The sequence below is a fragment of the Acinetobacter sp. MF4640 genome, assembly GCF_002018895.1.
In the GTDB taxonomy this organism is placed as follows: Bacteria; Pseudomonadota; Gammaproteobacteria; order Pseudomonadales; family Moraxellaceae; genus Acinetobacter; species Acinetobacter johnsonii.
Window position 1 is genome coordinate 1 of record NZ_MVOM01000023.1, and the last position, 55,669, is coordinate 55,669.

The 55,669-nt window shown below is 37.1% G+C and carries 39 protein-coding genes and 2 pseudogenes; 18 read left to right on the plus strand and 23 right to left on the minus strand.

Going from position 1 to position 55,669, the window contains the following annotated elements:
• Positions 1 to 128 precede the first annotated feature (128 nt).
• Positions 129 to 3,032, plus strand: a pseudogene (locus MF4640_RS19695) (Tn3 family transposase); the annotation flags it as partial.
• Positions 3,033 to 3,075: 43 nt separating this feature from the next.
• On the opposite strand, the pseudogene MF4640_RS09225 reads toward MF4640_RS19695, so the two are convergent.
• Positions 3,076 to 3,540 (minus strand): annotated as a pseudogene (locus MF4640_RS09225) (IS1 family transposase); the annotation flags it as partial.
• 155 nt (positions 3,541 to 3,695) lie between these two features.
• On the opposite strand from MF4640_RS09225, the gene MF4640_RS19700 reads away from it, so the two are divergent.
• Positions 3,696 to 4,109 (plus strand): hypothetical protein, encoded by a 414-nt coding sequence (locus MF4640_RS19700; RefSeq protein WP_010591495.1) that lies wholly within the window; start codon positions 3,696 to 3,698, stop codon positions 4,107 to 4,109.
• A gap of 75 nt (positions 4,110 to 4,184) precedes the next feature.
• Here the strand turns inward: MF4640_RS19700 and MF4640_RS09235 are convergent, their stop codons facing one another.
• The gene (locus tag MF4640_RS09235; protein ID WP_005006263.1) at positions 4,185 to 4,613 is read right to left on the minus strand and encodes a hypothetical protein; all 429 of its coding nucleotides are present in this window, start codon (positions 4,611 to 4,613) and stop codon (positions 4,185 to 4,187) included.
• Positions 4,614 to 4,802: 189 nt separating this feature from the next.
• Here MF4640_RS09235 and MF4640_RS09240 point away from each other — a divergent pair, with 189 nt between their 5' ends.
• Positions 4,803 to 5,336 carry a hypothetical protein gene (locus MF4640_RS09240; RefSeq protein WP_005006266.1) on the plus strand — a complete coding sequence of 178 codons (534 nt, stop codon included), beginning with the start codon at positions 4,803 to 4,805 and terminating at the stop codon, positions 5,334 to 5,336.
• A gap of 38 nt (positions 5,337 to 5,374) precedes the next feature.
• Here MF4640_RS09240 and MF4640_RS09245 read toward each other — a convergent pair whose 3' ends face one another.
• Positions 5,375 to 6,016 (minus strand): N-acetylmuramoyl-L-alanine amidase family protein, encoded by a 642-nt coding sequence (locus MF4640_RS09245; RefSeq protein WP_005028445.1) that lies wholly within the window; start codon positions 6,014 to 6,016, stop codon positions 5,375 to 5,377.
• Between the two features lie 169 nt (positions 6,017 to 6,185).
• On the opposite strand from MF4640_RS09245, the gene MF4640_RS09250 reads away from it, so the two are divergent.
• The gene (locus tag MF4640_RS09250) at positions 6,186 to 6,938 is read left to right on the plus strand and encodes a hypothetical protein (RefSeq protein WP_005006271.1); all 753 of its coding nucleotides are present in this window, start codon (positions 6,186 to 6,188) and stop codon (positions 6,936 to 6,938) included.
• Positions 6,939 to 7,377: 439 nt separating this feature from the next.
• Here the strand turns inward: MF4640_RS09250 and MF4640_RS09255 are convergent, their stop codons facing one another.
• The 7 genes from MF4640_RS09255 to MF4640_RS09285 all read right to left on the minus strand — a co-directional run bounded on the left by MF4640_RS09255 (position 7,378) and on the right by MF4640_RS09285 (position 14,688).
• The gene (locus MF4640_RS09255; protein WP_005005742.1) at positions 7,378 to 8,154 is read right to left on the minus strand and encodes a hypothetical protein; all 777 of its coding nucleotides are present in this window, start codon (positions 8,152 to 8,154) and stop codon (positions 7,378 to 7,380) included.
• Between the two features lie 90 nt (positions 8,155 to 8,244).
• Complete coding sequence (locus MF4640_RS09260; protein ID WP_078389376.1) at positions 8,245 to 9,915, minus strand: PcfJ domain-containing protein; 1,671 nt, start codon at positions 9,913 to 9,915, stop codon at positions 8,245 to 8,247.
• A complete protein-coding gene (locus MF4640_RS09265; RefSeq protein WP_044432028.1) occupies positions 9,912 to 11,552 on the minus strand; it encodes an LPD1 domain-containing protein in 1,641 nt (546 codons plus the stop codon). Before MF4640_RS09265 ends, MF4640_RS09260 begins: the two co-directional genes overlap by 4 nt.
• Before the next feature lie 18 nt (positions 11,553 to 11,570).
• Positions 11,571 to 11,954, minus strand: a complete 384-nt coding sequence (locus MF4640_RS09270; RefSeq protein ID WP_078389377.1) for a hypothetical protein — start codon at positions 11,952 to 11,954, stop codon at positions 11,571 to 11,573.
• Positions 11,955 to 11,960: 6 nt separating this feature from the next.
• Positions 11,961 to 12,728 (minus strand): hypothetical protein, encoded by a 768-nt coding sequence (locus tag MF4640_RS09275; RefSeq protein WP_078389378.1) that lies wholly within the window; start codon positions 12,726 to 12,728, stop codon positions 11,961 to 11,963.
• Between the two features lies 1 nt (position 12,729).
• On the minus strand, positions 12,730 to 14,052 hold the full coding sequence (locus MF4640_RS09280) for a hypothetical protein (RefSeq protein ID WP_044432033.1): 1,323 nt from the start codon (positions 14,050 to 14,052) through the stop codon (positions 12,730 to 12,732).
• Positions 14,053 to 14,142: 90 nt separating this feature from the next.
• The gene (locus tag MF4640_RS09285; protein ID WP_227518636.1) at positions 14,143 to 14,688 is read right to left on the minus strand and encodes a hypothetical protein; all 546 of its coding nucleotides are present in this window, start codon (positions 14,686 to 14,688) and stop codon (positions 14,143 to 14,145) included.
• Positions 14,689 to 14,736: 48 nt separating this feature from the next.
• Between MF4640_RS09285 and MF4640_RS09290 the strand changes: the two genes are divergently transcribed.
• Complete coding sequence (locus MF4640_RS09290; RefSeq protein ID WP_044432035.1) at positions 14,737 to 15,090, plus strand: hypothetical protein; 354 nt, start codon at positions 14,737 to 14,739, stop codon at positions 15,088 to 15,090.
• A 99-nt stretch (positions 15,091 to 15,189) separates the two neighbouring features.
• Here MF4640_RS09290 and MF4640_RS09295 read toward each other — a convergent pair whose 3' ends face one another.
• The gene (locus MF4640_RS09295) at positions 15,190 to 15,936 is read right to left on the minus strand and encodes a hypothetical protein (protein WP_044432037.1); all 747 of its coding nucleotides are present in this window, start codon (positions 15,934 to 15,936) and stop codon (positions 15,190 to 15,192) included.
• Positions 15,937 to 15,996: 60 nt separating this feature from the next.
• Between MF4640_RS09295 and MF4640_RS09300 the strand changes: the two genes are divergently transcribed.
• Positions 15,997 to 16,359 carry a hypothetical protein gene (locus MF4640_RS09300; protein WP_078389379.1) on the plus strand — a complete coding sequence of 121 codons (363 nt, stop codon included), beginning with the start codon at positions 15,997 to 15,999 and terminating at the stop codon, positions 16,357 to 16,359.
• Between the two features lie 156 nt (positions 16,360 to 16,515).
• Here MF4640_RS09300 and MF4640_RS09305 read toward each other — a convergent pair whose 3' ends face one another.
• Genes MF4640_RS09305 through MF4640_RS09325 form a run of 5 tightly spaced genes read right to left on the minus strand, consistent with a single transcriptional unit; the run spans position 16,516 to position 19,632 of the window.
• Positions 16,516 to 17,409 (minus strand): hypothetical protein, encoded by an 894-nt coding sequence (locus MF4640_RS09305; RefSeq protein WP_044432041.1) that lies wholly within the window; start codon positions 17,407 to 17,409, stop codon positions 16,516 to 16,518.
• A 15-nt stretch (positions 17,410 to 17,424) separates the two neighbouring features.
• Entirely contained in the window at positions 17,425 to 18,204 is a 780-nt protein-coding gene (locus tag MF4640_RS09310; RefSeq protein ID WP_078389380.1) for a M48 family metallopeptidase, read from the minus strand.
• Positions 18,197 to 18,685, minus strand: a complete 489-nt coding sequence (locus MF4640_RS09315; RefSeq protein ID WP_078389381.1) for a hypothetical protein — start codon at positions 18,683 to 18,685, stop codon at positions 18,197 to 18,199. Before MF4640_RS09315 ends, MF4640_RS09310 begins: the two co-directional genes overlap by 8 nt.
• A 9-nt stretch (positions 18,686 to 18,694) precedes the next feature.
• Positions 18,695 to 19,204: a hypothetical protein gene (locus MF4640_RS09320; protein ID WP_046127684.1), complete on the minus strand. Its 510-nt coding sequence runs from the start codon at positions 19,202 to 19,204 to the stop codon at positions 18,695 to 18,697.
• 5 nt (positions 19,205 to 19,209) lie between these two features.
• Complete coding sequence (locus MF4640_RS09325; RefSeq protein ID WP_078389382.1) at positions 19,210 to 19,632, minus strand: hypothetical protein; 423 nt, start codon at positions 19,630 to 19,632, stop codon at positions 19,210 to 19,212.
• Positions 19,633 to 19,796: 164 nt separating this feature from the next.
• Here MF4640_RS09325 and MF4640_RS09330 point away from each other — a divergent pair, with 164 nt between their 5' ends.
• Positions 19,797 to 20,450 (plus strand): hypothetical protein, encoded by a 654-nt coding sequence (locus MF4640_RS09330; RefSeq protein ID WP_078389383.1) that lies wholly within the window; start codon positions 19,797 to 19,799, stop codon positions 20,448 to 20,450.
• 64 nt (positions 20,451 to 20,514) lie between these two features.
• On the opposite strand, the gene MF4640_RS09335 is transcribed toward MF4640_RS09330, so the two are convergent.
• The 7 genes from MF4640_RS09335 to MF4640_RS09365 all read right to left on the minus strand — a co-directional run bounded on the left by MF4640_RS09335 (position 20,515) and on the right by MF4640_RS09365 (position 26,850).
• A complete protein-coding gene (locus MF4640_RS09335) occupies positions 20,515 to 21,027 on the minus strand; it encodes a hypothetical protein (RefSeq protein ID WP_078389396.1) in 513 nt (170 codons plus the stop codon).
• A gap of 7 nt (positions 21,028 to 21,034) precedes the next feature.
• A complete protein-coding gene (locus MF4640_RS09340) occupies positions 21,035 to 22,165 on the minus strand; it encodes a hypothetical protein (RefSeq protein ID WP_078389384.1) in 1,131 nt (376 codons plus the stop codon).
• Positions 22,166 to 22,568: 403 nt separating this feature from the next.
• Complete coding sequence (locus MF4640_RS19705) at positions 22,569 to 22,718, minus strand: hypothetical protein (protein WP_227518637.1); 150 nt, start codon at positions 22,716 to 22,718, stop codon at positions 22,569 to 22,571.
• Positions 22,719 to 22,848: 130 nt separating this feature from the next.
• Positions 22,849 to 23,694, minus strand: a complete 846-nt coding sequence (locus MF4640_RS09350) for a hypothetical protein (protein WP_227518638.1) — start codon at positions 23,692 to 23,694, stop codon at positions 22,849 to 22,851.
• A gap of 126 nt (positions 23,695 to 23,820) precedes the next feature.
• Positions 23,821 to 24,423, minus strand: a complete 603-nt coding sequence (locus tag MF4640_RS09355) for a hypothetical protein (RefSeq protein WP_044432058.1) — start codon at positions 24,421 to 24,423, stop codon at positions 23,821 to 23,823.
• The gene (locus tag MF4640_RS09360; protein ID WP_078389386.1) at positions 24,416 to 26,206 is read right to left on the minus strand and encodes a hypothetical protein; all 1,791 of its coding nucleotides are present in this window, start codon (positions 26,204 to 26,206) and stop codon (positions 24,416 to 24,418) included. The genes MF4640_RS09355 and MF4640_RS09360 overlap by 8 nt, the downstream gene beginning before the upstream one ends.
• 167 nt (positions 26,207 to 26,373) lie before the next feature.
• Positions 26,374 to 26,850 (minus strand): hypothetical protein, encoded by a 477-nt coding sequence (locus MF4640_RS09365; protein ID WP_044432065.1) that lies wholly within the window; start codon positions 26,848 to 26,850, stop codon positions 26,374 to 26,376.
• A 1,610-nt stretch (positions 26,851 to 28,460) separates the two neighbouring features.
• On the opposite strand from MF4640_RS09365, the gene MF4640_RS09370 reads away from it, so the two are divergent.
• From MF4640_RS09370 to MF4640_RS09425, 11 genes are all read left to right on the plus strand, one after another.
• The gene (locus tag MF4640_RS09370; RefSeq protein WP_044431636.1) at positions 28,461 to 30,095 is read left to right on the plus strand and encodes a hypothetical protein; all 1,635 of its coding nucleotides are present in this window, start codon (positions 28,461 to 28,463) and stop codon (positions 30,093 to 30,095) included.
• 31 nt (positions 30,096 to 30,126) lie between these two features.
• Positions 30,127 to 36,759 carry a strawberry notch C-terminal domain-containing protein gene (locus tag MF4640_RS09375; RefSeq protein ID WP_078389387.1) on the plus strand — a complete coding sequence of 2,211 codons (6,633 nt, stop codon included), beginning with the start codon at positions 30,127 to 30,129 and terminating at the stop codon, positions 36,757 to 36,759.
• A gap of 312 nt (positions 36,760 to 37,071) precedes the next feature.
• Positions 37,072 to 41,505, plus strand: a complete 4,434-nt coding sequence (locus MF4640_RS09385; RefSeq protein WP_078389389.1) for a hypothetical protein — start codon at positions 37,072 to 37,074, stop codon at positions 41,503 to 41,505.
• 2 nt (positions 41,506 to 41,507) lie between these two features.
• The gene (locus MF4640_RS09390; RefSeq protein ID WP_078389390.1) at positions 41,508 to 42,401 is read left to right on the plus strand and encodes a hypothetical protein; all 894 of its coding nucleotides are present in this window, start codon (positions 41,508 to 41,510) and stop codon (positions 42,399 to 42,401) included.
• A 68-nt stretch (positions 42,402 to 42,469) separates the two neighbouring features.
• Complete coding sequence (locus tag MF4640_RS09395; RefSeq protein WP_044431645.1) at positions 42,470 to 42,898, plus strand: hypothetical protein; 429 nt, start codon at positions 42,470 to 42,472, stop codon at positions 42,896 to 42,898.
• A gap of 9 nt (positions 42,899 to 42,907) precedes the next feature.
• Entirely contained in the window at positions 42,908 to 43,708 is an 801-nt protein-coding gene (locus MF4640_RS09400; RefSeq protein WP_216078040.1) for a hypothetical protein, read from the plus strand.
• A gap of 25 nt (positions 43,709 to 43,733) precedes the next feature.
• The gene (locus MF4640_RS09405) at positions 43,734 to 44,696 is read left to right on the plus strand and encodes a hypothetical protein (protein ID WP_078389391.1); all 963 of its coding nucleotides are present in this window, start codon (positions 43,734 to 43,736) and stop codon (positions 44,694 to 44,696) included.
• A 12-nt stretch (positions 44,697 to 44,708) separates the two neighbouring features.
• Positions 44,709 to 45,545: a hypothetical protein gene (locus tag MF4640_RS09410; protein ID WP_005028686.1), complete on the plus strand. Its 837-nt coding sequence runs from the start codon at positions 44,709 to 44,711 to the stop codon at positions 45,543 to 45,545.
• A gap of 5 nt (positions 45,546 to 45,550) precedes the next feature.
• Positions 45,551 to 46,741 (plus strand): hypothetical protein, encoded by a 1,191-nt coding sequence (locus MF4640_RS09415; RefSeq protein WP_078389392.1) that lies wholly within the window; start codon positions 45,551 to 45,553, stop codon positions 46,739 to 46,741.
• Positions 46,742 to 46,753: 12 nt separating this feature from the next.
• Positions 46,754 to 47,995: a hypothetical protein gene (locus tag MF4640_RS09420; protein ID WP_078389393.1), complete on the plus strand. Its 1,242-nt coding sequence runs from the start codon at positions 46,754 to 46,756 to the stop codon at positions 47,993 to 47,995.
• A gap of 208 nt (positions 47,996 to 48,203) precedes the next feature.
• A complete protein-coding gene (locus MF4640_RS09425) occupies positions 48,204 to 55,490 on the plus strand; it encodes an LPD1 domain-containing protein (RefSeq protein ID WP_078389394.1) in 7,287 nt (2,428 codons plus the stop codon).
• The last annotated feature ends 179 nt before the right edge of the window (positions 55,491 to 55,669 follow it).

Here is a 55,669-nt window from a genome sequence, read left to right on the forward strand (position 1 = left end):
TTATAATCAGCGAAGAATTCAAAAGAGTTTGGATTTTAAAACGCCAAATCAAATAGCAGAGAACTTTTATCGGTTAGCTGCCTAGCATATCCCAAGTGAAAGTCTCCTGCTAATTCAGCACATATCAGACTTATACGCCAACAGACAAGGAAATGATATTGGCTTGGCGTTTTTCCACTTTGATGCCAGTCCGTATTTACTATTTGCTTATCCTAAAAACTGTACAGAGATTAGGTTATATGCCTAAACTAGAGGATATTCCAGATAGTATTATTGAACATATTAAAAATTCGGTAAAAGAACCAAGAATGTCTTTGAAATCATTAAACTTGGTTGAAAATTCAAGCAGTAGACAAAAAATCGTAAATTCAATTAGGAATTATTTAAAAATTATACCTGTAAGTGAGAACACCAATATTGCAATTGAGCTAGCCGCTCGGCAAGCAGCAACAGTAAAACAAGAACTTCCTGATATTATTAATATTGTGATTGAGGAGCTAATACGACAAAACTATGAATTACCTGGCTTTACAACAATAAGTCGTACAGCCCAGACTATAAGAAGTATGGTAAATGAGGAGTATTTTAATAATATAGCTGATTTATTATCCGATGAAATAGTCAGTGAATTAAATAACTTACTAATTTTGGATAAATCAAAAAATTCTAGTGGTTGGAATCAATTAAAACAGGAATCTAAAAAACCAACCAATAAAGAGGTGAAAAGATATATTGAGCATATCCTCTGGCTTAAAAATTGGATTAAAAATATCCCAGATATATCACATATTCCAGTTTCAAAACGTCTCCAGTTTACGCTCGAAGCTAGGGCTTTAACCATTACCCAAATGAAAGAATTAAAACCCAATAAACGCTACGCCTTAACAGTAATTTTAATACATTCCCAGCTTAATCGAACCCTCGATGATATTGTTGAAATTCTCATCAAAAAGCTGAGAAAGTTACACTATAGTGCTGAAGAGGCTTTAAAATTATACTTTATTGAACATCAAAAACGAGCAGAAAAGCTAATTACCCAGTTAAGAGATGTATTAGAGGCATTTCAAGAAGGACAAAACAATGAAGAAAGAGGTAAGCTCGTTAAGAATGTTATCCATAGTGACCCTATGCTACTGCTTGCTGAATGTGAAGAACATATTGCATATGCAGGAAATAACTATATTCCATTTCTGATTCGTCCATATCAACCTCAGCGTCAGCTTTTGTTAAATTGCATCAGCTTACTAGAACTCAAAACCACCTCATCTGATACTTCATTGATCAATGCAATCCAGTTTGTCTTGGAGAGTCGACATAGCCATAAAAAATATCTAGATTATCCTCTACAACATGGCAGTCTAAAATGGATACCTGAAAAATGGCGTAAATTTATCTTTGAGCAGTCAGCTAAGCCATCTCGTACAATTGACAGAAAATATTTTGAACTATGTGTTCTAACAGAAATCATGCAGGAATTACGGTCTGGTGATTTATATGTCAGCAACAGTGACCAATATAGTGATTATAGAGATCAACTTATTGATTGGGAGGAATATGAGCAGCAAGCTTTAGCTTATGGTCAAATGCTGGATTTACCAATTGTTGGGCAAGATTTTATCAATCATTTGAAACAGTCATTAATCATAACGGCAAATCAAGTCGATAGTGAATTTCCAGATAATCAAAGTGTGGAACTGCATCATAATGAGATTATGATTAGAAAGTCTGCTGCACGAAATAAATCTGCTCAGTTGGAAAAGATTGATAAACTTATTTCTGAACGCCTACCTGATAAAAATATTTTGGATATTTTAACCGAAACAGAGAAATGGTTAGACTTACATAAACAATTTAAACCCATATCAGGATTTCAAGGTAAATTAGAAGACCCACAAACTCGATTCTTGGTTAGCCTTTTTTGTTATGGCTGTAACCTTGGACCTACACAAACAGCTAGGTCGATTAAAGGTTTTCACCGAAAGCAGATTGCATAGCTTAACATCCGCTATGTAACCGAAGAACGTCTGGATAAGGCAATAGTACAAGTTATCAATGCTTATAATAAATTTCTTTTACCCACATATTGGGGAACAGGAAAAAGTGCATCTGCCGATGGTACAAAATGGAATATGTATGAACAAAACCTACTTTCTGAATACCATATTAGATATGGTGGTTACGGTGGGATAGGCTATTACCATGTGTCTGACATGTATATTGCATTATTTAGCCATTTTATCCCATGTGGTGTTTATGAAGCTGTATATATTTTAGATGGTCTGATAAAAAATGAATCAGATATCCAGCCCGATACTCTCCATGGGGACACACATGCCCAAAGTGCCCCTGTATTTGGATTGGCTTACCTCTTGGGTATTAATTTGATGCCTCGTATCAGAAATCTGAAAAAGTTAGTATTTTTTAAACCAGATAAGTCCATTAAATATAAGAATATTAATAATATATTTACTGAGTCCATTCAGTGGGATTTAATAGAAACACATTTACCAGATATGCTGCGGATAGTTTTATCCATAAAAGCAGGGAAGATTACACCATCAACAATCCTAAAAAGACTTGGTACAGCCAGTAGAAAGAACAAACTATATTTTGCTTTTCGAGAATTAGGAAGAGTTGTTAGAACAGAATTTCTCTTAAAATACATCGCTGATGAAAAACTACGCTCAACAATCAATGCAGCAACCAATAAGAGTGAAGAATTTAACCAATTTGTAAAATGGCTATTCTTTGGAAATCAAGGTACCATTTCTGAAAATATCAGAGATGAACAACGTAAAATTATTAAGTACAACCAGCTAGTCGCCAACATGACAATTCTACATAATGTTGAAGCAATGACAGGTGTTTTGAAACAATTACAGAATGAAGGCCACCTAATAGATGAAGAGATCTTGGCTGGCCTTGCACCATACCGCACAGAGCATATCAACCGATATGGTGACTACATCCTCAATCTGGAACAAAAAATTCGACCATTAAATTATAAGGTTAAAATTGAAAAGAAAGCCTAAAAGTTTTGCACGGAATTACTTATTATATTCATGAAGTTAGCATTACTTTTGATAAATTCCGTACGAATCGTGGCCGTACCTCTAAATCTCTCTTACCCCAAACATAAGCAACAATCTCACCTGTTTCTCGATGGTAGGCGTAAATAAGCCATTGTTTATTATTTTTATTTCCAACAAAAGTCCAGAATTCATCTACTTCGAGAGATTCATAATGACTTTGTTTAGGCTGAATTTGATAGGCCGATTCAGTTAAAGTCCGTAAGACTTTACCGATACTAATGCGCTCAACTTCAGCGATATCTCGTATACCGCTGCCTCTGACCATTAACTGTAATATTTTACGAGTAATGCCAGAATTACATCCTAGATAGCTCAGAGCATGGTCACCAATAAACTGACGTTTGCAGTCTTTGCATTGGTAGTTTTGTTTCCCATCTACTTTGATGCCATTTTTCTTTATACTGTCACTGAGGCAGGTTGGACATTTGATTTCTAGAGTTATTTGCATTTCTCTATTTTATCAAAATTCAACCTGCTTTTTTTTAGCATACTTTTTGATACACCACCGTTGTTCGATATACCTTTGACGGTTTTCTATCTCCAGAGTACCAACACTATATAGACGAATTCATTGCAGAAAATGAACTGGATGAAGATGTCATTTTGAATATCAGAAATAAAACATCATCAGATATAGGCCTGGTTAATGTTGGCTTTAATCTAAATGGTTGCATCCTTGGCTTAACCCATACGGATGAATGGATGGAACATTTATTCCACTTGGTTAAGTTCATTACTGACAGTGAAAAACGCGAGAAAAGTAGGAACTTTTTGTCTGAACAAGACAAAATCAAGGAACAAAAAGTTTTAGAAAAACAAGCCAAAGAAAAAGAAAGGGAAGTGATGATTCAACAGGTAGAGGATCTCACCAATACCGATGATTTTAAATTATGCAAAACGAAGGGTGAAATATTGTTGTTTTGGGAAAAGAACATTCCTGACCTATACAAAACTCTATCCAGAACTTTTATGGAAACAATGTCTAAGAAATATATCTCTATATTGCGTGGCTCATGAAGTGATACGATATGAGGAAGAACAACGAGTAGTGCATAAATCAGTGTTCTTGAACAACGCAAACAACAATAAATATTAGTACTCAGCATTCACCAAAGTTTTGTATTGAGAATATTTCGTCAAATTTACTGTGTCACGTACTTGGCCATATTGAATACTGCCTAGATCTGAGTAGGTAAGGTTTTTCTTTTGAGATACTGCAACCAATAATTCATAGTTATTTCTTTGATTGAGTTCAATTGCTGAAGCGATATTTTTGTCTTGGCTCACTTGAGAAATAATGCTTTGGATCTCCTTTCTATCTGAAGCAGATACATCCAATGTAGTTAAATAAAATCCGATCGATAGAAATATTGTGGCGGTTAAAGTGAATAGGGATGCACCAGTAAGATAAACGGCGCGTAGAGTTCTATACTTTGTATAAACCACAACTGAAGATATGCAGATTGCCAAACATAGCGCAAGAATAACGGCATGTTGGTCTAGATAATCTGAGAAAAGCATTGTAAAGCCTGAAGCACAAAAACATGTTATATCACTTAGCTACCAAGCCATTTGTAGTATTTGAGACTTATCGTATATATGAAATATAAATAGCAAACCTTTGGTATATACTGAATCGGTTTAAAGTGCTGAAACAATAGGCTTTAGAAATAAAATACTAGTCAAAATGTGAATAATCAGGGGGTACACATGGGGCAAGCTAAGCAAAGAGGTACAGCTCAAGAACGTGCTGAAAGTGCAATTCAAAGTACGATTGATGCAACCTTGGCAAAGATTAAGACCGTACTTGATAGATACTATCAAGACATGCCGAATAACTTCTCGCAAGCTGAAAATTACTTTACTGGATATGTCGCTGCATTTGATATTAAAGATGGGATGGAACTTGAAGGTAAAGAGTCTGAATGGGCTTATGATGGTTTACCTACGCCTACCGCTTTACTCAAACTCGTTGAAACTGAGTTAAACGAAGTGATACGTGAAGATAAAGAGTTTTTGGATGACTTTGATCCTGAAATGTATATTGAAGAACTAGGCGAAAACTTGATGTTCTTCCGCTATATAGGTGCTTCTAGTTTCGATACGCCAGATGATGTTTTGCATAATATTCAAACAGTGTCATTTTGGGCGCCACACTTGGTCATGATTAATGGCGTATGGCATAACACTTATGATGCTGGTGCGGTCAATGATGATGGTGAAACGGTCGGCATAAGATTCTAATTCTAGAGGGGTGCATATTGATTACTGCAGCATGCACCTTATTGGTTTAAACATTGCTGTATCGACTGAGCAATATTTTCAGATATTTTCCAGATTACTTTCTGATTAGATAAGCGATTTGCTTCTTCAGGATTGGCAATCACGCCGATCTCAATTAAAACCGCCGGCTTTTGTGATTTCTTCAGGACCACTAGATTGTCATATTGATATACGCCATTTGAGGTCAAAAGCTTTTTGTTTTCACCTGGTATATTAATGCCATGGTAAGTAGAAGGGCTTTCACCAATTGATTTTAGGTTCTGGCCAATGAGATTGGCGCATTTCAAACTTTTTCCGTATTCTGGATTTTTCTTTGATACAAAAATTGAAAAACCTTTGAGTTGATTCTTGTACTTGGTCAGCTCAGTAGGTATTGAGTCGTGGTGCACCGAAATAAAAAGATTAGCATTAGGGTATCTGGTCGCACGTTGAACCAGTGAGACTTTATCTTCATTCACTGAAGATCTGAGCACTTGGACATGACGCGATTTAAGAAAGTATTCAATAGAATTGACCATGCTAAGGTTGTAAGTGTATTCAGGATAGCCGTTAGCTGCAGTAGATCCAGCTTGTTTTGGTGAATGGCCAACATCAAGTACTACTGAATTTTCAGCAAAGATAGATTGTGTAATGATTGACATTGCTAATATCGATATACATTTTAGCTTTAGCACAATTAAAACCCTTTAAGCTATTATTATGGTTTTAAGTATATTTAATTTAAAAAAAATTAAAAGGTTTAAAAGGTTTTGTTAAAATGGTTTTAAGATGGTTTTAAGATGGTTTTAAGATGGTTTTAAAGTACTTATCATGAGAGCTCTAAATACAATTTTGGATATAAAATTTATACATCGACTGTTCACTCAGTTTGTAGAACATCACCCACGACCATTGAGTGTTCACTTCCTGAAAGGCACCTATATAGATGAATTAGAGGGTTATAAGTCTAAATGGCTCGTTCGTTCTATTCAGCGTCTTATTAAAAATTGGGTCCAATTGGGGATGATAGAGGATCTAGGGCGTTCTACTTGTCGCTCATCTAAATATTATAGATTAAGTAAGTATGGTGAGCTGTTCCTTAAAATATATAGAACGAATGCTAATGTTAACTTTTATGACAATCCTAAGTTTAAGATATTAAAAAAAGATATTTCATATCGTTATTTTACCTTTACATATTTTGCAGTTTGCCAAAACAAATCCTTTAAATTGTCAGATCTGCAAAAACTTGGTGACTGCCTGAATTACCACATTCACGGACGTTCTTGGCAGCGTAATATTAATTTGTTCATTGAAGCTGGAATTATTTCATGTGAACGTCAATGTCCATCAGAAAGTTATAATTATCATGTAATCAAAGCATCCATCCATGCATTTGTGAAATCAGAACCCATTGAACGCATTGAGTTTGAAAAAAACTTGCTGAACTTAGGTATCGTGAACAATTATGAAAAATATATAGACTACAATAATTTGCTGTTTCACGTTTTGTTTAGCAAATGGATTAACAGTCCAGTTGACTTTGGATATTTTGTCGATCAAAACTTTTACGGTGCCAGCTAAGCTCACTCAAAACATCTACGGTGTAATACACCGTAAAAAGAATTGCACCTGGTACTTGCCACTAAAAAATGACAGTGAATGACATTTTGAGAGAAAAAAATTGTGGGGTAGTGCCTTTTCTACTCCTTTGAGAATTTTAATTATGACAATCTTCGAATTAAAATGAATAGGGTAGTCGCAATTTCCAAAAAATGACAGCTCATGTGTCGTTTAGATACTAACAATTTGTTTATTATAACAAATCTTAAGCATGTTAGCTGTCGTCATTCTTTGATACGGTCTACGTACTACCGTACAATCATCAGCTATATTCATGGTGTTACTTTGCATAATTTACATTTTCTGCATTCAAACCAATCAATCCAAAATTACGTGCACGTTCGAGACACATAAGCTGTCATTGACGACACATGTAATGTCACTGGTTGCGTTCGTGCGTCTATTTCCGTTGAACTATGCTATACCTTGAATAGCCAGCTACTCGGTTCACTGAAATACTGACCGACACGTTAGATTTCAGTTTTAAATCAAAATAGCGATCAATCGTCACAATTAGATGTTTTACATAATCAAAAACTACATATGTTAAATCCTTTAAATCATTGTTCTGGTGTGCAACTTCAATAAATTCTGAAAACAACGCTACACCTGTTTCGTTGGCCAGATTCGCTAACTGATTATCCAATCCGGCAATTGCCGTTAATTCTGATGCAATCACCACTTTATGCATTGCTGTTTCCGCTTCAATGCCTTTGTACTCAATCCCCTTGTATATATAGACATCGTTTTCTCGTTTGCCTTGGTTCCAAGGGTTATCCGTACCATCCAGTCTAGGCATGCTGTACGGTCGTTTTAGTTTTGCTGGAGGTGTTTGTTTAGCGGTGACTTCATAAAGGTTAAATACGCAATCTGTGTAGCGTTTAAGGCTATGGTATGTCAAAGCTTGCTGTTTGGCGGTCAACTCCCGTGGTGATACATGATTCACCAAGGTTTTGAACATTTCTAATGATTCTGGTGTGAACGATCCATCTTTTTTTGCATTGTCCATCAGGTCTTTTTTAGCCCATTTATGCTTTAGTTTTTCCGCTTCAGCATCAGATATTTTCTCTCCCCGATACACGTATCCACGCGCTGCGTTTGAATACTCAAAATCTGCTCGTTTTACTGCCTTGTAGACCATTGTTTTTGTCATTTGTTTTGCACCAGTTTTTCCCATAAGGGATTATCAGTTTAAAGCCTCATTCTCTATTTAAATATGGATACAAAACTTAATTTTTGCACAATGATTTTAACTATTTGTCTTTAATTAACGAACTTGGTTTTGATTAATTTCTTTTAAAAATGCTCGTGTAGCTTTTTTAAGGCCATCACTCGGTACCTTGTTACGGTATCCGTAACTTTGAAATACCACATACTTTTGATCGACCATCTCTAAACCAAGTGTCGCCTGTTCGTCTAGATCGTTGTCTTGTTGAACATGGAATACGATCACTGAACCCTCTTCTGCTGAGTGTTTGAAGTTGTGATATACACAATGGCTCATTTTACTTCCCTCGATGTAGAGGTCATAAAAATTCAGGATCTCAGTAAAACGGTACCCGTTGTGCTCAACTGGTTCGGGTAAGACTCTTGCTGGCCAGTTGCGATCGATTAATTTATTTTTTTTGTTTTCTATCTGCAGTCTATTTTTTTCATCTATCCAGTGTTGAATGCGGATCTTCATGCCTTGGATGCTTGACCGCTTATCAAACTGGTGAGCTCTAACCTGTTGCATGTAATCAAAGATTATATCTATATCTGAAGAAAGCTGGTTTGACTCTGACTGCTTCCCGATATAGGCGTTTCGTGCCTTTGTGTCTTTGTTGATATACATATGCTTATAGAAAGCATGGTAAATGGTCTTAATGTTATGTTTGCACAACTGCCAGTTATTGCCACGCAACACATGGCGAAGAGTCCTGTTTAGCAAGCGATTTATAAAACGACTATTCGGTTTTTTTACACCGAGCTCCAGATGTAGTCCACTCAAATAAAGTAGGATCTCAACGCTTTGATGTTCTCTGAAACGGTTTACATGTTCATCATAGGTGCCATTTGCCTTACCATACATCATGGCATTTTCTCTGCCGTACTCAAGATCAGTTCTGATTATTCCAAAAAAATGAGCCGTGATTGAGGTACCAATGTTTTTAAACCGGTTAAATGATTTTCTCGGTATTTTGAACAGATAATTCATACAACCATCAATATTCAAAAATACGCCGTCATTTAAAAGTTCGGCTGTGATTCTTTTCTCGCGGTCCAGCGGATCTAGGTAGACATATAGCGCGGTAAAATCTGGATTGTTTATGATGTACCTTTCAGCTGCAGCACAATCTAGACTTCTCTTTGCCAAGAAATCTACGATTTTGAGTGTTTGCAGATGCCGTGCTGTATAGTAGCCAACCTTAAAACCTGTCTTTACAATATGTGTGAAGTCGATCCCACTGGTTCTTTTAAACCATTCAACTATGACGTAATTTGAGTATGAGTGGTTTTTGTATAAGCCTCTTATGTAAGACATATACAGTATTTCCACAAGCGTAAGCTCTTTGCTCGTGAAGTTAAAACCTTTCTCGATTCTCTTTACATGAAGAAAGTCGGTGGCTACCTTGACAAAGATTTCTCCAAATGAGGTGTAATGACCGTAGCTGAAATAATTAATTCGGTAGATTGGGTTGTGGCGACCGCTTGAGGGCTTAACACGTACCCATTCTTTTTCGCTTCGGTCGTAACACCAAAACTCGTACCCTAAACAACAACGTTTATTCACGACATAGCGGTAGGTGTTGCAGATCGTAAGCATATTCTCAGTGGCGTTAACTTCCCAAGGTTTAAACGCAATAAGCTCTGTTATTGCTTCCCTGTAAAGTCGTGTTGCTTTGGGATTATTGAATAAGATCCGTTCTTTTTTTGAGGTCTTGGTGATTGCATTCATTTCGTCCACGACCTCACTAATGCTTTTAGCCAATCATCCATCAAATCAACTAAAATTGCCCGTTCTCTGCCTGTTGGATATGCGCTTAACTTCATATTCCAACTATTTGCCGACTCTTCTGTGCCGTGCACCAAAAACCCATTTTGTTGATCATTTTCAGCCAGCTTATCCGTCACCCAACATTCAAACAGTCTGGCAAAGATTTCTGTTGGCTGTGACCAATACATTGACCGTGATTGATCTAGGTGCATGGCGTTATTCATAAAGCCCGTACCGCCTTGTCTTTCTTCGTAATCAAGGTATTTGGTTGACTTAAAAGTAAGATAATTAACCAGCTTGATAAACTTATCTGCAGTCTGGCCATCTTTAAGATGTTTGTATGCTGACTCTTGATGATTCTGTACTGAGTAACGCCCTTTACTGGTGTAAAGAAAGTATTCGCTAAAAAAGTTATTATTGAGTCCGTTTCGTTTTGCCAAAACACAATCAAATCCGTGCGCGAACTCATGGGCTAGTGCTCCAACACCTTGCGTCTTGGTCAAATGAATAAGCATATTACCTGGTTCAAAGTGAGCAGCTGCGCTATCAACGCCTGTGCCACGCGAACCGAATGCTATTCCTAGCTTACCGCCTAAAGATGCGAACGTAACGGGTAGACCTAGAAGTTCGACAAGATCCATTAGTGAGTCATACGTGCAATTCAGAAACCATGCACGTTCCTTTTGATTTACCCAATTACCGAACTCGACTCCAGAAAATTTGAAATAGTCCATAAGCAACTGGCTATCGATGTTTTCACCCTTTCGATGGTCCTTACCCTCGCGTACTTCAACTCTGTCGTAGCGCGGTCTTTTTGGGGGTTTTGCGCGTCCTTTTTTGGGTTCTATGACTCGTTCATCTAAAATTGGCTGAAAAAATGTTTTTACTTTTTCTAGTGCTGCATTGAATGTGTCGTATTCTGTCCAATCATCTAGTGTTTGAAAGCGCTTTGCTGAAATGGATTTAACGGCATACCACTTATATTGACCAGTCTCAGTGTTTAATAACTTTTTGGCACCATAATTATCTGCATCAAGTACACGATCGTCTGGCCATCCTAAAGGGATTAGATTATTTAAGCGTAACTGTGTGTCTGAACTAAATGATAGTGGGTGTTTAACTCTGCGATTGGTATGTCGTCCAGCTGAGTAGCGTTCTAAAATATCTTTTTCACTTCGTCCAGCACCAAACTTAACGCTCATGTACGCATTAAAGTCGTCTGTCAGTTGTTCTAAACGTTCGTAGTGTGAGCTTTCATATTTGTTTTTTAAGAAGTGTAGTGTAGCAATGTAGGCATCATCCCATTGCTTTTGATCTATGCTAAACCAACCACCCCCTAAAGGCTTGTTGGTTAAGTTTGCATAGACCAAAGAAAATAATAGTGCATGTTTTACAGGTTTGTGGCCAGATTGGGCATCAGCTCTAAAATCAGGCTTTTGCCAATATTCCTTTTTAGTCACTAGGCTGTCAGACTTAATTCCATTCATGTTGCCTGAAAAGTCTGGTGATGGGTTGTCTTTACGTGCACCAGCAAACTTTTTACCTACATCCGTAATAGGACCATCTTTTTTTTCATTACTATTTATTTCTTCAGTCATAGCTAAACCACTTAATTGTTAGTTGCGTATATCGTCCAAGATCTCTGACAGATCAAACAGATTAATATCTTTGAGTTTCGCTTCAGCATTGATGCGCTCAAGTAATTTCATAAAACCAACAAAAATAATGTGTGGTATTGGTCTATTGTTGATATGCACGGGTGTTGACCAAGTGCGTACACGCGTTTCGCATATTTCAAGCCCTTGTTCTTCAAAAAGCTTGATCAATGTCGGGATGTCTTTGTCTAGTTGAGTAAGGGCTAATAACGACCGAAATACATCATTTAAGCTAATAGAGTGGTGATGACGGTTCGGATTGTGCTGTTTTCTATTGTCGCCCTGTTGTTGATTAAAGTAATGATGGTTTTCGCGGTTTTGAGATGGTCTGTTTAAATATTTCATTTGTTATTAAGCTCCAAAAAGATAGCTGTAAATCAGGTACAAAATAAAAGTTATTGTTAATCCCGACACCAATAGAGAATTGATCGGGTAATTTTCTAAGTTAAAAGGTTTTCTGTGATAGCTCACTCCCCAATCTGAAACAGATCCTCGCTCTACGGCACTGTAAAAGTTAGTTTGTGAGGCGTTTAAACGGTTGTTGTCTACTGATATGAATTCCAGTTTGCACAGCAATTCGTCACTCAGGTAGTTAAAGAAAGTCGTTGGTGCACCATTTGATAGGATGTGTATATAACCGACCTGTTTTTGGGTATAACCCATTCGCTCATACGCTTTTTGAAATTCGTGCGTTAAAGTCGCACTAAACTTATCCCCCTTATTTTTGCCAATCAGTTCAATTGGTGGCTCAGCTCCAGCCTGAATAAGCTTGGTGAATTTAGGACTACCACAACCCCAATTTTGAGAGATCCAAACACCGCGTTTTGTGTCGTGAATCAAACCATCAACAATGACCACGGCTGCATCACCGATGTCGCCGTTTTCTTTTTCTGTAAATTCGGTGTTATCAACGTCTTTTCTGAATTCTTCAGGCATTGGCCTTAAAACTTCTAAAAGATTGGTACTGTCACTTTGTACATGACCAGTAGCCAAAATCATCGACTCAATTTTTTTTAGGGCATGTTCAGGTACTATCAGTACTGAATGTACGCGCTGGTCATACGCATCAGATTGAATGTCTTGAGCTTCGGTATTCTTTTCAATAGTGCTTAATTCCATATTATTTCTCTGCCTGAGCTTTCTGGTATTCAACTGCAGTCTTCATTGAATATTCGGTATCATCTTCGTGCTCTGTACCAACCATGCTTTGCTGACCTTGGTATATACCTTTAACAGCATTGACGAATGCGTTATGCGCCGTAGCGTTGTAATACGTTAAGTTTCCAGCACTGGTCGAATCATTGAATGTCAAAGTATTAGGAACATGCCAAACTGCTGAATAAGCCTTGCCATCGATAACAACAATAGGTTCAAACTCGACCGCTTCACGGTGCTTGGTTTCATTCCATGGTGTATAGAAAACAGTATTGTTTTTGAGGTTGTAGACCTTGAATACGATCTGGCCAAGATTCCGCATTTTGGCCTCTTTGTTGTATGCCTCTAAAACCTTGTCTTTTTGGAAGTCTGTAATTTCAAGCTCAGGGTTCTTCGTAATCACCAGTGTTTCATCAGACGTTTTAATCTCAGATGGAACGTAGATTTTTGAACCTTTAGGGAAACGTCCTGATTTCTCCAATGCGGATCTAAACTTGTTATTTGCAGCCAAGAAGTTGCCAAACTCACTACTGAAGTAGCTGTAAAAATTTGATGCACTGGTGAACATGCCAAACTGATTCACCCGAACAATCTGCTCAGATACAGTGGATGCCAAACTTGCATATGGTTTGCCCGACACATCAATTTCGCGCCATTTGTAGTTACGTACACCTACTTCTTTGTCGCATGCATCATTAAACATAGATGTAGAAACAATATCGCCGTCCAAGCGCTTCACATAAGCAACCGGGTAACTGCGGATAGGTGCCATACGAACAGCTTTGTTTGAATTGGTGTAAAAGCCAGATGACGAAATGATATTTTGTTCAGATGATTTAATTTGATAACTTCGTAATGTATTTAGCTGTCGATCAAAGCTATCAATTTCAGATTCATATAAAACATCACCCTCAACAGATGTCGCGATTGAATAAGGGGCATACATCACATCGCCCTGAACTTTGTCCATGATCTGCTCAGCTTCAATACGATATAACGGCTGTGAGAACATGCCATTTGATGCCAAAGCTGGTAGATCTCCCCCTACACCAAAATTACACGCTACTTTGTGGTTGGTGGTAGAAAGGCTTGATTGAGGTAATTTGTAGTTAGATGGATTGTAAGTGGTAACACGTTCATCATATTTGCGAACTTGTTCCTCAACTTTCTTTTCAATGGGATCTATTTGTTCTTCTTGAGATGCAGTATCAGTATTTGAAGGCTTTAACTTATCACAACCAAATAGTAAAACTGACAATATCGCTATGGTAAGGGTTTTCTTATTCACTACTTAATGACCTAACTTAAAACTACTAATACCCCACATTATAATTAAAAATAAGTATTAATGAAGTGGTATTTAATAGTTTAAGGACTTTTAAGCGAAAAAACCAATATCATTAATTAGTTTTAACGAACATTCTTTTAATGCAACTTCATAACCGCCGTTAATATTAAATGTAAAAGCAAATGGTAGCATTTTATCAATCGCAAATATCTTCTCTAATAAGTCGTTGTTTTCTGCAGATGGCTTATCCTTTAAGGCATATTGCATGGAAAACTTAGCATTTATACCCGTGCTTTTATATACAGCATTTATTTGTTCTTTAAGGCTTTTTTCCACTTCTTGCACTGTATTGAAAATAAAATTCTGATTAACAGTGAATTTATCAGTTTTCAAAGATCCAAAGGTCCACGCCAGACTCTCCGAAACCACATACCCTAGAACAGTCTGCAATTCTTCATCTTCAAATTTGTGATAATGAACGTATGATTTAGTTTTACCGTTAAAATATAAAATAGAAATGGAGAACAACACCTCTTTGTGAGCATATTTAAAAGGTACTTCCACAAGACTATAAAAGTTTAAGAGCTCAACGTTAGAGGCTTTAGACATATTTTTTAAAAAAAGTTTTAAAGACATTGAAGTGATTATACTAAAAATATCAAAGAAATGTTAAAGGGTTTAAAAATGGATACAGTTGTTCTAAAAAATAGTTTAATTGCTAGTTTAGTTTTTGTATGTGTGTTCCTGGTGTTCCAAAACATCGACCATAGAGTTTCTGAACGTATACAGCTTGAGTCAACCAGTGCAGCATTCGAGTCGCTTGATAAAGACTTTTCTGCGATCAATAGAAATGTGGATACTGAATTCAATAAGCTGCCTAAGTACGTGAAGCCCAGCAAAGAACAATCAATCAATGATGCATTGGAATTCATTAAATTCTCGAAACAGACCTTTACTGACACAATGGCCCAAAATAAAGAACTTTTAGCAGAAGTTAAGGGTTTTGAGAAAAAGGCAAATGATGTTTTAGAAAAATAATAGTTATTTTAAAAAGAAAAATGGGAAGCTATAAGCCTCCCATTCTTTTAATGTCGTAAGAAACATTTAAATTTTGTTCTTAAAAGTATTATAGTAAAACTAATAATTTATGCAAATACTTTTAACAGAAATAGCTAAAAGGTCTTTAACACTTAACGAATCCGAATAACTTAGACAATGTGAATAAATTGTTAAAGTAGTCGAGTGTATATGTAAAACATTGGTATACCCATTAGAGATATGCGAATTATTATATATGTAAAACCTAACATACTTTTTAGTCGTATCTTGCGTAAAACTTACCAGATAATCTTTTGTGTTTTCATTTATGTTATCTTCGTATTGCTCTGTTATGCTCAGGATCTCTTTGCTGTTCAGCCAATAACTGCCTGTTTTATCTTGTTTAATCTGTTCCAAAATCAAATTATTTAATGACTGGTACTCTTTCGTTATTGCTTTGGCATATCGTTTTGATGACTGATGTTCTTTCCAGTCAATTTTTGCTTTCTTAAACAATTTGAAGGCTGTAACCGCACACAATATAGCTGAGATGGTACATAATATTATTCTACTACTATCACCTATAATGCCAATAATTCCTAAATGCACATCTTTTGAAAATAAACCGTTCAAAGATAGGTATACGCCAAAGATACAAAAACTTAACGCAAAAACCACAACTAAGATTAAAGTTGCTCTAATTAAAAGCTCATTAAAAGTAATTTTTCTTAAGCTTTTGGTATAAAGCTTAATCTTATCTTTTTCAGATTTTAACATTTTAGCCAAGAACTTATGTTCTCTTTTTCCTCTGCTAAAAGGTGGTGTTACAGCATCTTTAAAAGTCATGTATAATCTAAAGTATTTTAACGTTCCATTAAATATACACTACACCTGAGCCTATTTAAAATGAAACATTATAGAATTATCGCTATTTTAATACCTTTAATATTTTCAGGTTGTGCAGCAAGCCACTCAGACAAAGAGCTTGTTGACTCTTATTACAATGACCAACAAAAAACAATAGAAAGCGATGTAGATCAACTCGTTAACTCCTACTCCGCTAAAGTCGTTACTCAGTACTACCCTGAACCATACTTCAATCCAACCAAGCCAATACCGCATTATTACGCTTTAATGCTTGATGAAATTGGTATCCCTTACCCAAAAGAGCTTGTATACGACAATGCCGACTATAATTTTTATAAAGAGCAAGCTAAGTTTAATGCAAACAATAATGACGTAATTGAAACAGATCACCACGATCACTAAAACTTTTTTATTGTAGGTGTATTAAACTATTGGTTATTGATAATTTAAGGTCATGAACTTTCGTAAGGGAATGGCTTTTTGTTTTCATTATTGACCTCTAAGGTGTAGGCAAGAAACAGAACTTTTGTTGAGGGGCGTTTCTTGCCGAAACCTTTCTTAATCCCTTAGATGATAAGCACCTGGATTCGTTTTCAATTCTTTATCTAACATTATTAGCTTATTTAACATATCTTGGTTTGTCGTCTTGGGAATGATCCAACCGCCAAAACTAATATTGTTTAATTTGATGTTAGGTAGTGGATCTTGTCTATTTTGTTCCAGTAACCAAAGATAGTTTTCACTACAAACAAATAAGACTTTTAATTCCTGATCAATGCGCCGTAAATCACAATATCTGAATAGGTTTACGTTACCTGGTGCTTCAGCATTGATAATTGGTTTTTTTCTTGTTTTTTCACCATGTAACTTAAAGTATTTAACACAACTTTCAATGTCACTTTTTAAATTGATTGGTGCAGTTTCTATTGGTGCTTCTGATAATTGTTCTTCAGCATATTCAAAATAGATCCAACATACCTCTTGGTCTTTTAGCTTTTCAAAAAGCCAATCTGGAACGTCATGCAATTTTTGTTTTAGTACAAATGGTTTTCCTACATTCGTAATCTTGACGCTTCTTTTCTTGTACGTGTCCAGCTCCCCGATCTGCTTCACGCCACTTTTATATAAATAACGGTTTTTGAGAACAACATTACTCTTTTTTACCTCTTTTTCAGGTTTAGGATCAGTACTGGATTTTTCAGGCTCAACATTCAAACAAAAGTAATCTATTCCTTTGGTGAACAATTGAAACTTCCCCTCCTTTTCAATTAAGGCAAAATTCCCTCTGATTTCAGCACCTACTATATCTTTAGATATTAGAAATCGATCATCAACGGTTTGTTCATTTAAGAGCAGTAAAGCCGATTTAAAATCTACTTTGTGTTCTGGTATTACAACATAACCGTGGTCAAACAACTTTTTGCTCACTCGGATAACTGTGTAAATATCCATAACCAGCTCCTTTTATTATTTCCTGTAATTTTGGTTGATGTAGTCTTGGATCGCTACAATTCGTTTTTCTGAAGTAGGATGCGTTGATAAGAAATCAATTTTAGTGCCCTGTTTTTCTTGGGCTACTACTTTATTCCAAAAGCTGATTGCGCCCTGTGGGTTGTAACCAGCACGAACCATAATATCAACACCTAGAAGATCCGCTTCACTTTCAAGTTTGCGCGAACCAGGTAAGTTAACCCCATAATCGCCTAGTAAGCTTGTGCCAGATACAACCATGTCACCTAGACCAGCCGAACTAGCTGCAAGCACACCTAAACCAGTTAAAAGCTTTTTACTTACCTTTTCACGCCCATGATCACGTAAAGCATGTGCAATTTCGTGGCCGATCAGTGCAGCCAATTCATCATCAGTTGCATTAATTTTTGTGATAGAACCAGTCAACACACCGATCTTGCCTCCAGATAGACAAAACGCGTTGATTTCATTATCTCGGATTGTATTAACTTCCCAATTCCAATTTGCTGCGTCAGCTCGATAATGTGGAACTTGTGCGATAAGACGTTTTGCTACTCTATTTACTTGAGCGTTATTCACAATCAATCCACGCTGTTTAGCAGTCGTGATGATGTTGTTGTAAGACTGAGTACTTTGCTGAAGATATTCTTTTTCAGAATACAACATGATTTGTTTGCGTTTAGAACCCATTCCATCAAAAGTACTAGATACGCAACCAGTTAAAAGAGATCCGGCAACAGCCAAAACACACAAAGATTTCATCTTAAAATCAAACATTTTGTTTTCCTTTATTTTTAAAAACATTTAACAAGTTAAAACTGCGCTTATTAAGCTTGTTTTTATCTTCCAAATCAGTAATGCATTTAAACTCTTTTAAGATGTTTTTGTAATGCTCTTTTTGTTCATTTTCTGACTTATTAAAACCTTTCAAAGCTAACTGTTCAATAGTTTTAGGGCTGAATAATTTCAGAAGAACTAGATTTAATATTAAAGTACCAGCCAGTAAGCCCAACGCATAAAGCTGAACAACTGAAGTACTGTATTTAGGTTCCATCGGACCAAGTGAACCAAAGCATATAAAGCTAAATACAGATAAAGTAACTGCAGCTATAAAACTAGATACCGTAACTTTAATCTTGAACTTATATCGTGCAATTAAAGCGACAATTAAAAAACCAAAAAGTATGGTACCAATTGCCGTAGCCATTATGACTAAAAAGAGTCCAGGGTTTGTGTTTGATGGATCTAACATTTCCATAGAATATCCTTAAATAAAACCCTTGCTTTCTAATAAGGTGAAACGATCTTTAAACAGTACAAAGAATGTTTTTTTAACGCTTTCGTACTGGTGTTTGATAATGTCTAAAGCACTATCATATGCACCTAGTTTCACGTAATTAACAAAATTGGCATGATCAAAACCTTTAAGTTTGTGACGTTTAATAAAGTCCTTAAAGTCTTGCTCTTTTTCTTTAAATTGATTCTCAAATTCAAAGAAAAGTTTGCCTAATTTCATGCTGTATAGTTTTAAATTGACAATAAATTCGACTAAAGGTGTTTCATTTCCTCTAATCGTAACCAGCATGTCTTTATCTTTTGTGATTTCGAGCGATGGTAAAAAATTAGAAAAATTAACCAGTAGATCACTTAATAAAACTTGTTTATTAAAGTATGTGACCAAAACAGGTGCGCTATCTGGCACATACGCTTTGATACGTTCAAATTTACTTAAAGCTTCTGGAGAAGCATGACCACTAAGGGCTAATTTCACTAACATATAATTCACTCGACATCTAATTCATTTTTTAAAACCAATTTGTATTTTGGATGAACCCCAAGTCTAAGTTGAAGTAATGTCCACGCTTGCTTTGTTATTAACTTTTCGCCACTTTCAAACTTTGACCACTGTATATTGTTGTACAAGCCTGTGTGACTAGACATTTTGGTTTTACTTAAACCACTCCAGACTCTTAGTTGTTTTCCTAAGACTGGTATTGGCACCAGCATTAAACCATTGTCCTCTTGTTCCTTTAAAATCTTTAAAGCTGCCTTTTTACCTACTAATTGACCGCCATCTTCACATATATAAGTAATACGAGCTGTATATTGTTCAGAGTTTAAGCATTCTTCTAACAATGCTAGAACTTCATCCTGAGGATTCGTTAAACCCTCTCCAATCGTATCGCCTGTATCAGTTTTAATCACGCGTTATACCTTTTAAGATAGATATTCTTATAGTATATACGAAAAACATTTAAAAGATTTTTTTAAAAAAACAAAATGTTCATTTTTTGTATTTTAGCTAAAACCGCTTATAATATGATTATTGGTATTAATCAAAGTTTAAAACATATTGAAAGGTGTTTAAAATGACTAACTCTAAAGCTATTGCTAAAACCAAAGAGAACCGCTTAAACCAAAATGGCAGTTTAAGCAAAACCGACCAACGCAAGCTTAAACCTATTTCTTTTTGCTTATTAGATACAGAACAAGTGACAATGCTGGAGAAAATTGAAAAGTTTCAATATGGCAATTTCTTTAAAAACATTATTGCTTCTATGACTGATGAAGAAGTTGAACAGATCGCGAATAGCAACAAGAAAAGCGATCCAATCATTCCTCAAAAATTACTAGATCTAAACATCACAAAAGGTTTCTTATCTTGTCGTTCAATTGCAAAGGTGCTTTTTAAACACAATAAAGTTGAATCTATGCTGCATGAGCTACGTAACTTTATCTCTGACGAATTCATTTTAAAGTTAGCTGAAGACCGCAACTTAACACTATCTATAAGCGACTCAGAAGTCGATTCTAATACTTCTTCAGGTATGTTTGATGATCGCTATGCGATGGCTGATACTGGCTATAAGAGCCGTACAACACCTGTTTTCAATCAGCAAAATATTGAATCTATAAAATCCATTGTTCGTGAACATGAGAAGCTTCCAAAACATGTCGAATTAGACAATGATTTCATTGAACAGTTTATGAATGACAATCCTGAAGTATTCGCAAAATTATAAAAACACAAACAAAAAAACCATCTAATTTTTAGATGGTTTTTTTATGTCTTAATTATTTCTAGAATCAGCTATAAAGCTTCGCTGGCTCGTCTGCAACTGGTATCACTGGCTGTACTTCTTGCATAAGAATTTTAGTCACTTCATCCAGTGGTGCAATATTGGAAGGTAAAAACTCTATTGCTTCAGGAAATTGTGATTTAAGGTAAGCATCTATGGCTTTGTGAATAGCTCGGTACCATTCTCGCGATTCGCTCTCTAAATTAAACATGCTTGAAATTGAAGCTTCTAGATCCGCAATATATTTACTTGGTAGTAAAGCTTTACGCTCCATATAAGCTTGATGTGCCATAGCAAGCCAGATAAAGCGATTTAATTCCTTACTACTTCCCTCTACGCTATTACCTTTAAAGTTCAACGTTCTAAATTTGCAAATGTGAAAATGTTGCTCACTAAAATATTTAAAGAAATCTTCATACTCAATTACAGAAATGGATTTTTGTAGCACCAATGGTATATCTAATGCGAGATCCACTTCGACTTTACGTGTACCAATGCCATTCTTAATAACAAATTTCATATTCACCTCAAAATAAATTAAATTGTTTAAAGGTGTCTTTATCATTAAAAGTAACCAGGTGATGCGATTCAATTAACGATTTAAGGTCCTTAGCCTGAGCAACTGGCTGTATTTCAATGCTGGCGATTTGTGCAGCTTCATGAATCAACCCTATGATTTGAGCACGGCTTTCTAAATATGCAGATAGATCGCGAGTTTCTTTGAATGAAGAAATGACAAAGTTAATATTCTTTTCTAAATTCTCACTCAAACTGCTTAGTGTTTGGTTAATTGGTGCATACTTTTCTATATGCTCTAAGACTGTTGCATGATCTAGAAAAAAACTAACTTCCAGCAATAATGAATTGTAAAAATCAATAAAGTTCGTTTCTTTTTCAAAGATGAAAATTTCTTGGCCATCTTCGTCATTAGGTATCTCAATTGAACCTTTTGAGATCTCAAAACTTTCATCCCCCAACAATGTATGCAGAATTCGGCCTAAGTGTTCTGCATGTGGTTTGCTGTTAGTAAAGTTGATTTTCAAGTTTTCATTTGAATCAGCAATACGGACTAAAATATAGTTTGTTGTGTGAAATAATTCATCTGCATTGTCAGTAAAATTCAACATTGAAATCTGATTATCTGTTCCAGCATCAGCATCAAGTTGCTTATCCAAAAATTCATGGTTATCAATAAAAAGCTTAGCTACACCGTTTGTAATAATGCTTTCGTATTCACCAAAGTTTTGTGCAAGGTATTCGCTCATTAAATTTGGCAAAACTTCTAATAAACTTTTTTTAAGATCCGATAATTCAATAGCAGAATTGAATAACGAATCTGGCACAAGGTTCTCTACCTCTTCATCAAGCGCTTCATCGTTTGGTGACAACCCTTTTTGCTGTGCAATTGCATTACGGAAGGAAGCCATAATTGAGATTGTCAAAATTGAAAGTGTTACCGTTTTAACCCATTCACTTTTCACATCGTTAGGCACGTAAAAAGCGCAATTACTAACCCACTGGTGTTTATGATTAAGAATCCGCTTTAAAGGGGTTTTAGTGGCTGGAAAAATTTCAAAGACAGTATTTAAGATTGGGTTTTTACCCAATTTGATACTTTTATTATTACCGTAAAAATAGATGCTGCGAATATCAGACATAATATACTTTCTTAAACTTAACGTTGGTTACATATTATCACTGATTTAGTTTTAAAAAATATTTTTTAAAACTATTAATTTTATTTTTTTGTGTTTTAATTCTGCCCTTGAGTACTGCTTTTAAAACCAAAGAAAATAGGTAACTTTTGCTTAGGCTACGGTGGGAACTTGGTATTACAGTGTTATTTGGTAGCTAAAAAAATAAACATTAATAAACTATTGATAGTAAAAGAGATAAGGAATAGATAGATTTCTTTGCGTGTAGGGATGTACTTTTCATCAAACATTTTGTTTATCGCATACAGAACTGAAGAAAAACATAAAATGAATATGATGATTTGCAATATATATGATGGAGTATTGAGGGTTTCTGGTAGATATTTAATCTTGTATATCGTTGTATTTAAATCATTTCAAACACAAAGAATACAACTACAAAGATGTAGCAAATATTGAAAATGGCAACTAAGTTGTATGCCGATTTGAGTACCAGGCCTGTCATCGATTGTTCACTTGAATCAATCTCACCCGTTTTTGGAATTTTAAAAAGCACAACGCATTCCAGTTTTAAGAGTGTATCTATTATACTTTTAGAATACCTTTTATCAACTATAAAACTTTGTTATTAAAATAAAAAAATGGCCATTTAAGACCATTTTAAAACACCCTACCCCCTTTTAAGACTAGCCGTTGTGCTTATCTTTAGAATCACGGTAAGTAGAGATATGGTAGAAGAAAAAGCACGATAAAAGTGAGAAAAGCACCAACCCGAACGTGTTCCAAAATCTGCTATTTGATAGTTCAGAAATACGTTTATTGATTTCTGAGATAACACATGGATTCGCTTTTGCAACTTCAACATTTACATTGCAGACTTCAGCATATTGGAATAGGAATGTTTTATGGCCAATGTCATACATTTCTTGGATCTGGTTAATATTGGTCGTATTCAGAAGAACCATAACAAGAGAGATCAGTGCTACAAATATAGAGATAACAAGAAAGCACTTCACAATGATTTCACGAGCCACATCATCAACACCACTTAAATATCTTTCGAGCAATATATTTAGCTTAGTTCGACCATCAAGGATAATGTTATAGTCATGTTTTACTTCATTATTTCCTGTATTGTTTTGATTTGTTGGTTCAACAGGAATGTCAGATAATTCGGCTGGTAAAGTGACTGCAACTACATCTTTTTGTTCTTCAGGTGCTAAACTTTTATTGCTGCTGTTTGATACAAAATCTTTTAATAAGGGTACTGGCTCACTTTTAAGGTGTTCTGTTTTTACAACCTCGTGAGCTGACTCATTTGCATCGAACAAGATCTTGTCTGTTCTTTCTGGATGCTTGAGATGTATATATTGATAAATAAAATAATTGATCTTTTGCTGTAAGACCGGGCTTTTATCAACTTCACTTTCCACATCTGCACCAAATGTCTCAGTTATAGATGATTTTAATTCTTGTACTTCGGATTGATTGAGCAATTGATATAGTTCATATATTGTTTTAGAACTGATCATGATAAAACCCACATTAATATGCATTAAACTGTTAGTAGTATATAGAATGTGGTTTTAAAATAAATAGGTATGTTTTAAGAATAAAAAAAACCGCCTTTTAAGGACGGTTTTAAAAGGGGGGGTTAATTAGTATAAACAGTTGCCGTTTGCACCAATAGAGCGTCCATTCTGGCTTAAATACCGTTGTACGGTGTTAGCAACATCTCTTGGGAGTTGATTATTCACTTTTTGTATAACATCGACTTTGTATTTATTCTGACAACTCACAATACCAGCCAACATGTTATTGATCAGTGATGTATTGTCTTTACCATCCAATTTACGTGTTTCTTCGTTTATCACTATGAATTGAACAATATTTAGATAGTTATTCGTGAGGTTGTCACCACTTTTTGATGACTTGTTTAGATTCTCAATGGTCGAATTCAAGTTATTCATTCGTGCTTCAAGGCCAGAATCACCAGTGACATTTGCATTATTGTTTTGGTAACGCGTAGCTGTGGTGTTCCGATTAGAATTATATTGTCTTTGCTGTATCGGCTGTTGCTGAACCTGAACTGGTGCTTGCTGTTGAACTTGACCAGGTGCTTGCTGTTGTTGAGCTGGCACTTGCTGAGTTGATTCTTCATTTGAAGTTGCTTTTTTATACCAATCACTAAAATCGGCATTTGCACTACTACTCAATATAGTAGCCGTAAAAATTGCACATAAATAAAGTTTATTATTCATTGTCTGAACTCTCTTTACCGTTGTAGTTCGCTGGACTAATAGCTTTTAAACTGAACTCATTTGCAAGTTTCCACAACCGCATAAATGTCTTTTGCTTTTCTTGTACCCAATAGTCCTTATCTTTTTTTAGAAGATTCTTCAATACATCTGAGTTCAAATGGAAATTATCATCAAAAAAATGTTCAAACAGGAGTTCTGTTAAATAGTTTTGAGTTAACGTTTTTTTATTTTCATTACCCGTACCAAAGAATATTTGGCAAAGCTTTGTGCTTTCACACACGAGATCTATGTATTTTTTCTCGTCTGCATTTCGCTGGTGGCGCAAATGAGGATGTGTAATAAAAATAGAATTACGTATGAAAGCATAATCAATAATTACAGTAGCTTCCGTTTTCTTTGAAATGTACTCAGCGTTTGTAAGAATTTCACAAGTGGTAACATCAACTTTGTCGCGAATATTAATGAATTCGCTTGAGAAAGTAGATGCACTTTTGTTTTCGATCTCAACTTTCTTATCACGATTTCTCAGATAAAGTAAATTATCTGCTTGCTTCATATCGTTTAGGAATCTTTCAAAGAAGTGATTACTTTTATATAGATCTTCTAGAGCTCGCGTAACATAAGACGCAACCAAATTAAGATTTTTAGCTAAATATGATGGTCCATTCTTAGTTGTATAAGCAGCTAAACGATCCTTAACAAGTTCTATTACTTTTTCAGGTTCACCATTATTTAATCGAATTGCTGAAGTGAAGAGCGCATTACTGATTTTAAGCTCATTGCCCTGTTCATCCTGAAGCTTTGCACACATTTCATTTAATGTATTAAGCGCTTTACGATAGTTGGACTTCAACTGAATCTGAAAACGATAATTGCAAAAATCGTCACGATCTGGTGTACGCTTATTGCATGGTTCATACTTAACAGAAATAAATAATTCAATAGATGGATTGCTATTCAGTCTTTCTAATGAAACAAGAAGTCGTTTACGGTAAAAATCACTTGCTTTGTATTTAAATTCTACTGAAAATTCGGTTAATGCTTTGAAGTCAATGTAAGGAATAACCACTTCGCCACGAAACTCATTGATCTTCATCAAGTTATACATATAAAGATCAAAACGGTCCTTAAATCCAAGAACCGTTAAAGTGTCGAGAACTGTGTAGCGCCCTTTTTTATCAAAATCTAATTCAGACAGATTGGCAATCAACGTTTCTTCAAGCTGATAGCAAATAAACGCATTGTTATCTAATTCAAAATAGCCCGTACTGGCAAACATTCTTTTATGAGTTACGCTGTCTACGTCATTTCTTGAAAATGGTTCGCTGTCCATTTGGCGTAAAGAGCTCATTGGTAGCATCACTTTACCAACACTATTTAGCGTATTCCATGCCAAAGATTTGATACGGCCATTGCTAAGGTAATTAGCTTTATTTTTGAATAAAAGAATTTGACGGATGTATTCAAAATTCAGAACAAAGTTGTTCGCTAGTTGTAATGCTTCAATTTGGGATAATTCAGGTTTTTCAGCGATAACGCGCTGCAGCTGATGTGCATACTTATTTTTGGCATTCACCAGCATTAAGTAAAAAACGAATTGATCAACAACTGGAATATCTAGATAACATTCGACTATGAAATTACTGATTTTGTTGCCGTAACCCAAGAGATCCATGGTTTTTGTTTCGGCATTAATAATTGAGTCTTTGATTGACTGCGATAATCCAAAAATTTCATCTTCTGAAATTCCTTTACTTATGCAGACTTGTGAAGAATCTTGCATAACTGCTCCACTTTAAACAACGTACAACGTACATTGCCTGAGATTGAATTAAAAAATAAAACTAAAAATATATTTGCAACCCAACTAACGTTGTAGTCTTTTCGCTTTAAAGCTGTGTATATACTAACTAAATTTTAGACAATAAAAAAGCCTCGTCAGAGGCCTAATTACGCAATTAACATTATTTGTTGACCGATCTGCGGTAACTCTAGTTTAGAAGTAGTGAACCTGTATGGTAGCTTCTCATATATGCTTTTAAAACTAAGAGAATTTCTAAAAAAATCAAAACTTTTAGTGAGTTTAAAAGTAATATCGCCACTTGATAAGATTTGAATTTCGTCAATCATAGGTGCTGCAGCTTGCTTCACATCTGTATCAATCATAAATGATAAATCACAAGCTTCTCGCATGATCTGGTTGATAGTTTTCTTATTAAAATCTAGACCTGTAACGTGGTTAACTTTTTCAGCTGATACAACGTATCTACCGTCTTCTGCAGAATAAAATGCATTTAAATTATCAACTAGAATAAGCAATTCGGCAGATAAAACACCTTTTAGCAAAATATCAGACGAGCCAGAGCTAAACACATTGAAGTTAATGAGTATTTTTTGATGTCTAAGACTAAATGATTGAAATTGCATATCTCGAATTCCCATAGGCATTCTGAGTAGACATTATAGCATCAATTCGTTAATTAGACTACGATTAAAAGCATTTTTAACAGTAATTTCTTAATAAATAAGACTATGAAAAACAGTGCCTTATATGAGAAATATTCACAATTACAATGTAAGTTAACCAATGTAATACTTGATCAAAAAAAATATGTGCTCAAGATAGGCACCCAGCGAAACTTTTTTATATGTGGATGTAAACTTTCTTCCGTCCTAATGACGTAAGTCATTGATTTATAGTGATGCCAAAATACGAGCGAAAGTTTTTTATAACTGGATGTAAACTTTCTTCCGTCCTAATGACGTAAGTTATTGATTTATAGTGGTGCCAAAATACGAGCGAAAGTTTTTTATAACTGGATGTAAACTTTCTTCCGTCCTAATGACGTAAGTTATTGATTTATAGTGGTGCCAAAATACGAGCGAAAGTTTTTTACAACTGGATGTAAACTTTCTTCCGTCCTAATGACGTAAGTTATTGATTTATAGTGGTGCCAAAATACGAGCGAAAGTTTTTTACAACTGGATGTAAACTTTCTTCCGTCCTAATGACGTAAGTTATTGATTTATAGTGGTGCCAATATACGAGCGAAAGTTTTTTACAACTGGATGTAAACTTTCTTCCGTCCTAATGACATAAGTTATTGATTTATAGTAGTGCCAAAATACGAGCGAAAGTTTTTTATAAATGGGTTGTAAACTTTCTTCCGTCCTAATGATGTAAGTTATTGATTTATAGTGGTGCCAAAATATGAGCGAAAGTTTTTTATAAATGGGTTGTAAACTTTCTTCCGTCCTAATGGCGTAACTCATTGATTTTCTGTTATAGTAAGAACTCAGCGAAACTTTGTTACATCCAGTTGTAAACATTCTTCCGTCCTAATGGCGTAAGTTATTGATTTGTCGTAAAACGAGCTAAATAGCGATCGTTGGGTCGTATATAAGGGCTATTCCTCATAAAATCTGAAAGTCTTTATTATCAAGGCTCTCATGAAATTGGAAAAGTTATCCGCAGGATTTTGAATTTAATTTGCGCTCAAATGAATTTAATTTGCGCTGGAAGTATTTTTTTATTCTATTTAATTTTATTATAAACAGTGACTTACAATACTTGCTAGTTTGCAAATTTCCAATATTGCAAAAAGCTAAAAAATGAACAATATTTTACTCATATTTTTAAATACATTTTAATATACAAGAACTTAATTTGTGGATAGAATTTAACTGCAAAGTGGATAAAAACGTCAAAAATCATCTAAAAACGCCTTTTTTTCTAAAAAATCAAATTCAATTTGCGCTCAAATGAATTTGATTTTCGCTCGTACCATTTGTGTTTTTCCGTCCTAATCCTGTAATGTCATGAAAAATAAGCATAAAAAAAGTCCCTAATTAACTTCCCTTAATTAGAAAGATAATAAACATAAATTTCTTTTTAAAAATTTACTCTTAAACTTTTTAATATATTTTTTAATTTTTTATTTGCCTCCTTAGTATATACCAATGAGGTTTTGTAGTATTTTATAAATAGCTTGAGTCAATGACCAGCAATCAAAAATATAAAGCGTGGAATTTAAGAAATGAGTAAAAGTGATAATACGATTAAACGTATCGTCATGACTGTAGATCAATTTTACAAACATGATGAACAAGACGAGCAGTATGCATACGGCTTTGATATGTCTACCAATGAACCAGTTCGCATACGAATGAGTTCATCTGAAGAATTCACGAAGATCATTAATAAACTCAACAAGCATCATACTGAGAATGTTTCAGTAGATGAAGTCCACGCAAAATTTGATTCTGGACGTAACCAACGTACTTCATTAGACACACATAATCGCGGTGCTAACCGTGGTCGAATTATCTGTTTTGACAAATGTGTTGACTCACCCAACGAATCTCTTGACGGTTATAAAACTTATGTTGCTCAGTGGTGCAACGTAATGAGTAACAACCCGAATTCGCAATTAATTAAAGCAGTCACTTCTATCAATGTGCATCAACAAAAAAACGGCGATTTCTTTGTTAAAGCTCAAATCATTGAAGATGCAGCACATATGCAAGTGCCCAATGTAAAAATTAATTCTCCAGCACTTCATAACGCTATTATTAAAAATAATTTACAGCTTCTTGTTAAATCTTTATCGAATAGTACTGACAACCAACCTGAGCGCATTCCATTTTCAAAAATTGTTGTGCGCTATGAGTCTGGTTCTGTATTAACTACAATCCCATTGATTCCAACCTATGACAGTGCTGATCGTGAAAGTGTTAAGCAATTCGCTAAGCCAGATCCGTTGATGGAACGTGGCGGTATTGATAAAACTAAAAAGTCTTATCGGGTTGCTAAAGATCCGATTGAAAGTATCAAAGATATTTTGAACGGCAATGACTTTCACACCGCAACATTTGATCCAAATTTTGTACCATCCAACCAGTATGAAAAAGACCAGTTCGATAAACAGGCTCAGAACGTTTATGTTATGGACCAGGCCCGTATTGCCCTGTTTGCATTACTTGGCGATCGACAAATTAAAGTGTTCTACAATGAAGATGTAGACAAAGAAAAAAATCAAAATTTAAAACGTCTTTACGCTGGCTTGGTGAGTCAAAAATTACTGCCTGAGGTTTATCATGGCCAACAACTACAACTAGGTGCGCTTTACAAAGACACGTTCTTAAAGAAATTTTTCAACAATAAAACGCCTCACGCTGGTTTTCGCAAGGTAGATCCAGAAATAGATTTACGTACTGGTGAGGGTGTTCGTGGTGTTGGTGCACCTCCCCTAGTGAATCAATTTACCGATGACTACGGCAATCCAAAACCGCACGACTTAAATCCTCAATTTTTAAGTCAAGTTGATCGTCAGACCATGAATAAATTGACGCATGCAAAACAGCAATTTGCTGAAGCGTTTATTGTTATTCAACCACACCAACGGAACTCGAATAATTGTTTTGTCTCGTTTATCGAGCCTGTTGAACTTACTCAAACCCGTATGAATGCGTTGAACTTTTCAGAAATTACGGTAGAGCATGTACAGCAACATAAAGCTTCAATCGATAGTCCGTTATCTAAGAACTTCAACCACGATCTTTTACCTGATCCGCAAGAGTTAATGATGAAAGTCAGACAGCCAGAAATGGATGTTAAGAAAAGCCAGGAAAAGGCTGCGACTTCTGATGTCTATAACGACATGACTTTTTAATCAAATAAAATAATTCTTCTTCAGGTTCGCTATGACTACTCATGATTTAAACGAAAAAATTAAATGGATCGACTTATCACAAGCTGGTGTATATCTCGATGTACGGCGTGTTGGCCAGACGGATAGCCAATTACTTTTATTGGACGTTCAAAAAAAACTATCTAAAGAAAATTTGAATAACATTGGTTTTACACCGATGAAGTTTGAGGCTTATCCTCACTTTGACGGTCACTTGTATCAATACAATTTGAATGAAACGATCAAACCAAGACTGTTTCATGAAGTTTTGGGTATTCCAGAAGAATTTATCCGTAGTGTGCTTGCGACTCGCCAAGAATTGCATGATTTATTCAATGCCCAAGCAAAAACATTGGTGCCACAACGATTGAACGTTGCGTTGAATAGTGCAACTCCACTCGGTTATAACTCTGATGGCAACAAAATCTATGCTTCAGCTCATAACCGTTTTTACGTGAATGCCCAAGGTACGCAAATACCTGAAGGTCCTAATGATCAGCCGTCTAGTCTGTACTTACGTGCGACCAAGCAAAAAGATTTAAAAGAATGCTTAAGAGGCTATATCTATCAATTAGAACATGAAACAAAGAGCCATAATCACCAGGACTTTTTAAAGTTTTTAGCTCTAATCACGCAAGCCAAAAATGCTGACGTTGATGTATCCAAGGTAACAGATAAACAGATCCATACTGCAGAAGAAGCGCTTGAAACAGTGATGGTCGAAAAGTTAGGTGAGCTTGATTTTACTGAGAGCTCATTTAAAACGAGTTTAGCGTTATACAATCGCATGCCGACTAAGACCATGCGAAACAATACGATTCGTATGTTACAGCAATATTCGACTCCAATCCCGATGTCACTTGTGGCTCAGCGCTTATTGATTGAGGGTGATAACCGAACAAAACAAAACTTTTCCGTGCTCGAGCCAACTGTGGGTAATGGATCTTTAATCGGTTTATTAACCCAAGAGCGTAATGCTTCTGTCTATGCGGTTGAGTTAGATCCCAAACGTGCTGATCGTACAAAAGCACTGACTCAAAATTATGAATGCACGGTTGTTACTGCAGATGCTACACAAATTGATTTTGAGCAAACGTTTAAGCAAAAAGTTGACTATGTGATTGCCAACCCTCCTTTTGGTGCTATGGATAAACTAGAACGTGTTGCACCAATTTTGGTTCAACAGGGTAACGGCGTAGATCCAAACCCATTATTGGTAGATCCATCAGAAAACGTCTGGTTCAGTACGGATAAATTGGACCATGCCATTCTGGTTAAATCACTAAACGCACGAAACGATCAAGGGCGTTCAGTTTTCATTATTGGCTCAGATAAACAGATTTCAGATGGTACGGTTGAGCGTAAATCAAAGAATTTACTTAATTATCTCTATAAGCATTATGAAGTTGAGGCGGTTGTAGAAATCCACGGCAATGCATATGCACGAAACGGCGCTAATCAAAATGTTCGTATGTTAGTGGTAGGCAATCGTAAAAACGAACAAGCGTTACTACAAACTTACCAATCTTCTGTGGTACCAGATAAGTTGAAAGTCATTACGGACTATGACGAACTTTGGGGATGGGCTAATAACGTAATCTATAATCGTTTGAATCCGAATAAGGATCTATACTTCAAGCCAACTACTCCGACTCCAGTTGAGCAACAAGCACAACAAGCACCAGTGGTTGAACCTGTTGTTGAGGTTAAGCCTGTTGAAAAAGAAAATGACGATTTGTTTGCCAGTCTAGGTGATGAACAGCCTGTTTCGCCACTTGAAGATATTGCATCAAGTGTAACGCCTACGTCTGCAGTCACTATGTTTGATGAAGTCGTGGTCGCTAAAGAAGAAGAGATTAAGCAAGAGGAAGCTGTCAAACCAAAACCGATGTTTGGTCGTAAACCTAAATCAAAACCGAATAAAGTTTCTTTTGACTTCGGAACCGTTGAAGTTAGTACGCAAACAACCAGTTCAGATGATGATGTACCTACACCAACTGAAGCTACACCAACGTTTGAAAATGAAAATGACAATGATTTCGTGCCTGAGGTAAAGAATCCGCACGAGAACCAAAATCTGGATGAAGACCTTGACGATGACGTTAATCTTCAAGTAGGTGATACCACGGCGACCAATGAGGGTGAAACACCTGAACAAACACCAGCTGAAGAACCAGCGGTAGAGCAAGTAAAACAGGAACCGGGTTTAACTGCTGAAGAGATTGCTAAGTTAAATTCTGAATTAGCGATCGGTACTGAGCAAAAAGAAGAACCGACTGTTGAATCTGACCAATCAAATTTACAGCCGATTGTTCCTGTTCCTAATGCTGAAAACACAACAGAACCAACTCCGGAAAATATATACCAAGTTAAGTATATACCGATGTCTATGGCATCTGAGCCAATTGCTTTAGTGGCTAAAAACCAGATTAAAGCGATTAATCAGGCAAATGCTCAATTGACTACACACATCCAAAATGTATTAGGTTTTGGGGGTATCAATTTCCAAGCTGAAGTCGATAATGGTAACTACCCTACTCTTGTTGATGCCTATGTCGCTAAGAAATTGCAATATGACAATTTTGATGCACTAAAGTCCGCTTTTGCATGTGAACAGGTCGATGCGGTTGCCCATATCATTTTACGTTTTGACCAAAACTTACCTGTGCTTATTGGCGACCAGACGGGTTTAGGTAAAGGTCGTATTGCAGCTGCGTGTTTACGATATAGTGCGTTAAGAGGAAAGCCCCCTGTTTTCCTTACAGATACAACGCAACTCTTGAACGACATTTGGCGTGATATTGTTGCTACAGACAGTGACAAGTTCTTTAAAGATCCGTTTATCTTTAACTCGGATGCTGTGATTAACCGCTTTGGTACTGAAGAGGTTTTATTCACTGGCCAAGATCTACCTAAGGAAATTGAAGATATTCCAGCGCAACATGACTTGGTATTGGCAACGTATAGCCAATTTAACCGACCAAACCGGAAACGTGCGTTATTGACTCGTTTTATTAATCAAGACACTGTTTTGGTGATGGATGAAACGCACCGTGCAGCATCCTTGAAATCAGCTACAAGTCAATTTTTCTTAGATGTTATTGATCAGACCAATCTAATTAATTTCCAGTCTGCATCGGCAATTAAGAAACCTGAAAATCTTGAATTCTTCCATAAATTGTTCCCTCGATCCGTATCTCGTAATGACTTACAAAAGGTTATCGATAATGCAGATGGTCCAATTTTGGAGTTTATTTCTGAAGGTTTGGTAGACAGCTCTGCCATGATTCGTAGAGAGCAAGATCTCTCGCACATTACCATTCAAACCTTTGTGCCAACTGAAGAGGAAATTAAGAAATTTCACAATTACTCAGATGTTCTTTCTGACATCTTGACGGACATGGTGAAATTTTCTAAAGATATTCGCCTCGATGCGCTAGAAAACATTGCCAATGATGATGATGCTGTTGCCAATTTAGACTTTCATCAGGATTCAGACGATCCGAAAAACCGTTTAAGTTTGAGTGTGATGAACTTTGGATCTCGAATGTACCAGATCCAAAAGCAATTCCTATTGGCATTGAAAACTGACTCTACAAGTGATGCTGTGATTCAGGCATTACATGAGGGTAGAAAGCCCGTGATTGGTTTGGAAAATACGGGTGAGAGTCTATTCAACATTTTGATGCAAAGTCGCATGGAAGCGATTTTAAAAGCAGATACGGCGCAAGACGTTACCGCTGATTCGCCTGAAAAAGAAAAAGCGTTTAATAACTTCAAGTCGGTATCGTCAGAAATTGAATTTCTTGAAAATGAGCTTCAAAAACTCATGATCAAAGAAAACCGTGACGCTGGCGATGAAAAAGCAGCGAAAAATATTCAAAAGGAATTGACTAAGCTTGAATATAAGCGCGGTAGCTATCTGCAAAGTCAAATTTCTGTTTTAGATGAACTCCCACAATTCCGTGACTTGCTTGAAGTGATGTTAGATCGCATCGATGTGGTGAAAGCTGAAGATAACTACGGTAACTCGTTCGTTAAGAAGCTCAGTACGGAAGTGACATTTAATGAAAACGGCGATCCAGTGGTAAGTCCGTATAAAATCATTTTGGATCGTATCAAAGAAAAGATTCAAAAGTTCCCTGATCTACCTTTGATGCCTTTGGACGTACTACGTAACAAGGTGACAAAAGCTGGCTTCAAGATTGATGAAATCTCTGGCCGTCAGATCCACTTAACGGAAACAAGAGACGGCAAATGGAAGGTTAATAAACAAGAGAACAATACGACACAAGGTAAGATTTTGGTTCAATCAAAATTCCAATCTGGTGAGATCGATGTTGTTATTGTGACTCGCTCTGGTTGTACGGGTATTTCTCTACATGCAGCCAAAAACCCTGATCCTACAATTCCATCGGATCACTTGCGCCAACGTGAGTTGTTTTTCTTGCAAAAACCTGAGAACTCTACCGATACGATTCAGATGATCGGTCGTGTGGGTCGCCGTGGTGAAGAATCACATCCGATTATGACGACAGTAGATTCGGGTATTCCAGCAGAAACACGTATGCACTTAATGATGATGCGTAAACTGTCTACCCTATCAGCGAACGTCTCTGCCAACTCAGAAACCAAGTTTAACGAAAATGATTATCCTGACATGCTCAACTACATTGGCAACCGGGTAGCGTTGGACTATTTGAAAAATAACGTGAACTTGGCGAACACACTTGATATTGATATTTCGGATGATGAAAAAGGACCATCGTATCGCACGGCGCAAAACTATCATGTGAACCAGTTGCTATCTAAACTGATTTTGATGCCGATTAGTCAGCAAGAACAGGTTTATCAAGACTTGGTTGTTGACTATAACGATAAGATCCGTGAATTAGACTTGTTGGGTCGTAACCCACTCAAGACCAACTTTTTAGACTGGAAAGCTAAAAAAGTCCGTGAGTTTGAAGTGAAGGACAACTTCTTTACCGTGACTTCAGAAACAGAAGCAGCCAAGATCAATACCTTTGATCTACCTGTGCGTTTTGAAGGTCTGCAATACATTGAACATGTTGAGCCATTACGTGCTGACAATCTAAAACTCATGTTCAAAGAAAGTGATGATTATCTGGTGCGTCAATTTAAACGTATCAATGAAAACATCAATGAAACGGTACACGGACTACTACACTATGCCTATAACTTTGAGGCATTGATGTACCAAAAATATGAAGGCTTTGCTAAGCAAAAGTTATTTTTCAAAAGTGGGCAAATGCGTGGTGAAGTAATTCGTGATTATCGACACGAAGTATTTGATCATTTCGGTGTTGTTGAAGCCAATGTAAAACACATTGATGATATTCAATTTCGTAAACCTGATGATCACTCTGCAGATGCCTTTGAAAAAGTAGCTGAAGCGGTTTATCTAGCCAATGATCCTATTTTGACCTCTAACTTTGATCGCATGTATCGAATTGTTCAGGATCTAAAATTCTTGGCTCGTTCTATGGAAAGGAACGAAAAAGAAGGTCATTCAGCGCATGGGTTATTGTTCCTTATCTCAAAACCTAGTCTTTTTGATGATGAAGTGACGCCAGATCACAAAACAGGTGCTTTGCTACGTCTAGACCTACCGCCGTTACGTGTAGGTGCAATCACACCGAATGCGGTTAAGCTTGATTTGGTTTACCCTGGTGATAAGAAGTCGTTTAAAGTTCCACTGATCAATTACACCATGCAAAATGCCAAGCAAGATTTGGATTGGGTAGCTCCAGTGAGTGAAAAAGGACGTATTATCCTAAAACGCTTCAATCCTGAATTTTATTCTTATGCTGATGTGAATAGACGTCATGTTGAGGATCGTCAACCCTTGGTGAACTTATTTACTGAACAAAACAATTATTCCCGTTATACGCGTACCTATTTTGAGAAAGCGCCGTCTGGTGATGTCACACGACAAGCGATTACCTTAACGGGCAATATGTTCAAGGCACATAAGATTGTCAGCTCACTAGATCTACGACATTCAACCGTTATATTTACCGATGCTGATGGTATGCGTAACCGTGCGTTATTATTGCCATCAAATACACCAACTGACTTGTTTGAAAGCTCTCTTGAAAACCAAGTGACGTTTAAGCAAGTTAAAGAGATTGCGAACTTCTTTAATCAATTGCCTGTAAACATTGATTTCAACCGCAATAACTATGTGGGTACTAAGGTTAATTTCCCGTACAAGAAAGCAAGTATTGAGTTCTACTACAACGGTTCAGACTGCTTTAATGTGACGGTGAAATCTGTTGCAAAACAGTTCAATCGTTTTATGTCGAATACCAACGTATTCCATGATCCTAAAGGCGGTAAAACAGATGAATCGTTGAACATCCACTTTACTGAGCCAAGCCGTAATGAGTTTAGATTTGCGCTTGATCTCAAGGATGTTGAACGCTTTGTTGACGAGCTGGACAGTACAACCAAAATTGAAGCTGCCTTTTTGGATTTAAAATCTAAACTTCCTGATGGTAATGGTTACTTTTTAAATGAAATTAACCGTATGCTTAATCCTCCAGAAGAGCCAGCTTATAAGGCTGAATTACCTGAGGGTAAAACCCTAGATAACGATCAAGAAATCCAGCAATTATCTTTCTAAAACCCTCCCTTAAAAGGTATATACCAGACCATACGTGAATAACAATTACGTGTGGTCTAGTTCGTATATACCATGTATCATATCTGTGACGATCACATTGACGTTTTAAAAAACAAATACAGGTATTTTATGTGCAACTCTAATCCCTTAGAGGAATCTTCTAATAACTCAGATTTAGTGGATTTTGACAGTGAATTAGACATCACAACTGGTTTTAATTCTGACTTTAAAGAAGACTTTATTTGGAATGTTGATACAGATTCTAAAAAGGACTCTTAAAACCAGAAAGGCCACCTGTCATAAGGATCAAATATGGACCAAAGCCCTAAACAAGATAATTTTGACGAGCAAACACTTGATCAACTGCAAGACGGCCAATCATTAACTTTCAATGAGGGCCTGGAACAGTGGGATGATTTAAGTTTGGACGGCGTGGAATTTCAATCCATCCAGCCTACGCCACAACAAAACAATGTTGCACAAGATCAATCGCAACAATACCAGTCTGAACCATATCCCAATGATCCCCTATCTGAACCTCCATTAATGGAAGAACCGCCAGTCATGCAAGATGATGGGTATCAAAATAATCAGTATGATCAGTATGAACAATATGATCAGCCTATGGGCGGTAACTCTGTACCTCCTGGGCACCCAGATTATGATTACGCTCCCCCTCTTGAAGATACTCGGTTAAACGATGATGAACCGATGTTTTTTGACGAAGGTGATTATGAGCGTAGTAGCTACCCGAACTACGAGAATGAACAGTCCATCATTCCTGAAAACACGTTTGATCTTTCCGCTGTCACTGTCAATGATTTAGCTGAACTTGATCCTGTTCTGATTGGTAAAGTATTTGATGCACTTGAGCAAAGAGATCCAGCCAGTCAATTAGAATTCTTTGCAGACATCGGGCTTGATCTGCAGAATGATGATGATCTTAAGTTTATTGCGGATCTGAATAAAATCCAGACTAAAAACGCACTGGAACAAGGATTAGGCAATATTGCTGAAAATAACAGTTCATTGCCAGTTGAAGACCGTGTATATACAACTGCAGACTCTAAATTATTCCTATCAGACAATGATCCTGATTTCCTCCTTTCCAAAGAAGACAATCCATTTGAAGCCGTTCAAGTGGCTGAAAAAACCCTATTTAACTTTGAGACAAAATCTTTTGTCACTCAGCCCTACTATGGTTTAAGCCTGAAGGGTGCAACTAAAGAAAATGCCCTCAACTTCCTGAGTAATCGTCAATTCGCGATTGAAGGCTTGATTAACCAAAACCAAGTCGTGCGTGAAGCAAAACAGCAGATCTACAACGAAGTTACGGGTGCACCGAATACCTATTTTTCAGGTGAATTAACCGATAAAAACCAAATTAACGCATTGATGCGCCAAGTGCGTGACTTTTGCTTAATTCGTGGGATTGAAGCTGAAGAACTTGGCTTAGTGCCAAAAACTATCGTCATGGATCAATGGCGTGTGAATAGCGACCATACAGCTGCTCGACTTGAACAACTTGAGATTCACTATCTTGAATTCAATACGGACACGTTAACCAAGGAAGTAATTCAGTTATTAGAAACCCGTGAACATAGCGACCAGTTACAAGCTGCTCTACTTTTGAAAGAACATAAAGAAAATCAGAAGAATAAAGAGACAGTAAAGGAAGATGTTGAATCAGCTGATCCGAATGCACCAAAAGGTACACCAAAGAGCACATTAAACATTGCTGGTGGTCCACAAGACAAAGCAAGTTTGGCTGCAAGTAGCGTTGCCTCTAAAAGCTTTAAGGATATGCGAAATGAGGAAGGTAACGAACGTCCTCCTTTAGCGCGTGAAAATAGCCACGGCCATCCACGCACGGTCGCTGATGAACTCGCTGCGCTCAGTGCAAAAATGATTGCAGTCATGATTGAACTGGTTAAGAAAACAATCAAGTTGATCATTGCAGCGATTATGGCCATGTTCAACAAGAACAAAAGCCTTGATAACCTGAAAAATATTTGGGATAAACCAATCAATCCTGATGTTACCGTTAAAAGTAACCATCCAGACGCACAACAACCCGAACAGCTTGCCAATACAGCCGATAAATCAAAATTGACTGAACCTGGTAAGAATGCCGATATTTTAAAACCGATCTCAAAAGAGCAAATGTTGCCTCTTTTAAACGATCCATATACCACTCAACTGAATAAAGACCGTGACGGCGTTACCTTAGAAGAATTCGATCTAAATGTCGCTAAAGTCTATGCCATTGACGGTGAACAATACATCGTGATTGATGTAGTCGGTAAGGATTCTGTCGAAGGTGTTGAATCCTCTACCCCATTTATCAAACTGGTTAAAGAAGCAGATTTACCGCCTCAAGTGGAAGGTAGCGATGCACCTACCCCGATTACGCCGTTCTATTTAGAAACGATTGAAGACAAAGTAACGTTTCTCTCAATTGAAGAACTTCACGAAGGCATTAAGTCTGAAAAGATCCATGAGTTTGAAGGTCGCTTTTTTGAACCCATTTGTTCTCAGTATTTAGAACAAGCACGTATGTTCCTTGGTGCCGAATATCCATTAGGGCAAGATCCAGAACAAATGACTGAAGAAGCCAAAGCTTCATACAAAGATCAGTTTATTCAACGTGCCTATCAATCAGGTCAAATGATTTCGGATCAAGTAAAGAAAGCCAAATCTAAACTTTCAAACCTTTTGGGTAAGTTTAAAGGCAATACTGCAGAACAGTCGGCAACTCAATCAGCACCGCAAAGCCAAGACCAAAACAATGACGGTAAACCAATGAACCCTTATGACAGTATTTATGTTGATCATGATTCTGACTTAGAAGCATTCTTTAAAGACCGTCACAACAATGTTTCTAATGCTGAAATTGAACAGTTTGTCGGTATGGTTTATGAAGATGAAACAACCCAAACCAATATGGTTGTTTTGGATATAGCTTCCGATAATCTGGATAAACGTGCGATCGTTGTGCCTCTTTCGGTGATTGAAGATCTCGAAAATATCACTGAAAAAGATGTGCTTTATCTTAAAAACATCGTGAATGAATCCTCTACCGTTCCACTGTATGAGCTGGAGTCTGTCGAGCCGATAGACGAGTTAAATGCGCTTGGTAAATTTTCAAGCGAATACTTAGACAAGCTCAAAGCCGATACCATCAACAATACTGCAGAACAGACTAATACTTACGCCAGATCTGCCGAACGTGAACTTGAACTTTCAAAAATGATTTTGGAAGGCAAGCTCAGTGTTGTAGGTGCTATGGTGAAAACGGATTACGGTCAATTCGTGGTACTGACTTCAGATTCGGAAGGTCATAAATCAATTGCACCCGAATACAACGCCGTGGCCATTACCAACCTTGATCGTCAAATTACCACGGAAGATATTATTAATGCCGGTATTACAACGATACCGCGTAAAGATATTTTAGAGTGGAATACTGTCACGGCGCTCAATGAAGAATCTGCCAATCAGGTGACTTATTTAGATCCTGAAGTTTACCAAGCAGTAAGTAATGCAATTCATCAAAATCGCGAAAAAGAATTGATTCAAACCTTGAGTACGTTACAACCCTCTGCAGCACTCAATAGCATCGGTTCAAAAATCATTACGCAAGATGGCAATACATATATTGGTCTATGCGCCAAAGATGATGGCAAATCAGGCGAGTACTACGCCGTAAAAGCTCCAGATAATCAACTCTCCCCGATTGGTGCAAGCTATATCAATGATGTTGGTGTTGAAGTCATTAGCCGTAGCCAAATTGCTGAATTTCAGAATGCGGAAAATAATCAGCAACAACTAATCAGCCATGATGTGTTTGTTACATTGCTAAATGCAGTCAATAACAGCAATGAACAAGAAGTACTTCACCTCTTCTCTAACTTGGACCAGGTGAAACAACAAATTAAAGATTCGTTATTCAGCGAAAAGGAAAGTGAAAAAGTGATTGAACAAAATCAATTTATTGAACAACTGAAAAACAATAACCTTGTGAAAGCCGATCACATTAACGCGCTTAATCAAATTGCTGATCAGATTCAAAATACGCAACTGAAAAATGTTGTTAAAGGTATGGCCTCAACCGTTATTGCGCCTGAAAACTCTCAAAACGAGATGTATGTTCAAAGCTTTCTACATCTCAACCAACGCCTAGACACGTTACAACAAGATTTAAAGCTACAAGCAGCATCAAATCTTATGAATGCTGAATATAAGCAACTTTTTGAATGTATGGATGATCATCTAGTACTACCTACTGCGTATGGTGATGCCAAGTTTGTAAACCTTAATAGTGTTGAGCCTCGTATTGTTGAATTTAGAAACTCGGCTGAAACAGGTCAAATCTTTGACAGCTTCAACTCCGTGATTGCTGAAACAGGAAACGTGGAAATTGCGCTTCAGCACTTAAAGCAAGAGATCTTAACCGATCACTATATCGCTGCGATTCATGAAGATGTGAAGTTACACCGTCTAGAACAGCAAGACATGGACAAAATCAAAGAAGTGAATCAGATCCTTGAGGCTGATTTTGATAAAACTGGCTTACGCTTAGAAGCGCTCCAAGATGGTTTGAATCTCAATACTAAAAACTACTTAGACCAAGTAAAGCTTGAGAAAAATACGACATCTCAATTTTTGAGTGACCTTGATAAGCATATAGATTTAGAAGTCGCACGTAGAAACGATCATGACAATGATCAAACATTGGGGCGTTAATCATGGATCTCTATAAAAACGTAACTGGCGACATCGATGCGATGATTACTTTTGATAAAATCTTAGGTGGTTTTGGTCAAAATACAGTGAATACCACGCGTGAGCGTGTTCAAATCAACTCTAAGCATGAAAAGGTAGAGCGTGAGATTGAAGGTGCCAGTCCGTACCTTAAAAGCGATTATGAGCTATTTGTCGAGCATCACAATATGTTGATGCAAGAGTATCGGGCAACTCAGCTACATTTACGCAATATCTTAGAAAAGAAAAATGAGGTTAAAAGCATTCAAAAGCTTGCGGATCTCTGCGAACGGCACCAGTGCTCCAACATCGCTCAATTATTCGTTGAGAAAAATGAAGATGAATATGTATTGCAATGCTTTCAAGACTTTCAGCAAGACTTAGAAAACAATAATGCTCTCCGAAAAGACTTTAATCACTTTTCAGACTCGTTTGAAGCCTACCGATACAATATGGAGATCTGTAATAAGCTTTCTGGTATCGATCAGCCGTTTACCCTTGAACGTCCGAATGACAGACAGTTGAATTTCGTTATCCATAGTCATGAAAACATCAATAAAACATTGTTGGACTATCAGGCGAAGATCATTGAGCAACAAACAACTGTGGACCAGCTCAAGCAAGATGCTTCCTATACTGCCCTATTTCCGATCGCAACCAATGATAAGAACATGTTCTCAATTGCAGCGACCGAAGTTTATGTAGAACAGTCACCGAAATATCAAGACTATCTTAAGGTCATTAAAAATGAGCTTAAGAACATAAACGAAACGGGTAAAAATACGTTTAGTCAGCATTACAAAGATACTATTACGCAAAGCAATCTTGTAAACGTTAAAACTAAAGAAAGCGCTTCAACTTATAGCAATGGGTTTTAATTAATTTTAAATAAAAACATTTAGGGTGTTTTAAGATAGAATCTAAATACCCTTTAATGGAGTTAAACATGATTCAAACTAAAATCACTGAACCGACAAGAACGCCGTTTAATCCTCATGGTTTTGCAGATGCAACGCCTTTACATGCGTTTTACTTGGAATTATTAGAAAAGGGATTGATCAATAAAGTTCTTGAAGAAGGTAATTTGGAATTTGAAAACCAAAATTTGTTCATGACGATCGATTGGGAATCAATAGACGTTCAAATGGATGCTTATACGTTTGATGTGAAATTAGATATTGTATGTGGCGTCATACTTGATGAACAAAAGGTCACGAATAGCATTCAAGTGTTTATTAATGAGCAAACTTTGTTTATAGCTTCAGCTAAAACCTTTAACCCTAAATCTGGTCTAACGCAAAGTCTTAACTTTGATATTCCTTTACGTGTTTTAAGTCAAATGGGCTATTACGCCCTACCTCTCAAAGAGGACTAAATCGTGGGAATGAGCATAGAAAGCCAAAACATAGCATTGTCTCAAGAGCCTACAACCTTTGTACCAGAAGCTTTTGTACACTCTATTAACTACTTTTGTCAGACCTTAGAGAACACTTTTCATTTTGATAAGCGTTCACTCAATTTCTTTGAATCAGGTACACCAAAAGAATACGGCTTGTATCTTACTGAACAGCATTGCCTTGTTTTTTTGAATGCTTGCAGTAGTGGCTATCTTGGCGAAACACGCAAAGTTACCAGCTTCACCGCTTTTGTGCTTTTAAATCAAAAAAATAATGAATCTGAAATGCTCGACATCACGTTAAACGATCCAAAACGTGTAGAGGAACATTTCAAAACTGCGTCTAAAGATCAGATCAATATTTACTTAAAGAACGTGCATGAATTAAGTAATTTTCTGAAAAATAAGTACTCGGATTCAGGTTTTTTAAAAGATATTGTGACTGAGGAAGGTTTTTCTAAAACCCTAAAGCCATTGGTTTTACAGGAATGCTTAAAAGAGGAAGTAGAGCTAATTAATACTTTAATGTGTTTGGTTAGTACTCAGTTTATATATATTACGACAGCTATTATTTTTAAGCGTCCTATTTTAAAAGAATTCATAAAACTATGTTTAACCAATGAGAAGTATATACTACAATATGGTGAAGAATGGTATTATGATTCTATATATAAGTTCGCTAAAAGGATATATGAGTTAAAACACCTTATAGCTACCTTATATTTGAGTAGTGAAGCTGTAGTAAAAGATGTTGTAGTGCTTTGCGAACTTGCTTCTAAAAAACATTAATCATAACTCTTTTAAAGGGCTAGATATGCGTAACAATCACAAGAAAGCTAAAAGGCTACAACAAGTTCGGGGCAATGTTTTAAGGACTAACCCTAATCTACAAAATGTTAAGCCAGCTTTTAAAACTAAAAGTGCTTTAAGCATTTTTGTTGCTACCGTTATTGGGTGTTCAAGTGCTATTGCAGTTCAACAAAGTTCCGTTGCTTCTGTTACCAGTAATACTCAAAACATGGGTAACTTAAACATCGCAACATCATCGACCATTGCAAGTAGCTCTGGTGGTGATACGCCTTTGTCGAATTCAAATAGCGGATATTATTCGTCTACCAGTTCTAATTCGTCATTCAACTCTACTGCTGCTGAAAACAACTTCATGGCGGTTAAAAAAGGTGAACAAGCAGCTGCTCAAAACATTCAAACCAATATTGAATCATGTGCAACTGATGGGATCGGTAAAGTCGTTAAAGACAACTTAGATCTACAAATGACGGTTTGGGGTCGTCCAATCGATATTAACAAAATGTTCAGTCCAGCTAGTCAAGGTGGCTGTTTTGCTGACATCGGTAAAATCATTGACCTTTCTGTGACTATTCCATCACTTGATACAATCATCAATGCAGCGCAACAAATGGTTGTCGATTACGCGACTAAAAAAGCGTGTGACGCAATGAAAACTGCAAGTACTGAACTTGTTGGCCCATTGAATGATGTTATAGGTGAAATCAACAAAGCTGGTCAATATACTGATGTATCGGGTGCGCTTGGTACTGCTGTGAATGGTCAACTTGGTAAACTTGATCCTGGTCTAGTTATGCCTAGCGGTGCTTTTGAGGGTGGAGATACTTATACAATCAATGGTAGTAGCTCGACTGGTCCAGTTTCTTATTCAACTGATCAAAAAGCCAGTACTAGCACACCGTCTAACGCAAAAACTTCAAGTTCAGAATCTACTTCTGTCACCCAATCAATTAAAGACTTTTTCTCTTAAGTTGGGGGTGGTATGAAAAATAGAAATAATCTGCGTAAAAGAAGAATTACTGTTAATCAGTTTTCACCTGTTAAAGCAATTGCGGTGGGTACTTTAACGGTTGGTCTATTATCCGTACCACTTTTTACCAATGCTTTTAGTCTTGGCACTATCCTTTCTGAGCTTGCAATACAAGCTCAGCAATTGATGGTACGTTCTGCTGTGCGTGTATCTACTCAACAAACAGCGGTCAGTGCAAATCAAATTGTTGATAACCAAACGCGTGATTCAGAAATGATCGTTGCTGGTATTCAAAGTGTCGATAAAAATATTGAGATCAAAAAAGCGATTTTAAATTCTGGTACAAATGCTGCCCTCCCTGATTCAGCTTTTTGTACGGCTCTTGAAGAACGTGAACAAACCGATCTCAATAGAAACTTAAAAGACTTTAACGTTTCTAAATACATGCAAGACGTTTCAGGGAAACTTTTCTCAAATTCAACAGATGAAGCAACCTCACCATATGCGTTTCACTTGGCGACCTCGTGTGGCGTAGAAGAAGCAAAAATGGGTGTCTGTAATTTGATTCCAAATGGTCTGCAGTATGGCGACATTGATACTGCTTTTGTTTTTTCTCGTTCTCGACTTTCTGAACAGCAAGCGACTGTTGCATTGAACTACTCGTCAATTGCATCTAACAACGTTGTTCCAGTCGGATTGATGGAATGCTCTTCATCAACTTGCGTTGATTTTCAAAATAAATACATGGCTGGAAGTACTCTTTCATCACTGGCTAACTATTCGGTGGCTAATAATGTGATGCAACGCACTACACCAAACTCCAATGCTTCAGCCAAATTCTTTGAGTAATGACTATGAGAAAGCGTAAAAATACTTTAAGACAGCCTAAAGGAAAATCAAAGTTTGTACCTGTCATTTTAGGTGCAACTTTGGTGATTAGTAGTCCTGTTTTTGCTGAATGGGCTACGGTTGGTTTGGGTACGATTATGAGCGAGATGTCTTCTCAGATTCCTAAGCATGCAAGCAACCAAGCAAATGATATTCAAAAAGTATCTCAAAGTACCCGTAGAAAGTTAGATGATTCGACTGAAAACATCGTTGCAGCGCTTAAAGTTGCGGTGAAGCAAAAGGCGCAAGCTGCTAACCAAATTACCGATGCGACAACTAAAAACACCCAAACTATTGCCTCTGGTATTCAAGCGCTTTTACAGTCAGATACCATGAAAAAAGCACAATTTGCTTATGGTGCCAATACTGGTCAAGGCTTTAAGTCTTGTGAGGTTTTGGCTGAAAATACAAATATGTCGAGTGCATCTGGTCAAGTGATTGATCAAGCAGCTGATATGGCGACTCAAACTTCTCAAGTCGGCGGTAAATTAGTTGGCTCTCAACAGGAAGTGATTAATCAACGCCTAAACGTGCATAAAGCTGAATTCTGTACGGTTGCTGAAGCACAAGCTGGTCAATGTACGTTGTCTAAATTACCGGGTGGCGATACCAATGCTTCCCTACTGTTTAAGTCTGTTGCACCTGGCTCAAAAGAAGCTCTTGCAAGACATTACGTGCGTGAAAACATTTTAGGTACACCAGATAAATCATTGTCTACTGCAACGGCACGTACTCCAGCTGGTCAAGATTATTTGCAAGCGACCAACCAAAAAACAGCTTTACTTGCTATGCCAGCGTATAGCTTGGCGGTTATTGACGCGCAAAATACAAAATCATTCAAAGATATTGACGGCAAAATGGTGTCTGCCAACGATTTGATCGACCAAACAATCGCACGTTACTACGGCGGTCCTGAAGCTAAAAAATGGCAAATGGCGATGGCGATGCAAGATCCACGCGGTCTACTTAAAGAAGCCAATATCATTAACGGCGTTTCTGTTTATTTAGATCTTCAAACTTACAAGCAAAGTTTGCGTGAAGAAGGTTTATTGTCTGCATTACTTTTAGCGAAATCTCAGCCGATAAAAGATGATGTGAAAACGAAATACGGCCAGTCAGTGAAAGTTAAGCTTTCACAAACTATGCCTCAATTTTAAGGAGACTAAATAATGCGTACTCCGAAAAGAACATCACGTAAAGTTATGAAAGCGCCACAAGCGCACGGCTCTCGTTCAAAAATTAGTGCACTCGGTTTAACCCTCGCCCTCATTAGTGGTTCTGCATCTGCTTATTACTGTGCTTCCGTGGGCAACCCGATGGCAGTAAATACCTTGAATATGCTTCTTCAACAGGCTGATGCGGTGGAAAGCGCTGCGTTACGTGCGTTGGACTCAAACTTATCTTTGGGCATTAAAAAGCAACAAGATGATGTGACGGCAGCGATTAAGATCCTGACGAAACAAGAGGCTGTATCTGCTCAAGGTATTTCAGATAACGCACATAAAAACGCACAAAGTCTTGTAACGGCGTACCAAGCTGTTAAACAAAGTGAGCAAATGAAAAAAGCTCAATTTGAGTTTGGTGCACATGGCCAAGCATTTAAAGCGTGTGAAGTTTTAGGCGATCGTGAACAAGCTCAACAAGACAATAAATCTGCTGATAGTTCAATTTTAAATAAAGTTGGCTCTGAAGTGATTGCTGCGCCTGGTGTCTACATGAACCCTCACAAAGCACAAGAAGCTATGTTACAAGCTCATAATGAGTTTTGTACCACTTCTCAGGCTGCGTCTGGACTATGTGGTGCTGCTGGTGAAAATGCTAGTCTAAGTTTACAAGCTTCAACTTTATTCACGACTGCAGCGCCAGACACGGCGATGGCTCGTGCTCAAAATGCATTGATCAACAACATGGTTGGTCTACCTGATGCCCCAATTGACGGAAGAATTGCGAAAACATCTGCTGGTCAAGATTATGTGATGGCTAAACTGGCGAAAGATGCTTTAACTTCTCCAGCAATTACCTCTTTGAAAGCAATTCAAGCGCAATACTCCCCTGTTGCTGGTGGTGGTACCAATAGTCATGATTCAAGTACCAAACTTGCACCGATGCAACACTTGGAAAAAAGTGTCGCTCGTTATTTAGGTTCAGGGCAAGATTACAAAGACTTTGCTAAATCACAAGCGATTAAAGATGAACGTGGTTTGATGGTCGATGGTTTAATTCAAAGTACTGAACGCTTGAACTTGCAATATCAACAATACAAGTCAAATGAACGTAAAGAAGCGGTATTGGCTGCGCTAGTTTCTGCTGAAAGCAAATTATCTGACGGCTCAATTGAAGTGACAGATCGTTCTAAGTCTACGGGTAACATTCGTAGGATTGCACTTTCACAAGCAATGGCAAGTAAATAGCCTGATTTTTTCATTATCAGACTGATAATGAAAAAAACTTAAAAAAAGGGATGGTTTTAAGCCATCCCTTTTTTTTGTTTAAAACCCTTTTAGATAGTTTCTTTATATAAATTCTCTTATAATCTTTAGTATATACCGTTCAAAAGTAACCGATGGTGCTTTGATATTTTAATTAAAAGATGCTTATACATATTGCCATGGAGTTTATATGTCAACTAAAAAGAAATGGTTGGATCTGAGTAGCTTTGGCGCTCAACTTGTAGTAACCCCTAAAACTGACTTAAGAAACCAAGCAGCCATTATTAAGATTAAAGATGTTGAGCTTTTAGAGAAAAAGTTGAACACATCCTTAAACAGCTTCTTAACAGGTTTAAAACAGACTGGAAAGTTTGTTTATATCACCAATGAGCAAAATAACGACCTTAGTTTTATGTATAAGAGTTCGCAAGATAGTCTCTCTCTTGCTGACATAAAATCTGTTTTTCCTTACGACTCTAAAAATGACCTCATTGAAATGGATATGTCAGATATATATCTGCAAAACCCAATGAGTAGTGCTGAAAAAAACCAGTGGCAATCCCTATTTGAACTCAATAATCAAAAGTCCGTTGTGCTTTACCAAGCAAAACAGCAAAAACCGTTTGCCCCAAATACAACCATTATGGGTGCGGTTAAACAATTCAATAAAGCAGATTTAGGCTGGAATAAGCTACCGACATTACTGCAGTCTGTAGATCCATTGCCGTTGGCTGATTTAGACAATTACGGGTACCAAGCAGATAAAACACTGACTCGTTATTATGTTGATAAAGAAGCAGCGCTAAATGCTGGACTCATAGAAGATACGATAGAGCCTATTGAACTAAGCAAACAGCTAGTGATTTCGGTTAATTCAGGCGGTGAAGTACTTGCCCTAAAAGATATTACGCAAATCCCTGAGCTGACCAATTATAAAATATCTTCACATCCAGCATGGCCAGCGTATAACAGCTTACCGAAGCAATTTATTGATATTCGAGAGCTGAATAAGGGGCTGAATACGAGCATTGATCCAATTGTGAATGCGCTCAGATCGGATGATCATGCCGTTAATCACCAAGGATTGATCAAGCTTCAAACCTTAGTCACGAAAATCAATGACTGTTTGTATTCATACGAAGAAAACAGCATCCCGTCAGCATTGGCACCATTTGGTATAGAAACAACTGCGTTACAGCTGGTGGACAATGATTGGAAAGTTTGGGAATACAACAACCAAACTTTAGATGTAGAAGAATTCGACCTTGCCGATAAGATTAAGGACCTGATTCAAAGCGTTCAAAATAATATTAATAATTTAAGAACATTTGATCCCTACTCTATTGGTGATAGCAGTTTTGATCGTGAATTAATTTCTGAAAGTTTGGATGACATCGGTACAAGTTTAGAAAGCTTGGATCTCAATCAAATTAAGCAAACCATACCGCCTGAACCTAAGGTTCCAGTAAAACGTTTGTTCAATCGAATTGATCACTTTTTTAGACACACCAAGTTTAAGCCGAACATTCCAGAACCAGTCATTAAGGACTCTTTGACTAAACTCGCTTTAATGCGAAAAATTAAGCAAGAATACCTACAAAAAATTGCAAAGCTCAAAGAAGAACGTCAAGCCATTGTTGAAGCGAAAGCAACACATACCATCAGTGAGCGTATTGAAAAAACGGTTGCGATTCAAGTCGCTGTTGCTACTGAAAATGCGTATGTTTTGGATCAGCAAGCCTATGACGATCAAGCTTATGAAATGGAATTGGCATTAAGTCAGTTAAACATTGCTTCTACGCGTCTGAACAATCTTTATGATAGTTTTTTTGATTCAGTGATAGACCGTGAAGAATACGGCACGGATCTTGATAACTTCCTACAAAGCGTTGTCACCGATGATGAATTGCAAGATGAAATGCAACGTCTATTGGATGAAGCGAACGAGTTTGAAGCTACTCACACCTCAAATGACATTGACATTTATCATTTCAACGTTGATCTAGGTGAAGAACCGAACGGGCTTTGGAATGAAGCTGTTAACCAGTTTGATGTGGTTCATTATTATGATGAACAAGATCAAGAGCTATCTGCAGTCGAAAAGTTTGAATATTCTATTTTGGGATATTCACCATCTCAAGAATCTGCAATGCCAGATTTTAACGATATGGTGTTCTCGAATGCTGTATCAGTGCTGGATAACAGTATTGAGGACATGATTGCGACCAGTGCTGAAAATGTAGGTAAAAACTACTTTTCATTTCATCAGCAAATGCCTCGTATTCTTCAACAACTGCATAGTATTAATAGCCAATTTACGGCGCTTGGTGATGGTGATGCCCATAGCATTGCATCACAATATTTATCGGATGAAAGCTTAGAGCGATTCTATAACCTGTTAGAACAGGACGGTAACTACAAGGGTTTTAATAAGCGCATCGATGTGGCTCATGTGCTTTCTGAGCTGAGTAGCAATATTGGCAACAATCCTGACTCCCCTATCCTTAACCGATTACCTGATATTAGGTCGCAACTCAATCATGCGATAAATGAGGAATTACGTGTACGCACGAATCCTGGTAATGCACTGGCCAACGCGATTGTTTTTGCTGCGACCAATGAAGTTTTGTCTTTAAAAGAAACACTCGAAAAAGATGAAATCTATGTGGTAGACAGCTTTCAAAACTATCTGCCTAAGGTGATACATAAAGACCACTTCAACTCAAATACACAAGAACAGCTTTTTGCCTTAAATAAAAAGGTCGCGGTAAGTATGGCGTATAAGCGCTATCTACAAGACTTTTATCAAAATGCCGTGGGTGAAGAGTCTAAATCTGAAGCGGTTACTGCCATTATTAATAATGAGCACAAGCATATTTTGACGGCACTAGGTTATCTAACACCGACCTACAATGAAGTCACGGCGCCAAAAGACTCGAAAATTGAAAATGTCGTCACGTTGACTGAAGAAGCGGTAAAAACCTACCTAGCTGAAGGTAACGCTTTGATGGTTGAGCCTGAAGTTACCGCACGTTCTTTGGCGGTGTATAGCAGTACGATAGCATCTGATCAGAACTTCATTCGCTTACTGCCGATGGATCTAGGTCAAAAGGTTAGTTCATTACAAAAGCAAAAAACCATTATGATTAATGGTGCTTCTTCGTTTGAACATATCCTGAGCTCTAATCCGATCAGCAAAAACAAGCTGACCTATGATGACCTTAAGAATGTAATTCTTAATCGTATTTTGACCAAGGAAGCGGTACCGAAATATGAAAAAGGCTTAAAGCTTGATATTGAAGTTAAGAATGTCTATGAGCATGCATCAAGTTTCTTGCCACTTGAAAAGACCGATGTTAACAGTGAAAATGACTTTGGCAATCTCTTTAAACATGGGCTTGTGCTTGAAGCATTACAATCGACTCCAGACTCACTCAAGAATGGATTTAACCTCAACCGTGATTTAATCAATTCTGCCCTACTGCAGTCATTTGAAAATCGTTCTATTGAAGAATGGACGGCACTAAAAAATAAATCCCTCGAGACAAAAACTGGATCTCTTTTAAGCATTATCACCAATCCAGAACGCATTAAAGAGTTTGAGTTTCCTGAGATAAATATTTATCTCACGGTTTCACCAGCTGATGAACAAAAGCACGGTGCGATTAACTTATATTTCAGCGGTGAACAGATTCCGTCTACCGATCGCTTAATCGTTAAATCAAGTCTGAATGACTTAGCTGCAGACGATAAGGCGCTGTTTAAAGCTTTGACGCTTAGCAATGATTCAGTTTTAAGTACGCAAGAGCAAATGCAGTACTTGATCGACTCATTAGAAAAACGCTATCAGATCTTCCAGTCGATCGAAAACCTACACCTTAAAGAAAAGGTATTGTTTAACCCTGAGTTGGACGATTACAAGGCATTAACTTTACGTGATGCCGATAATCAATACATCGATCCAACGGCGAAACAAGATCTAATCGATTTTGTGAAAAGCAATGATGTGATGACCAATGTTGATTTGATGAACGTCTTTACCGACTACATCAATCAAAAAGAAATGGATCAAGCGTTTGAAAACGGCTCCAAAATTATTGTGGCCAATGACGGTGCTGATTTAGTGATTTCTGTCATTGATAAAGACACACCAGTTTTACAGCATGATCAATTACGGGTTTTTGATAATGTTGAGCAGTTTGCTAAATTCAACGAGCGTGGTGGATTGTTTAAAGACTTCCAGTTAAACGGGATAAAAGCGCATCTTGTGGACCAAGTATTAAATGATCTTGGGTTACGTGAAAACATACTGCAGACAATCAAGGTGCCATTATCACCAAGTTTTGAAAATATTGATGTTAAAGGCCTTAATGAGATTGTGGCTGTTAATATTTCAACATTGGTCAATAAAATTGATTTTGCCTTTGGTGAAAAGCTACTTGAATCTAAAGACCGGTTCGATCTCGCGATTAAAGTTGCCGATGATCAAGCTCCGTTAAAACTGGCCATTGTGAATAATGCCGAACATCAGCAATTTGTTGATCAAGGCTATAAAATTCTTCCTACGCCAAAGCACCCGAACTCTAAGAACTTCTTAATTACTGATTTTGCAAAATCATTCAAAAAAGCAGAATTATTTAAGTCTCGCGATCAAGTATATAAACCTGAACATATGGTTCAAAGCGCACCTGTTGTAGAAGTTGCCCAAGAACCATTGGTTGAAGAACCGACCGTAACTGAGCCTGAAGTTCAAAAGCCTACTGAACCAGAAGTACAGGAAACAACGGTAGAAGTTGTAGAGCCGACTGAGCCAGTTGCTCCAGAACAAACATCACTGTTTGAGTCTGAGGGTAAGCCTGAAGCTGAAGCACCAAAAGAGCCAAAAACAACCAAACCGAAAGCCACTGAGCCACGTTCTGAAGTTGGACTTATTGAAGATACGGGTATGAAAATGCCTGGTGCGAAAAAGGATCTGTATGGTCCACGTTTATCGCTCAGTCAGATTCAAGATATGTCGCTTTTGCAAGTCAAAAACCTAATTACGCGTGACAAAATTTGGAAAAAGGAATCGGTTTTACAAGCAAAAGAAGCTGGTCGAGATATTTACATTCACTTGCTGACTGACGCTGTACGTAAGATGACGAATGATCAGCCACGTTATCCGCTTGAAAATGCCACTGAAGAACAGTTTAAAAAAGTAGGTGCTGGATACTATGACGCTGTTTTAAGTATGCGTGATGCATTAATGGAAGCAAAAACAGTTCGTGAATTTATTCCTAATGCATGTGATTTATACGTTCGTTTGAATGAAGACAAAGATCTGTTCACGGCGTTTAAATCATTAGATCGGTCATTATTTTCATTGGTAGAAAGCTATGCTGAATATGCTGCCACTGACATGATTATTAGTTCTGAATTGGCGAAAACCGATAGTAGTGAAGCACGTAAAACGCTCACTGAAGCACTTCATCATTTAAGGAAAGAGTTACCGCCAGTTAAAGGCACCTACTCTATCTATAAAAAAATACGTAGTGCGATTGATGCCAAACCGTTCCAAGACAAAGTAAAAGCGACTGTTACTTTTAGAAGTGGCAACATTATAGATTCGAGTACGCTATTTAGCAGATCTGATGCTGGTCTATCTGAACAGGTTATGGATCTGTTAACTGCTAAAAAAACCAAAGACGCAACTGCAGAGAATGATGATACTCAAGAAGTCTCGTTATCTGAAAAGAATGTATCGCACATTGTAGATGACACGGCGAGTACCTTAGATGCCCTATTCAAAGAGTATGCTAAGCCTCGTACTATGCGTAAGGCATTCAAGCTCAGTGATGTGGTTGTGACGGAAAACATTGCTTCACGTAATGGCCAAGATGTTACAGCACATACATTGCAAGCGACCTTTGGATTTAAAGCCGTAGAGTTTGGCGAGTACTTGAACCAGAGCGATCGTCAAATCGCGTTAAATAACGCATATGACGGTTGTTTCGCTCTTGCTAAGGCACTTGATATAGATCCGAAATTTGTTGGCTTTAACGGTATGTTGGGTGTTGCTTTTGGTTCGCGTGGACGTTCCGCTGCGATGGCACATTATGAGCCATCTAACCGTGTGATTAACTTAACCAAGAATTCAGGTTTTGGCTCGTTTGGTCATGAATTTTTCCATGCCTATGACCATCTCATTTTTAGTGCGATGACACGCAATCAACCAAAAATGATGATGGAAAACGTACAGCCTTATCTAACTCGTTTTGCAGAATTGAATAACATCAAGTCTGAGAAGTATGCCAACATTAACCAAGATTTGTTGCAAGCTGCAGCCAAAGTAAATCAAGCGATGTATTACTTGCCAATGAAAAAGGATGACTCGATAGAAGTACTTCGCACGAATCTTGAGAATCAAGTCAAGTTTTATGAAACCAGCATCAAAACGATTTTGGATAAAACATTGGTAGATCAACCTGACATTGTTGATTTGTTTACGCCAGATAGAGACAGCATAAAAGAGAAAATTAATACGTTTATTGCGGAACGTGGCAAGTTGCATACTGAACTATCTTCATTGATTAATTTCGCTAATCGTCATGAAGATCCTGAACTTTTCCAAAAGGACGCCATACAGCATAGACGTTATATGCACGTTGCCCAAGGCTTGCATAAGTTCTTGTCTGAAAATGAGTATCCAATCCCACGGACTGAGCTCAACAAATATATCTCGCAATCTCGTTCTGAAATTGATCATGATCGTGTCTTTGCAGCGCAAGTACTTGGTGCAGCGAACAGTACAGTCTTTAGATCAGTTGTATTCCGTGATTATCGACAAATGTTGCGTAGTCAGTTTGCGATATGTGCACTCGACTTCATCAAAGAAAACAGCCCTAAACCATTGTCAGATGAACACTTAAAGTTAATTTCTTTAAGCTTACAGACGAACGATCGCTTAACATCAACTAATCAATCTCAGCTAAAAACTGATTTCTACAAAAATGCGATGGTATTAGAGGGCTTAACAAGTGCTAAGAAGCCGTATTGGACGACCGCACATGAAATGTTTGCCCGTAGTGGTGAGCAGTACTTACAAGTGACCTTAGCAGAAATGAACTTGCGTAATGATTGGCTTGTTTACCCATGTCCTGAAGGTGGTTCATCTTCTGTAACTCAACCGCATGGTATAGAAAAAGATGCAATCATGAAGGAGATTCGCGAATTTACGGTGAAAGGCCTGGACTATATTCAGGAAAATATTGCTGAACTGCGTTTTGCTGATCATCAGCAGTATGTCAGAAATGCAATGCACTTCTTCCAACCGGGTACAGATCAGCATGAGAACCTAGTTAAATGGAATGAAGTCATTAATGAGATGTCTCAAGCTGAATACGATGAATATTGGACTAAGCTCATGACCAACATTGAAGTACAAGCAGATCCAGAATTAAGCAAACAAAAGAATAGCGATCCTGAATTGGCACTATAAGCAATTTTGAGATCTTGGATGCTATCCCCTGTGGGTGGCATCTTTTTTTATTTGGGTATCCGGATTATCTGATTGATCCTCTTCAGCCTACTCTACTGCCAATTTTCTGTTTCCACCTTCGCCTGAGTCTTCATAGCGATGCTGACTAGGGAGGACAGCGAGAGCTGGGCAAGCGTCAA

Excerpts from the sequence above, each read along its gene's own strand:
- MF4640_RS09395 (WP_044431645.1), top strand. The coding sequence starts at position 42,470 with ATGATTCAAACTAAAATCACTGAACCGACAAGAACGCCGTTTAATCCT.
- MF4640_RS09315 (WP_078389381.1), bottom strand. The coding sequence starts at position 18,685 with ATGGAAATGTTAGATCCATCAAACACAAACCCTGGACTCTTTTTAGTC.
- MF4640_RS09375 (WP_078389387.1), top strand. The coding sequence starts at position 30,127 with ATGACTACTCATGATTTAAACGAAAAAATTAAATGGATCGACTTATCA.
- MF4640_RS09250 (WP_005006271.1), top strand. The coding sequence starts at position 6,186 with ATGAGAGCTCTAAATACAATTTTGGATATAAAATTTATACATCGACTG.
- MF4640_RS09350 (WP_227518638.1), bottom strand. The coding sequence starts at position 23,694 with ATGATCAGTTCTAAAACAATATATGAACTATATCAATTGCTCAATCAA.
- MF4640_RS09400 (WP_216078040.1), top strand. The coding sequence starts at position 42,908 with ATGAGCATAGAAAGCCAAAACATAGCATTGTCTCAAGAGCCTACAACC.
- MF4640_RS09355 (WP_044432058.1), bottom strand. The coding sequence starts at position 24,423 with ATGAATAATAAACTTTATTTATGTGCAATTTTTACGGCTACTATATTG.
- MF4640_RS09330 (WP_078389383.1), top strand. The coding sequence starts at position 19,797 with ATGACTAACTCTAAAGCTATTGCTAAAACCAAAGAGAACCGCTTAAAC.
- MF4640_RS09305 (WP_044432041.1), bottom strand. The coding sequence starts at position 17,409 with ATGGATATTTACACAGTTATCCGAGTGAGCAAAAAGTTGTTTGACCAC.
- MF4640_RS09310 (WP_078389380.1), bottom strand. The coding sequence starts at position 18,204 with ATGTTTGATTTTAAGATGAAATCTTTGTGTGTTTTGGCTGTTGCCGGA.
- MF4640_RS09360 (WP_078389386.1), bottom strand. The coding sequence starts at position 26,206 with ATGCAAGATTCTTCACAAGTCTGCATAAGTAAAGGAATTTCAGAAGAT.
- MF4640_RS09405 (WP_078389391.1), top strand. The coding sequence starts at position 43,734 with ATGCGTAACAATCACAAGAAAGCTAAAAGGCTACAACAAGTTCGGGGC.
- MF4640_RS09290 (WP_044432035.1), top strand. The coding sequence starts at position 14,737 with ATGGATACAGTTGTTCTAAAAAATAGTTTAATTGCTAGTTTAGTTTTT.
- MF4640_RS09295 (WP_044432037.1), bottom strand. The coding sequence starts at position 15,936 with ATGACTTTTAAAGATGCTGTAACACCACCTTTTAGCAGAGGAAAAAGA.
- MF4640_RS09235 (WP_005006263.1), bottom strand. The coding sequence starts at position 4,613 with ATGCTTTTCTCAGATTATCTAGACCAACATGCCGTTATTCTTGCGCTA.
- MF4640_RS09365 (WP_044432065.1), bottom strand. The coding sequence starts at position 26,850 with ATGCAATTTCAATCATTTAGTCTTAGACATCAAAAAATACTCATTAAC.
- MF4640_RS09390 (WP_078389390.1), top strand. The coding sequence starts at position 41,508 with ATGGATCTCTATAAAAACGTAACTGGCGACATCGATGCGATGATTACT.
- MF4640_RS09415 (WP_078389392.1), top strand. The coding sequence starts at position 45,551 with ATGAGAAAGCGTAAAAATACTTTAAGACAGCCTAAAGGAAAATCAAAG.
- MF4640_RS09240 (WP_005006266.1), top strand. The coding sequence starts at position 4,803 with ATGGGGCAAGCTAAGCAAAGAGGTACAGCTCAAGAACGTGCTGAAAGT.
- MF4640_RS09370 (WP_044431636.1), top strand. The coding sequence starts at position 28,461 with ATGAGTAAAAGTGATAATACGATTAAACGTATCGTCATGACTGTAGAT.
- MF4640_RS09420 (WP_078389393.1), top strand. The coding sequence starts at position 46,754 with ATGCGTACTCCGAAAAGAACATCACGTAAAGTTATGAAAGCGCCACAA.
- MF4640_RS09425 (WP_078389394.1), top strand. The coding sequence starts at position 48,204 with ATGTCAACTAAAAAGAAATGGTTGGATCTGAGTAGCTTTGGCGCTCAA.
- MF4640_RS09300 (WP_078389379.1), top strand. The coding sequence starts at position 15,997 with ATGAAACATTATAGAATTATCGCTATTTTAATACCTTTAATATTTTCA.
- MF4640_RS09285 (WP_227518636.1), bottom strand. The coding sequence starts at position 14,688 with ATGTCTTTAAAACTTTTTTTAAAAAATATGTCTAAAGCCTCTAACGTT.
- MF4640_RS09410 (WP_005028686.1), top strand. The coding sequence starts at position 44,709 with ATGAAAAATAGAAATAATCTGCGTAAAAGAAGAATTACTGTTAATCAG.
- MF4640_RS09275 (WP_078389378.1), bottom strand. The coding sequence starts at position 12,728 with ATGGAATTAAGCACTATTGAAAAGAATACCGAAGCTCAAGACATTCAA.
- MF4640_RS09340 (WP_078389384.1), bottom strand. The coding sequence starts at position 22,165 with ATGTCTGATATTCGCAGCATCTATTTTTACGGTAATAATAAAAGTATC.
- MF4640_RS09245 (WP_005028445.1), bottom strand. The coding sequence starts at position 6,016 with ATGTCAATCATTACACAATCTATCTTTGCTGAAAATTCAGTAGTACTT.
- MF4640_RS09260 (WP_078389376.1), bottom strand. The coding sequence starts at position 9,915 with ATGAATGCAATCACCAAGACCTCAAAAAAAGAACGGATCTTATTCAAT.
- MF4640_RS09385 (WP_078389389.1), top strand. The coding sequence starts at position 37,072 with ATGGACCAAAGCCCTAAACAAGATAATTTTGACGAGCAAACACTTGAT.
- MF4640_RS09265 (WP_044432028.1), bottom strand. The coding sequence starts at position 11,552 with ATGACTGAAGAAATAAATAGTAATGAAAAAAAAGATGGTCCTATTACG.
- MF4640_RS09335 (WP_078389396.1), bottom strand. The coding sequence starts at position 21,027 with ATGAAATTTGTTATTAAGAATGGCATTGGTACACGTAAAGTCGAAGTG.
- MF4640_RS09270 (WP_078389377.1), bottom strand. The coding sequence starts at position 11,954 with ATGAAATATTTAAACAGACCATCTCAAAACCGCGAAAACCATCATTAC.
- MF4640_RS09255 (WP_005005742.1), bottom strand. The coding sequence starts at position 8,154 with ATGGGAAAAACTGGTGCAAAACAAATGACAAAAACAATGGTCTACAAG.
- MF4640_RS09320 (WP_046127684.1), bottom strand. The coding sequence starts at position 19,204 with ATGTTAGTGAAATTAGCCCTTAGTGGTCATGCTTCTCCAGAAGCTTTA.